Below are 55827 nucleotides of genomic sequence, written 5' to 3' on the forward strand. Positions count from 1 at the left end.
AAGCACCAGGCCAAGAAGCTCGCCAAGCAGCTCACCGCCGCCGGGGTCCCCGCCGTCGACCTGCACGGCAACCTCAGCCAGAACGCCCGCGAGCGCAACCTCGAGGCCTTCAGCACCGGGGGCACCCGGGTGCTGTGCGCCACCGACATCGCCGCCCGCGGCATCCACGTCGACGACGTGGCGCTGGTGGTGCACGTCGACCCGCCGACCGAGCACAAGGCCTACCTGCACCGCTCCGGCCGCACCGCGCGGGCCGGCGCCGGCGGCACGGTCGTGACCGTCTCCACGCCCGACCAACACGGCGAGGTCCGCACGCTGACCCGCCAGGCCGGCATCACGCCGATCGTCAGCCAGGTCCGCCCCGGCGCGGAGCGGATCGGCGAGCTCACCGGCCCGGTCGCCCCCCACGTCGAGCCGGCCCCCGCGCCCGCTCCCCAGCCGCAGGGGCAGGGCGGCGGCGGCGGGCGGCGGCGCCGCGGCGGCGGCGCGGGCGGCGGCTCGGCCGCCACCCCCGCGGCCGGCGGTGGCCGTGCCCAGACCCGCACCACCCAGTCCCGCAGCCCGCAGGGCCCGGCACGCACCCGCGCCGAGCTGGCCGCGCGGGCCGGGACGCACTCGGCGGCGTCGTTCAGCGGCCGGTCGCGGCGCGGCGGTCGCTGAGCCCGGCGCGGTTTCCGTCGGGGACGGTCGGGAAGAGGACCCCCGACCGTCCCCGACGACCCGAGGAGTGCCCGTGGCACTGCCCATCACCCTGTCCGAGATCGGCCCCCGCATCTCGGCCGGCGCGTACATCCTCAACAGCGGCCTGGGCAAGCGCGCCGCCGACGAGCAGACCGCGGCCGGGCTGCACGGCTTCGCCACCGGCACCTACCCGTTCCTCCAGGGCGTCGAGCCGCGCCAGTTCGTGCGGGCGCTGTCCACCGCCGAGATCGCCGTCGGCGCCGCGCTGCTGACGCCGTTCGTACCCACCGCGCTCGCCGGGGCCGCGCTGACCGGGTTCGCCGGCGGCCTGCTGGGCCTCTACCTGCGGACGCCGGGCATGCGCAAGGAGGGCAGCCTCGCGCCGACCGAGCAGGGGCTGTCGATCGCCAAGGACGTGTGGCTGCTGGGCATCGGCGTCGGCCTGCTCACCCGCGGCACCGTCGACCGCGGCGACCGCAGGGTCGCGCGCGCCGGCAGGACGCTGGCGAAGGCCAACCGGCGGGTGTCCCGGGCCGAGCGCAAGGCCGAGCGCAAGGCCGAGCGCCGGCTCGCCCGCGCCGCCTGACGCCCGTCCCGGTTCAGCCGGGCAGGAGGACCGTCCCGACCAGCCGGCGGCGGCGCGCGCCGCCGGGCCCGTTGCCCAGCCGCCCGGCCAGCACCGCGCGCAGGTCGCCGAGCAGGGCGGCGAACTCCTCGTCGTCCAGCCACAGGCCGGTCATCCGGTAGCCCACCCCGTCCCGGGCGGCGTCCAGCCCGCCCGGGACGGCAGCGGCGCCGTCGACCCACCGGTCGAAGTCGGCCAGCAGCGCGGCGACGAACGTGCCGAAGGCCCGCCGGTGCTCCTCGGGCCCCAGGGCGGCGGCCTCCTCCGGCCCGACCGAGGCCGCCGCGGTGACCAGCCGCCAGGTGCGCTCGGTGCTGCCGCGCACCCGCCGCTCCCCCACGACCTCGAGGACGCCGGCGTCGGCGAGCACGCCGACGTGCCGGTAGAGCGTGGCGACCGGGACGTCGGGCAGCTCGGCGTGCAGGTCGCCGGTGGTCAGCGTCCGGTCGCCGAGCAGTGCCTGGACGACACGCAGGCGCACCGGGTGCAGGAGCAGGTCCGCAGACGCCACGCGCCTCACCTCTATCACGATTGACAACGGTCTCAGGATCGATAACGATCGTGCCATGGCGACCATCCGAGCGACAGCCGAGACCCTCACCGTCACCCTCACCCGCGCCGAGAAGGTCCTCGGCCTGCTGCGCGACCTGGAGGTACCGCTGTCCGCGGTGCGCTCGGTCGAGGTGGTCCCCGACGGCATCGCCGCCACCCGCGGCCTGCGCGCCCCCGGCCTGGGCCTGCCCGGCCTGCGCCTCGTCGGCACCTGGCGGCGGCGCGGTGACCGGACGCTGGTCAGCGTGCGCCGCGGCGAGCCGGCCGTGCGCATCGGCCTCGCCGGCCAGCGCTACGACGCCGTGCTGGTGTCCGCCGCCGACGCGGCCGCCGTCGCGTCGGCCGTCCCCGTCGGGCGCTGACCGTGCGCGAGGTCGCCGTGACCGTGCCCGGCGAGCCCCCGCTCGCCGGCACCCTCACCCTGCCCGACGCCACCGGCCCCGTCCCCGCGGTGCTGCTCGCGTCCGGCTCCGGCCCGGTCGACCGCGACTCCGACCACCCGCGGGCGCGCCTGGGCGTCACCCGCGCCCTGGCGCACGCCCTCGCCGCGGGCGGCCTGGCCTCGCTCCGCTACGACAAGCGCGGCGTCGGCGGCACCCCCGGCGACTGGCGGCGGGCCGGCCTGCACGACAACGTCGACGACCTCGCCCGGGCCCACGACCTGCTCGCCGCGCGGCCCGAGGTCGACGGCGACCGGGTGCTGCTGGCCGGCCACAGCGAGGGCGCGCTGCTCGCCGCCGCGGTGGCCGCGCGCGGCGTCCCGGTGGCCGGCGTCGTGCTGCTGTCCGCGTCGGCCACCCCCGGGGACGAGCTGCTGCGCTGGCAGGCCCGGCAGATCGGCCCGACGCTGCCCGCGCCGGTGCGCGGGCTGCTGCGCCTGCTGCGCACCGACCTGGAGGCGAGGGTCGCGGCCAACCACGAGCGGATCCGCGCCACCACGACCGACGTCGCCCGTGTCGGCGGCGTGCGGGTCAACGCGCGGTGGACCCGCGAGTTCCTCGACCACGACCCGCGGACCGACCTGGCGCGCCTGGCCGTGCCGGTGCTGGCGGTGACCGGCAGCAAGGACCTGCAGGTCCGCCCCGGCGACCTCGCGGTGGTCGCCGCGGCGGTCCCGGGGCCGGTCGAGACGCACCTGGTCCCCGACCTCACCCACACCCTGCGCCGCCAGCCGGGCCCGGCGTCGCTGCGGGCCTACCGCGGCGAGCTGCGCCGGCCCGTCGACCCGGAGGTGCTGGCGGTCGTGGTGGCCTGGTGCCGGCGGACCAGCACCGTTCCGTTCCCGTCGTGAACGGGGCCGGAAGGGGTTCCGGGAAGTGCTGCAAGGTTGCAGTATCGCGACCCACGGGGGCCGCGGACGGAGCAGGACCCCCGTCGGCTCCGAGGAGGCCCGCATGCTCCACCCCACCCGCCGCGGCGCGGCACTCGTCCTGGCCCTGGCCGTCGGCCTGCTGAGCGCCTGCTCCGGCGACGACGGCACCGCCGACGCGGCCGCGACCACCGCGCACGCGGACGGCGAGCACTCGGAGAGCCCGTCGGCGGACGCGTCGAGCGCGGGCCCGCCGTCGGGGAGCGCCGCCGGGGGCAGCGCCGCGCCGGAGAGCGCCGCGCCCACCGGCGAGGCCGCCCCGGCCGAGGCGCAGACCCTCACCGCCACCGAGGGCGAGATGTTCATCGAGCTCTCGGCGAGCTCGCTGTCCCCCGGCGAGTACACGATCGAGGTGGTCAACGAGGGCAACGCCACCCACGACCTGGTCGTCGAGCGGGACGGCGCGGACGTCGCCGCCACCGAGACCATCGCCCCGGGCGCCTCGGCCACGCTCACGGTCACCCTCGAGGCGGGCGAGTACGTCTTCTACTGCTCCGTCGCCAACCACCGGGCGATGGGCATGGAGACCCCGGTGACGGTGAGCTCGTGACCGGGGGCACCGCGACCCGGCCGCCACGGGCCGGCGCCGCGACCGGGGTGCTGCGGGTGGCCGGCGCGGTCCTGCTGGTCGCGATCGCCGGCATCCACGTCTACCTGTGGCAGCAGGGCTACAGCGGCATCGAGGTCATCGGCCCGGCGTTCCTGCTGCAGGCGGTGCTCGGCGCCGGGGGCGCGCTGCTGCTGCTCGTCGCGCCACCCCGCCTGCTGTCCTGGGTGGCGCTGCTGGGGGCCCTGTTCGCCGCCGGGTCGCTGGCCGCGCTGCTGCTGTCGACGACGGTCGGGCTCTTCGGGTTCGTCGAGACCACCACGGCGACGCTGTGGTGGGAGACGTTCTGGGTGGAGGTCGCCGCCGTCGTCGTGCTGGTGGCCCTGGCGGTCCTCGGCCGGGGGCGCGCCGCCCGCTGAGTGCGGGCGGCGCGCCGCTGACGGCCTCCCTGCAGGATCCCGCCGCGAGCGCGCGAGTGGCGGGGGGGCAGGGAGGTCCTCTCTCAGTTGCCCGAGGAGAAGGCCGCGTCGAAGGCGGCGGCCGGCGGGTCGAAGGCCAGCCGGCGGACGAAGGCCAGCGCTTCCGGGGCGCCGACCAGGCGGTCCATGCCGGCGTCCTCCCACTCCACCGAGATGGGCCCGTCGTAGCCGATGGTGTTCAGCATCCGGAAGCATGCCTCCCACGGGACGTCGCCGTGGCCGGTGGAGACGAAGTCCCAGCCGCGCCGCGGGTCGGCCCAGGGCAGGTGCGAGCCCATCCGGCCGTTGCGGCCGTTGCCCACCTGGCGCTTCGCGTCCTTGCAGTCGACGTGGTAGATCCGGTCCCGGAAGTCCCAGATGAACGAGACCGGGTCGAGGTCCTGCCACACGAAGTGCGACGGGTCCCAGTTCAGCCCGAAGGCCTCCCGGTGCCCGATGGCCTCCATCGTCCGCACCGTCGTCCAGTAGTCGTAGGCGATCTCCGACGGGTGCACCTCGTGGGCGAACCGGACGCCGACCTCGTCGAAGACGTCGAGGATCGGGTTCCACCGGTCGGCGAAGTCGCGGTAGCCGTCGGCGACCATCGACTCGGGCACCGGCGGGAACATCGCGACGGTCTTCCAGATCTTCGACCCGGTGAACCCGACGACGGTCTTCACGCCCAGCTTCGCCGCGGCGCGGGCGGTCAGCTTCATCTCCTCGGCCGCGCGCTGCCGCACGCCCTCGGGGTCGCCGTCGCCCCAGACCCGCTTGTGCACGATGTCGCGGTGCCGCTCGTCGATCGGGTCGTCGCAGACGGCCTGGCCGTTGAGGTGGTTGGAGATCGCGAAGACCGACAGGCCGTACTTCTCCAGCAGCGCCTTGCGCTCAGCGACGTAGGAGTCGTCCTCCGCGGCGCGCAGCACGTCGAGGTGGTCGCCCCAGCAGGCGATCTCCAGGCCGTCGTAGCCCCACTCCGAGGCCAGCCGGCACACCTCCTCGAAGGGCAGGTCGGCCCACTGGCCGGTGAAGAGAGTGACGGGACGGGGCATCAGAAGACGTCCTTTCGGCTCATGACGGGATCTCGGTCCAGGTCGATCGGTCGGCGGCGCTGCGCTCGACGGCGTCGAGCACCCGCTGCACCTGCAGGCCGTCGGCGAAGGACGGCGCGGGGTCCTCGTCCCCGGCGATCGCCCTGACGAGGTCGACGACCTGGTGGGTGAAGCCGTGCTCGTAGCCCAGGCCGTGCCCGGCCGGCCACCAGGCGGCGACGTAGGGGTGCTCGGGCTCGGTGACGAGGATCCGGCGGAACCCGGCGGTCTCCGCGGGCTCCGTGCCGTCGAAGAACTCCAGGACGTTCATGTCCTCGAAGTCGAAGGCCAGGCTCCCCGCCGAGCCGTTGATCTCGATGCGGATGCCGTTCTTGCGGCCGAGCGCGAAGCGGGTGGCCTCGAAGACGCCCAGCGCCCCGCCGGTGAAGCGGCCGAGGAAGACGGCGGCGTCGTCCACGGTGACGGTGCCGGTGCCCTCGCCGCCGACGCCGGTGAGCGAGCCTGCCGAGGCCGGCAGGGGGCGCTCCCTGACGAACGTCTCCAGCACCGCGCTGACGCCGGTCAGCTGCTGGCCGGTGACGTACTGCGTCAGGTCGACGATGTGCGCCCCGATGTCGCCGAGCGCACCCGAGCCGGCCCTGTCCTTCTCCAGCCGCCACGACATCGGCGCGGCGGGGTCGGCGATCCAGTCCTGCAGGTACTGCGCCCGCACGTGCCGGATCTCGCCCAGCCGGCCGTCGGCGACGAGCTTGCGGGCCAGCCCGATCGCGGGCACCCGGCGGTAGGTGAAGCCGACCATCGACCGCACGCCGCGGGCCGCGGCCTTGGCGGCGGCCTCGGCCATCGCCTCGGCCTCGGCGACGGAGTTGGCCAGCGGCTTCTCGCAGAGCACGTGCTTGCCGGCCTCGAGAGCGGCGACGGCGATCTCGGCGTGGGTGTCGCCGGGGGTGCAGACGTCGACCAGGTCGACGTCGTCGCGCTCGACGACGCGGCGCCAGTCGGTCTCGGTGGACGACCAGCCCAGCGTGCCGGCGGCCGCGGCCACGCGGGCGGCGTCACGACCGGCCAGCACGGTGAGCTCCGGCCGCAGCGGCAGGTCGAAGAAGTGGGGGGCGGTGCGCCAGGCCTGCGAGTGCGCCGCGCCCATGAAGGCGTGTCCGATGAGGCCCACCCCGAGGGTCGGCCGGTCAGGTGAGGTCATGAGGGCTCCCGGAGTGGGACGGGGCCGCCGGCGTGCACCGGCGGCCCCGTCCGGGCGGATCAGGACTCGAAGGCGCTGTCGATGTACTGGTCGACGTTGTCCGCGGTGACGACCGGCGCGTTGAGCACGATCTGCCGCGGGACCTCGACCTCGACCAGGTCGGACAGGGCCTTGTCCTGCGCGAGCAGGCGGGCCAGCCGCACGCCGTCGGCGGCCTGGGTCGACGGGTAGATGACCGTCGCCTGCAGCACCGAGTTCCCCTCCTGGATGGCGCGCATCGCGTTGGCCGAGCCGGCGCCGCCGACCATGAAGAACTCGTCGCGGCCGGCGCTCTCGATCGCGGCCAGCACGCCGACGCCCTGGTCGTCGTCGTGGTTCCAGATGGCGTCGATCTGCGGCGCGGCCTGCAGCAGGTTGGAGGCCGCCTCCTCGCCGCCCTCGACGGTGAAGTCGGCGGCGACGCGGTTGCTCACCTCGAGCCCGCAGTCGGCCAGCGCGTCGGCGAAGCCCTGGCTGCGGTCCTGGGTCAGCGGCAGCGAGTCGATGCCGGCGATCTCGGCGACGACGGCGTCGGGCTGGTCGCCGAGCTGCTCGCAGACGTAGGTGCCGGCCGAGACGCCCATGCCGTAGTTGTCCCCGAGGATCGTGGCGCGGGCGGCGAACGGGCTGTCGAACTCGCGGTCGACGTTGATGACCGGGATGCCGGCCTCCATCGCCTGCAGCGCGACCGGGGTCAGCGCGGCGCCGTCGAAGGGCAGCAGCACGATGGCGTCGACGCCGTCGTTGATGAAGGTCTCGACCTGGCTGATCTGGGTGCTGACGTCGTTGGTGCCCTCCGCGACCACCAGCTCGACGTCCTCGTAGCCGTCGGCCTCGGCGCGCGCGGCCTCGGTGATGCCGGCCATCCAGCCGTGGTCGGCCGCCGGCGCGGAGAAGCCGATGGTGACGGTGTCGCCGGCCTCGTCGTTGTCGCTGGCGGCCTGGTTGCCCCCGCCGCCGCCGCTGGACTCCTCCGGGGTGTTGCTGGTGCAGCCGGCCACGAGCACGCCCGCGCTGAGCAGGGCGACCGTGGCGTACGGCAGGCGGCGGAACGGACGCTGCCTCGTTGCAAACATGCTCTTCTCCTCGGGTGTCGCCTCCCTGTCCGGGAGTCGGGTGGGACGCCACCGGACGGACGGCCCGGTGGGTGGTGCGGTCCGGCGCGCCGGTGGCGCGCCGGGGGTCAGAGCGCCGTGCCGCTGGCGGCGGGGCTGGTGCCGCCGGGTCCGCCCTGGGCGGCCGAGCCACCGGAGACCGCGCCGGACGGCGAGCCGGGGCCGAGGGCGCCTGCGGACGGCGGTCCCGCGGTGGGCCGGCGGAAGCTGAAGCCGCCGGTGGCCAGCCGCTGCTGGAGCAGGACGGCGAGGATGATGATCACGCCGCGGGCGACGGCCTGCGCCGAGCTCGACAGGTTGTTGAGCGTGAAGACGTTGCCGAGCGTGGTGAAGATCAGCACGCCCAGCACGGTGCCGACGACGGTGCCGCGGCCGCCGATGAGCAGCGTGCCGCCGATGACGACCGCGGCGATGGCGTCGAGCTCGTAGAGGGTGCCGTGCGTGGAGCTGCCGGTGGTCGTGCGGGCCATGAGCATCACGGCCGCGATGCCGCAGCAGACGCCGGACAGCACGTAGAGCTTCACCGTGTGCCGCTGCACCCGGATGCCGGCCAGCCGGGCGGCCTCGGCGTTGCCGCCGACGGCGAAGGTGCGCCGGCCGAACGTGGTGCGGTTGAGCAGCACCCAGCCGGCCACGGCGACCAGCACGAAGATGATCACCAGCGTCGGGATGCCGAGCACGTCGCCGGAGAAGAAGCCGAGGAAGTCGCGGTCGCGCACGATCTGGGTGCGGCGGTTGGCGATGATCTCGGCCAGGCCGCGGGCGGCGGCCAGCATCGCCAGCGTCGCGATGAACGCCGCCAGCCTCCCGTAGGCGATGACCAGGCCGTTGACCAGCCCGGCGACCGAGCCGACGACGACCGCCGTGAACACCATGACGATCCAGTGGGTGTCCTCGGCCATCTGCTGGGTGGCCAGCGTGGTGGCCCAGACCGACGACAGCGCCACCAGCGCGCCGACCGACAGGTCGATGCCCCCGCCGATGATCACGAAGGTCATGCCGATGCTGACCACGCCGATGACCGAGGCCAGCCGCAGGATGGTCAGCACGTTGTCGACGCTGGCGAAGCGGTCGCCCGCGGTGGCCACGCCGACGACGCACAGGAGGACCAGCGCGACTACCAGGCCCAGGTTGCGGCCCACCGGCCCGGCCAGCAGGCCCCCACCGGACCGGCCGCGGCCCTCGGCCGCCCCCGTCGCCGCCGTCGTCGTCACCGTGCTGCCCTGGCTCATGCCACGGTCCCTTCGTGCTGCGTCTTCTCCAGGCGCGTCGTCCCGGCGCCTGACGTGTGGTGGAGTTCCGGCGCGACGCCGTGCGTGGTGGTCCCCTGCATGACGAGGTCGAGCACCCGGTGCTCGTCGAGCGCGTCGGCCGGCTCCTCGGCGAGCACCCGGCCCTCGGCGACCACGAGCACGCGGTCGGCCAGGCCCAGCACCTCCGGGATCTCGCTGGAGACCACGACGACGGCCACGCCGCGGTCGGCGAGGTCGCGCACCAGCGCGTAGATCTCCGAGCGGGCGCCGACGTCGACGCCGCGGGTGGGCTCGTCGAGCAGCAGCACCCGGCAGTCGCGCAGCAGCCAGCGGGCCAGCACGACCTTCTGCTGGTTGCCGCCGGAGAGGGTGCGCACCTCGCGGGTCTCGTCGGCGGGGCGCACGTCCAGCGAGCGGACCTGCTCCCGCGCGGCCGCCCGCTCGCCGGCCCCCGACAGGAAGCCGCCGCGGGCGAACCGGGCCAGGCTGGAGATCGAGATGTTGCGGGCCACCGACTCGCCGAGCAGCAGCGCCTGGCTCTTGCGCTCCTCGGGGGCCAGGCCCACGCCGGCGGCGACCGCGGACCCGACGTCGCCGGGGCGCAGCGCCCGGCCGCCGACGCGCACCCGGCCCGAGGTGGCGCGCCGGGCGCCGTAGACGGTCTCGAGGACCTCCGAGCGGCCCGACCCGACCAGCCCGGCCAGCCCGACGATCTCGCCGGGCCGGACGGTGAAGGAGACACCGGAGAAGGCGCCGCGCAGGCCGAGGTCCTCGACCTCCAGCAGCGGCGGGGTGCCCGCCGCCACCGGCGTGCGCCGCTCCGGGAAGACGTACTCGATGGTGCGGCCGGTCATCAGCGTGATGACCTCGCGGGTGGGCGTCTCGCGCGCCGGGAGCCCGGTGGCCACGGTGCGGCCGTCCTTGAGCACGGTGATCCGGTCGCCGATCTCGCGGATCTCCTCGAGCCGGTGGGAGATGTAGACGACGGCCACGCCGGAGGCGGTGAGGTCGCGGATGACGGCGAAGAGCCGCTCGACCTCCTCGTTGTCGAGCACCGCCGAGGGCTCGTCCATGATGATCAGCCGCGCGTCCTGCGACAGCGCCCGCGCGATGCTGACCATCTGCTGCGAGGCCGCCGACAGCGAGCCGACCTCCGCGCCGGGCCGGATCTCGGGGTGGCCGAGCCGGGTGAGCAGCTCGGCGGCCCGCCGGTTGATCTCGCGGGGCCGCACGAACCCCAGCTGCGCCTGCTCGCGGCCGAGGAAGACGTTGTCGGCGACGGTGAGCCCGGCGACCAGGTCGAGCTCCTGGTAGATCGTCGCGATGCCCAGCCGCAGCGCCGCCTGCGGGTTGCCCAGCGCGACCCGCTCGCCCTGCCAGGAGATGGTGCCCTCGTCGGGCTGGTGCGCCCCGGCGAGCACCTTGATCAGCGTCGACTTGCCGGCGCCGTTCTGGCCGAGCAGGCAGTGCACCTCGCCGGCCCGCACGTCGAGGTCGACGCCGCCGAGCGCCCGGACGCCCGGGAACGTCTTGACGATGCCCTGCATCTCCAGCAGCGGCGCGTCGGACCGCGCCTCCCGTGCCGGCGCGGTCACCGGGCGCCCGCCCCGGTACCGCCGGCGGTCGGCCGTCCTGTCCCGCTGTCCACGGCACTCCTCCCGACTTCTGCTCATCGTTGACCATTAGTCCGCTGAGCGGAGAACGTATGAGCGGAGTCACGAGAGGTCAAGACCCGGCGCGCACGGGTGACCCGATCGAGACGTGCGGGGACGCCGGGACGCGGCGCCGGTGGGCCGGGCGCCCGGGGGTCAGCGGGCGACGGTGGCGCGCGCCAGCGCCTCGTGCACCGAGTCCTCGTCGAGCCAGCCCTCGATGGCCATGAGCGCGGCGCCGACCCGGCCGGAGAGGTCCGGGGCGTCGCTGACGGTGATCTCCAGCGCGCGGGCGGCCAGCGGCATCGAGCGCGCGTAGACCGCCTCGCGGATGCCGGCGAGCAGCGGCACGCCGGCGCGGGCGACGCCCCCGGACATGACGATCCGGTGCGGGTTGAAGAAGTTGACCAGCGCGGCCAGCACGGTGCCGATCGTGCGGCCGGCGCTGCGGACCAGCTCCAGCGCCTGGCCGTCGCCCAGGGCGGCGCGCTCGACGACCTCGCGGGTCGTCGTCACCGGCATCCCGGCGGCCTGGGCGTCGCGCAGCAGCGCCCCGCCGCCGGCGATGGCCTCCAGGCAGTTGACCTGGCCGCAGCGGCAGACGACCTCGCGGCCGTCGGCGGCCGGCACGTGGATGTGCCCGATGTCCCCGGCGCTGCCCTGGGCGCCGCGGTAGACGCCGCCGTCGACGACGATCCCGCAGCCGATGCCGGTGCCGACCTTGACGACGAGCACGTCCTGCACCGACCCGGCGACGCCCATCTCGCCCAGCGCCATCACGTTGACGTCGTTGTCCACGAACACCGGGCAGCCGTAGCGGCCGAACGCCGACGGGATCGGGTAGTCGTGCCAGCCGGGCATGATCGGCGGGTGCGAGGGCCGCCCGGTCGAGAACTCCACCGGGCCGGGGACGCCGATGCCGACGGCGCACACGTCGGCCGCGGTGAGCCCCGCCTCGGCGAGCACCTGCTGGGCCAGCCGCTCGACCTCGGCGAGCACCCGGTCGGGGCCCTCGGCGATGTCGATCGGGTGCCCGACGGTGGCCAGGACCTGCGCCGAGAGGTCGGTGACCGCGACGTCGACGCTGGTCACCCCGAGGTCGACGGCGAGCACGCACCCGGCCGCGCTGTTGAAGCGCAGCAGCGTCGGGGGGCGCCCGCCGGTGCTCCAGCCGCGGCCGCCCTCCTCCAGCAGGCCCGCGGCGATGAGCTGGTCGACGCGGGCGCTGACGGTGTTGCGCGCCGCGCCGGTCAGCGCGACCAGCTCGGCGCGGCTCCGCGCGCGGCCGGTGCGCACGTGGTGGAGCAGCGCGCCGGCGGAGGCGGAGGAGGTGGCCATGCGGTCATGGTGACACGCCGCGAACCCTGTCCCCGCCCGTCGGCGTCGCCCGGTCGAGTGCCGCGCGCAGCACCGCGGCGACCGCGTCGGGGTGCGTCTGCGGCGTCATGTGCGCCGCGCCCGGCAGCTCCACGAGGGCACCCCGCGGCGCGGCCGCCGCGAGCCGCCGCGCCCAGTCGGCCGGACAGAGCCGGTCGCGGGTGCCGCGGACGACGGTCACCGGCACGCCGACGGCGCGCAACCGGGCGTCGGTGCGGTCGGGGGCGGCGACCCGCCACAGCGCCCGCATCGCGCGGGGCCCGGTCGACAGCCACTGGACGAGCACCAGCGGCAGCTGCCACCAGGGCTCGCGCAGCGCCGTCCGCAGCCACCGGCCGGCCAGCCGCGGCGCCGAGCGCAGCCGCGGGTCGGTGGTCGGGCCGAGCAGCACGACACCGGCCACCCGCGGGTCGACGGCGGCCGCGGCGACCACCTGGCAGCTCTGCGAGTGCCCGACGAGCACCACCGGGCCGGTGTCCAGTCGGTCGCGGAGCCGCCCGGCCAGCACGTCGAGGCCGGGAACGGGTGCAGAGCGCCCCATCCCGGGTAGGAGCACGAGGTCGGCGGGCACCCGCCGGCGCAGCCGCCACGACGACCGGCCGTCGAGCCCCAGGCCCGGCACCAGCACGAGTCGGGGGATGACCGGAGGCACCGGCCCGGTTGTACCGAACGGTGGTACCGGCCGCGAGCGCACCGAGAGGTCGCCGTGACCGGGATCACCCGCCCGAGCGGCCAGCCACCGGACGCCGGACCTGCCGACAGGAGAGGATCAGTCATCATGACGACATCACCTGCGCCCACCGCCCACGGCACCTCCCCGACCGGCCGGCCGCGGGTCGTCGTCGTCGGCTCCGGCTTCGGCGGGCTGTTCGCCGCCAAGGCCCTGCGGAAGGCGCCGGTCGACGTCACCGTGATCGGCAAGACCAGCCACCACCTGTTCCAGCCGCTGCTCTACCAGGTGGCCACGGGCATCCTGTCCGAGGGCGAGATCGCCCCGGCCACCCGCGAGGTGCTGCGCCACCAGGCCAACGCGCGCGTGGTGCTCGGCGAGGTCGTCGACATCGACGTGGACGCCCGCACCGTGACCTCCACCATCCTGGGTCGGACCACGGTGCACCCCTACGACGAGCTGATCGTCGCCGCGGGCGCCGGGCAGTCCTACTTCGGCAACGACCGGTTCGCCGAGTTCGCCCCGGGCATGAAGTCCATCGACGACGCCCTGGAGCTGCGCGGGCGCATCTTCGGCGCCTTCGAGCTGGCGGAGCTGGCCACCGACCCCGCCGAGATCGACCGGCTGATGACCTTCGTGGTCGTCGGCGCCGGGCCGACCGGGGTGGAGATGGCCGGGCAGATCGCCGAGCTCGCGCACCGCACGCTGCGCCGCGACTTCCGGAACATCGACCCGGAGCGGGCCCGCATCATCCTGCTCGACGGCGCCCCGCAGGTGCTGCCGCCGTTCGGCCCGAAGCTGGGCGAGAAGGCCCGCCGCCACCTCAACGAGATCGGCGTCGAGGTGCAGCTCGGCGCGCTGGTCACCGACCTCGACGCCAACGGCCTGACCGTCAAGGACTCCGACGGCCAGGAGCGCCGCATCCCCGCGGCGACCAAGGTGTGGGCCGCCGGCGTGCAGGCCAGCCCGCTGGGCCGGCTGCTGGGTGACGCGACGGGGGCGGAGGTGGACCGCGCCGGTCGCATCGCGGTGCAGCCGGACCTGACGCTGCCCGGCCACCCGGAGATCCACGTCATCGGCGACATGGCCAACCACCCCGACCGGTACCCCGGCGTCGCGCAGGTGGCCATCCAGGGCGGGCGCTACGCCGCCGAGCAGATCCAGCGGCGGCTGGCCGGGCGGGACCCCAAGGGCCCGTTCCGGTACCGCGACAAGGGCAACATGGCGACGATCTCGCGGTTCTCCGCGGTCGCCGACATCAAGAAGCTGAAGTTCGAGGGCTTCCTCGCCTGGGTGCTGTGGCTGGTGGTGCACCTCTTCTACATCATCGGCTTCAAGAGCCGGATCACCACGGTGCTGCACTGGATGGTCAGCTTCCTGGGCCGCGGGCGCTCGCAGCGCGTGGCCACCCAGCAGCAGGTCTACGGCCGGCTGGCGCTCGAGCAGCTCGGCACGGGCTTCGCCGCCTCGAAGACCGGCGGACCCAAGGACCACCCCCGCGACCCCGACGAGGTCAACCCCGACCAGCAGCACGACCTGGTCGGCCGCCGCACGGCCTAGCGACGACGGCCCGCCCGGCCCCGGCCGGGCGGGCCGAGCCAGCTGTCCAGGGCGGCGGTGACGAGGCCGGGGGTGACCGCGTGGCCGCCGTCGAACTCCTCGTAGGCGACCTCGTAGCCGGACGCGGCCAGGGTGTGCGCCACCCGTCGGCCGCAGCGCTCCACCGGCAGCACCCGGTCGTGCGTGCCGTGCGCGATCCACACCCGCGGCCGGCCCGCGCGCCCGGGCGGCGCGGCGAAGCCGGGCGAGAAGGCGAGCAGCGCCTCGAACAGGCCGCCGTTGGCCAGCCCGAGCGACAGTGCGTACGAGCCGCCGTCGGAGAAGCCGCCCAGCGCCGTCCGCGACACCGCGAGGCCGCCGGCGACCTCCGCCAGGGCCGCGTCCAGGACGGCGACGTCGCGGCCCAGCCCGCCGGCCAGCAGGTCCCAGGTGGCGGCCGCGGACGTGGTCGCCAGCACCGCGACCCCGCGGGTGGCGGCGACGTCGCCCACCGCGGCCAGCGACTGCCCCGCCGTGCCACCGGCCCCGTGGCAGAAGACCAGCAGCGGCCGGGGCACGGCCGGCCCGGGCGGGATCGCGACCAGCGCCTCGGCCGGCCCACCGAGGTCGAGCGCGGTGGTGCCGGCCGGCAGCGGCGGGCCGGAGTGGGCGGTGCCGGGGCGGGCGGCGAGGACACCCCCGCGGGCAGGCGGCGTCACCGGATCGGACCGGGTGCGCCGCGGGCGGCCCCACGCCGATCGCCCGGTGGGCCAGCCACGCCGGAGTCGTCCACTCAGGTCCTCCCGGCCGCCCCCTCGCGGACGACCTGCTCGGCGACCGCCCGGCGGTCGCCCGTGCGCAGCCAGGTGCTCCGCTGCCGCGCGGCCGAGGTACCCCGGTCGAGCAGGTCCTGCACCAGCGCGCGGACCTCGTCCTCCTCGCCGGCGTCGGCGAGGTCGTCGGCGAGCTCGGCCAGCAGCGCCCCGACCGCCTCGCGCGGGTCGACGAGCTCCCCGCGCAGCGGGTCGAACAGCGGCGCGGACAGGCCCGAGCGGGCGGCCCGCCACCGCGCGGCGCGCAGCAGTTCGGGGCGGACCTCGGGCGCCGGTTCGCCGCGGGCCGCGCGCGCGGCGAGCACCCGCACCAGCGAGCGGACCAGCGCGGCGTGCAGGACGGCGTCGTCGAGGGTGGTGCAGACGTCGGCCAGGCGGAACTCGATCGTGGGGAGTCGCGCCGAGGGCCGCACGTCCCAGTACAGGTGCGAGCCGTCCGCGACCACCCCGCTGGCCACCAGCCCGGCCAGCACCCGGCGGTAGCCGTCGGCGTCGCCGAGCGGCTCCGGCGCGCCGGCGTGCGGGAAGCGGGTCCACCACAGCGTGCGCCAGGACTCGTAGCCGGTGTCGACGCCGTCGTGGAACGGCGAGCTGCCGGTCATCGCCAGCAGCACCGGCAGGTACGGGCGGGCGCGGTCGAGCACGGCGACGGCGGTGTCGAGATCGGGGACGCCGACGTGCACGTGGCAGCCGCAGATGTCCTGCTGCCGGGCCAGGCCCGCCCAGCGGCCGACCATCGCCTCGTACCGCTCCCCCGGCGTCACCGGCATGGTGTGCCACGAGCTCCACGGGTGGGTGGAGGCCGCCAGCAGCAGCAGGCCGTCGCGCGCGGCCGCGGCGGCGGCCTCGGCACGGGCGGCCACCAGCTCCGCGCGGACCTGCGCGAGCGTCGTGCACACGCCGGTGGCGATCTCCAGCTGCGTGGTGGAGATCTCCGGGTGGACGCGCGCCCCCGCCTCGCCGGCGAGCGCCGCCGCCGACGCCCGCGGTCCCGGGGTCAGCGCCAGGGTGCCGGGGTCGACGAGGTGGAACTCCTCCTCGACGCCGAGGGTGCGCCCCACCGCGGCGCCCTCGGTCTGCAGGCCGTCGGTGCCCACGCCCCTCCTCGCTGCCGGTCCCGGGTCGCCGGGCAGGCCGACGCTACGGCCGCCGCTCCCCCACCGCACCTGCTGACCAGCGCGGTCGTGCTCTGCCCCCGCCCCGTGGGCAGAGCACGAGAGGCGCCTCGCGCTCTGCCCACACCGGCGGGGCAGAGCACGACCGGGCGCGGGCGGACCTGATCGCTCTCGGCGTAGCGGCAGGGGTGGCCGGCGCCGGCGGAGCGGGCGTCCACTGGTCGGTGCAACGCTGTAATCAAGGAGGTGCGTCGTGACCCGACCGGACACCGACGCGGCGCTGGACGCCTACTCGCAGGTGGTCACCGCGGTGGCCGCCGACCTCACCCCGCACGTGGCCGCGCTGCAGGTCACCGCCCCTGACGGGCGGACCGGCGCCGGCTCGGCCGTGGTCGTCCCCGGCGACGGGCTGCTGCTCACCAACGCGCACGTCGTGGGCCGGGCCCGCAGCGGGCGGGCGGTGTTCGGCGACGGCACCGAGACGCCCGTCGAGGTGGTGGGCACCGACCCGCTGTCCGACCTCGCCGTCGTCCGTGCGAGTGCGGGCGCCCCGGAGCCGGCGGTGCTCGGCGACGCGGCGCAGCTGCGGGTCGGCCAGCTCGTCGTCGCCGTCGGCAACCCGCTCGGGCTGGCGGGGTCGGTCACCGCCGGCGTCGTCAGCGGGCTGGGCCGGTCGCTGCCCACCCGCGACGGGCGGACCGCCCGCGTGGTCGAGGACGTCATCCAGACCGACGCCGCGCTCAACCCCGGCAACTCCGGCGGCGCGCTGGCCGACTCGGCCAGCCGGGTGGTCGGCATCAACACCGCCGTCGCCGGGTGGGGCCTGGGCCTGGCCGTGCCGGTCAACGACACCACCCGCCGGATCATCGCCACCCTCGTCCGCGACGGCCGGGTGCGGCGGGCCTACCTCGGCCTGGTCAGCAGCCCGGCACCGCTGCCGGCGGAGCTGGCCGAGCGCACCGGGCGGCGGCGCGGGCTGCGGGTGGTCGACGTCGTCGCCGGGTCGCCGGCCGACCGCGCGGGGCTGCGCGCCGGCGACCTGGTGCTCGACGCCGGACGCGCGCCCGTGGCCGAGGCCCAGAGCCTGCAGCGGCTGCTGTTCGCCGACGCGGTGGGCCGGCCGCTGCCGGTGACGGTGTACCGGCGCGGGGCGATGGTCGACGTCATCGCCGTCCCCACGGAGCTCACCGGCTGACCACCGAGCCGGGTGTCAGGGCCGGCGCCAGTCGTCGCCGGTCAGGTGCGAGCCGGCCATCGGCCCCATCTGCAGCATCCCGCCGTCCACGGCGTAGGAGGCGCCGGTGACGTAGGAGGCGGCCGGCGAGGCGAGGAAGGCGACGACGGCGGCCACCTCGTGCGCGTCCCCCGGCCGGCCCACCGGGACGCCGGGGCGCTCGTGGCCCGGCGCGGTCGGGTCCTCGTCCTCCTGGCCGGTCATCGGCGTGGCGATCTCCCCGGGCGCGACGGCGTTGACGGTGATGCCGTGCTCGGCCAGCTCGATCGCCGCGACGCGGGTGAGCAGGCCGAGGCCGCCCTTGGCCGCGCAGTAGGCGGCCGCGCCGACCCGCGGCTGGTGCTCGTGGACGCTGGTGACGTTGACGATCCGCCCGCCGCGGCCCGCCGCCACCATGCGCCGCGCGGCGCGCTGCAGGCAGAGGAACGCCGCGTCGAGGTCGGTGGCCAGCACCTCGCGCCAGGTCTCGTAGTCGGTGTCCAGCAGGAGAGTCGAGTGACCCGTGCCGGCGTCGTTGACCAGGACGTCGACGCCGCCGAGCGCGTCGGCCAGCTCGTCGACGACGGCGGCCGCGCCGGGCAGCTGGGTCAGGTCGACCGGGCGGACCTCGGCGCGGCGGCCGCGGGAGCGCACCTCCTCGGCGGTGCCCTGGGCGTGCGCCTCGTCGCGGTACCAGGTGATCCCGACGTCACAGCCCTGCTCGGCGAGCGCGACCGCCACGGCCCGCCCGATGCCCGACTCCGACCCGGTGACGACCGCGACGCGGCCGGCTGACTCCGTCATGGCCCCATGCTGCGGGTCCGAGCCGCGGGGCGCCGGACGACTGCTCACCGTGCGCAGTCCTCCCGCGACCGCCTGCTGCGCGGCGCCGCGCGTTGCGCGGGGGCACGGCCGGCCGGCCGGTCGGCAACAGACACCCGGCCGGTCCGCAACAGACACTCTGCGGACGACGGAGCCACCCGTCGCTCCGGCTCACCCCGGGAGGTCCCCCTGACCGGCCCGACCTTCGGCCCCTACGAGCTCGACGAGCTGCTCGGACCCGGACGCGCCGGCGAGGTGTACCGCGCCTGGGACACCCGCCGCTCGCGCACGGTCGCACTCGAGGTCGTCGCACCCGCGCTGAGCGGGGACCCGCGGTTCCGCGCCCGCTTCCCGCAGGTCTGCGCCGCGGTGGCGCAGCTCGACGAGCCGCACGTCCTCGCCGTCCACGAGGTCGGCGAGGTCGACGGCCGGCTCTACGTGGACGCGCAGCTGGTCGACGGCCGGCCGCTGTCCGCGGTGCTCGCCGCCGAGGGACCCCTGCCGGCCGAGCTGGCCGTCGACGTCGTCGGCCAGGTGGCGGCCGCCCTCGACGCGGCGCACGCCGCCGGGCTCGTGCACGGCGACCTGCGGACGGCCGACGTCCTGCTGTCCGGGCACGGCGACCGGCCCGACGTCCACCTCACCGGCTTCGGCGCCGCCGGCACCGTCGACGGGACCACCGACCGCCGGGCGGACGTCGCCGCCCTGGCCGCCCTCCTGCACGAGTCGCTCACCGGCCGGCCGCCGGGCGCCGCCGCACAGGCCGGCCCCCTGCCGGGGACGCTGGGCGCGGTGGTGGCACGCGGCACGGCCGCGGATCCCGACCGGCGCTTCGCCGGCGCCGGGGAGCTGGCCACCGCGGCGCGGGCCGCGCTGCGCCCGGCACCGGACACCCTGCCGACGCCGGTGGCCGCGGCCGCGCCCGTCGCGGGGGCCGTCGCCGTCGCGGCGGACGTGCCGGCGCACCACGTCGCGAGGCACCGGCGCCCGTCGTGGTGGGCCCGGCACCGCGGTGGCCTGGTCGCGGCGCTGCTCGCCGGCGTGGCGGCCCTGACGGCGGCGGGCGGGGTGGCCGCGGTGGGGCTGATCGCGGACGTCTCCGACGCAGCGACGCCGACCCCGGTCGTCGTCGAGCCGGCCGACGAGCCGGGCGAGGCCCCCTTCGTCCCCGCTCCGCCGGACGCCGCGGAGCCGACCGCGGGCGCCGTCGGCGAGGCGGTGCCACCCGGGGCGGACGCCGGGACGGCCGCACCGGCCGCGGCGGCCGAGGGCACGGTGCCGGGGGACCAGCCGGGCCTCTACGGCGGCGCCGGCGCAGAGGCCTGCGACCCCGCCGGCCTGGCCGCCTTCCTCACCGCCCACCCCGACCGCGGCGCCGCCTTCGCCGCCGTCGAGGGGATCGCGCTCGACGAGGTCGACACCTACCTCGCGTCCCTCACCCCGGTGGTGCTGCGCTTCGACACCGCGGTCACCAACCACGGGTTCACCGCGGGTGCGGCCGTCCCGTTCCCGTCGGTGCTGCAGGCCGGCACCGCGGTGCTGGTCGACGACTCCGGCGTCCCGCAGGTGCGGTGCATCTGCGGCAACCCCCTGGCGCCGCCGGTCAGCCGCCCCTCGGCCGACCACGAGGGCGAGACCTGGCCGGGCTACGCGGCGGCGGCGGTCGTCGTCGTGGAGCGCAGCGTGGCTCCGCTGCCCGCGCTGGTGCTCGTCGACGCGGTCACCGGCACGGTCGTGGCCCGGCCGGTGCGCACCACCGGCGGTGAGGACCAGCCGGTCGGTGCCGTGCTGGCCGAGCTCGCCCGCGTGTTCACCGGTGACCCCACGCCGTCCCCGTCGAGCGGGGCGACGACGTCCGCCGTCCCGCCACCCGCGGCGGCGTCCGGCGGCGCGGGCACCGCGACGACGGTCCCGCCGGCACCGGACACCGGCACGGCGAGCCCGTCCGCCGACGCCCCACCCACCACGGGCGGCTCGACGTCGCGCGGCACGACCGCGCCCGGCACGACCGCGCCTGGCACGACGTCGCCCGGCACGACCGCGCCCGGCACGACCGCGCCCGGCACCGGGACCACCAGCGCACCGGCGGAGCCGCCGGCCGACGAGCCACCGGCCGCGGAGGTCCCCGACGAGGAGCCCGCCCCCGAACCGGTCGAGGAGCAACCGGCCGCCGAGGTGCCCGACACCGAGGAACCGGCCCCCGCGGCGGTGTTCACCGACGCCGCACCCACCGCAGCGACCACGAGCGCGGGAACGCCCACCGAGACGACGGCCACGGAGGTCACACCCAGCGAGGCCGCACCGACCGAGACGGCGGCCACCGAGACGACGGCCACCGGGACGACACCGAGCGACCTGACACCGAGCGGAGCGTCCGCCACTCCGTGAGCCGGGTGCGGCGTCCTCGGCGGACGAGCCCCGGGCACCGCCGTGTGACGGACCGCTCCCGCTCACCCTGCGCAGCGCACCGACGACCGCCTGCGGGCCCACGCCCGGCGCGGACCGAGAGAGCCACCACCGGGCGGGCGGCCGGGTGGACACGGCGGACGCCCCCTCCCGACACTCCGGCCTCCGACGGAGCACCCGTCACCAGCGAGGACCGCCGGGAGACCGCCCATGAGCCTGGAGACCTTCGGTCCGTACGAGCTCCTCGAGCGTCTGGGCCGCGGTGGGATGGGCGAGGTCCACCGGGCCCGGGACACCCGCCGCGGCCGGGTGGTCGCCCTGAAGAGGCTGCTCCCCGAGCTCGCCGACGACGAGCTCTTCCGCAGTCGCTTCTACCGGGAGTGCCACGGCGCGGCCCGGCTCAGCGAGGCGCACGTCGTGCCCATCCACGACTTCGGGGAGATCGACGGGCGGCTGTACCTGGACATGCGGCTGGTCGACGGCCGGGACCTCGAGGAGGTGCTGCGGGACGGCCGGTTGCTCCCGGGCCGCGCCGTCGAGGTGGTCGGGCAGGTGGCCGCCGCCCTGGACGCCGCGCACGCCACGGGCCTGGTGCACCGCGACGTCAAGCCGTCGAACGTGCTGCTGGCCGAGGGCACCCTCGCGCCGCACTGCTACCTGGTCGACTTCGGCATCGCCGGCTCCACCGACGGCTCGACCGGCGCCGCGCTGACCCGGACGGGCATGTTCGTCGGCACGCTCGAGTACGTCGCCCCCGAGCGGCTCGACGACCGGCCCACGGACCACCGCGTCGACGTCTACTCGCTGGCCTGCCTGCTGTACGAGACGCTGACCGGCCTGCCACCGTTCCCCGCATCCGGGGTGGCGGCCCTCTGCGCGGCCCACCTCTACCGCGAGCCACCGCGGCCCTCGGACGCCGTGCCCTCGCTGCCGGCCGCGCTGGACGCGGTCGTGGCGCGGGGCATGGCGAAGGACCCCGACGAGCGGTACCCGACCGCGGGCGCGCTCGCCCTCGCCGCCCGGGCGGCCCTGTCCGGCGGGACCGGGCCGGTGCAGCGCGCCGCCCCGGTCACCGCGGCACCACCACCGCCGGGACCACCACCGCCGGGACCACCACCGCCGGGACCACCACCGCCGGGACCACCACCGCCGGGACCACCACCGCCGGCACCGCCACCGCCGGCACCGCCACCGGCCGGCGTCCCGGCGGCGCGGCGTCCGGCGCCGCCACCCCGGTCGGGTCACCGACGGCGCGTCGCGGTCCTGCTCGCCGCCGCCGTCGCCCTGGCGCTCGCCGTCGTCGGCGGGGTGGCCGCGACCCGGCTCACCGGCGAGGCCGCGGCCTCCACGGTCGTCGCCGAGCCGGCGGACTCCCGCGGCGAGCGGCCGTTCACGGACAAGGCCGAGAAGGGGGCGGGCGCGGAGCGCGGGGAGCCGACCACCGCGCCGGCGACCTCGACCCGGGCCCCGCGGGTGCAGCAGGTGTCCGGCGACCAGCCGGGCCTCTACGGCGGGACCGGCGTGAACACCTGCGACGCGGCCGGGCTGATCGCCTTCCTCGCGTCGCACCCCGCCCACGCCCGGGCCTGGGCCGCGGCCGAGGGCATCGACCCCGACGACCTCCCGGCGTACCTCGCCCGGCTCACGCCGGTGGTGCTGCGCTTCGACACGGCGGTCACCAACCACGGCTACGTGGACGGCCGGGCCACGCCCTTCCAGTCGGTGCTGCAGGCCGGCACCGCGGTGCTGGTCGACGAGCGCGGCGTGCCCCGGGTGCGCTGCGCCTGCGGCAACCCGCTCGCCGCCCCCGAGGCACGACCCGACCCGGAGTACACCGGCGAGGTCTGGCCGTCGTTCACCGCGTCGGCCGTCGTGCTGGTGGTGCAGGCGACCGTCGTGCTCGAGGCCATCGTCGTCGTCGAGGGGGACGGCGCCGTCGAGGACCGCCCGGTGGGGACCGCCGGTGACGACGACGTCCCGTCCTCCCCCGCCGACGCCCAGGAGGCACAGGCCTTCGCCAAGGGCGAGGCCGCCACGAGCAGCACACCGCCATCCAGCACACCGCCGACCAGCACACCGCCGGTCGCGGGTCAGTCGGCCGAGGAGCAACCCGCCTCGGAGGCGCCCGTCGAGCCGGCGGAGGAGCAGGAACCGGGAGAGGCGCCCGTGGAGGAGCCGGCCGGGGACGTCCCCGGCGAGGAGCCCGCCGAGGCACCAGCGGCGGAGGAGCCCCTCGACGAGCCCGCCGAGGAGGTCCCCGGCGACGAGGACCCGGCCGGAGAGGTCCCCGGCGGGGAGCCCCCCGCGGTGGACCCGCCCGCCCAGGAGCCGGTGCCCGAGGACCCGGCCGTCGAGGATCCGCCCGCCGAGGACCCGGCCGTCGAGGACCCGGCCGTCGAGGACCCGGCGGGCCAAGCACCGTTGGGCGACGAGCCGCCCGCCGAGGACCCGCCTGCCGAGGACCCGCCCGTCGAGGAACCGGCGACCGAGGAACCGCCCGTCGAAGAACCGGCGACCGAGGAACCGGCGCCCGGCGAGGGGACCGGGGAGGGAGAGCCCGGCCCGGTCACCTGACGGCGGCGTCGGCCGCGGCGGCGAACCGCTCGGCCAGCACCCGCAGGTGCGCGACCACCTCCGGCGGGGACAGCACGGTGAACGGCGCCCCGGTGACGCCGAGCGCCAGCGCGGCCCAGTCGAGGTCGTCGCCCTCGATGCGCACCCGGCAGCCGTCCCCGTCCTCGGTCACCGTGGCCCAGCGGCCGATCCGCCGGCGCACCCGGTCGGCGGGCGCGGCCACCGTGGCCTCGACGACGTGGCGGGTCCACGCGCTGCCGATCCGCTCGCGCACGTAGGCCGCGGCGTCCTCGGCCGGGAAGCGGCGGGGGCCGAAGACGGCGCCGGTGCCGCGCGGGGCGTCCAGCCGGTCGACCCGGAACACCCGCCAGTCGCCGCGGTCGAGGTCGTAGCCCACCAGGTACCAGCGCCGGCCGAGCGCGACCAGCCGGTGCGGCTCCACCGTGCGCTCGGTGCGCTCCCGGCCGGGCGGGGTGTAGCCGAAGACGGTCCGCTCGGTGTCGCGGCAGGCCAGCGCGACGGCGGTGAGCACGGCCGGGTCGACGACGTCGCGCGACGGCCCGGCCCACCCGCCCGGCACGGTCATCGCCCGCAGCGCCTCGACCCGCCGCCGCAGCCGGGCCGGCAGCACCTGCACCACCGTGGCCAGCGCCCGCACCGACGTCTCGGCCATCCCCGCGACCGGCGCGTCGGCGACCGCCTGCAGCCCCAGCACGAGGGCCACCGCCTCGTCGTCGTCGAGCAGCAGCGGCGGCAGCGCCGTCCCCGGTGCCAGCGCGTAGCCCCCGTCCACCCCGCGCGAGGCGGCCACCGGGTAGCCGAGCCCCCGGAGCCGGTCGACGTCGCGCCGCAGCGTGCGGACCGAGACGCCCAGCCGGCCGGCGAGATCGGGACCCGGCCAGTACCGGCGTGACTGCAGCAGGGACAGCAGCCGCAGCGTGCGGGCACCCGGGTCGCTCACCGGTCCATCGTGGCCGACACAGCGGACAGGATCTGACCGCTTTCGGCGGGATGCTCGTGCGGTGACGACGACCACTCCCCCGGAGGACACCGTGACCGCTCCGACCACCCTCTCCACCGAGCGCGCCGACCTGCTGGAGACCCTGCGGGCGCACCGCGGCTTCCTGCGCTTCACCGTGCGCGGGCTGACCGACGAGCAGGCCACCCGCCGCACCACCGCCAGCCAGCTGACCCTCGCCGGGCTCGTCAAGCACGTCGCCGGCACCGAGGCGACGTGGGCCGACTTCGCCGTCCGCGGCCCGGAGGCCTTCGCCACGGCCACCCCGGAGGCGTGGGCGCGGGAGTGGGTGCTCGAGCCCGGCGAGACGCTGGCCGACGTGCTGGCCCGCTACGAGCAGGTCGCCGCCCGCACCGACGAGCTGGTGCGCACCATCGACCTGGACCTGAGCCACCCGCTGCCCGCGGCGCCGTGGTTCGAGCCGGGCGCCGTCCGCTCGGCCCGGCGCACCTTCCTGCACGTGGTGGCCGAGACCGCCCAGCACGCCGGGCACGCCGACATCCTGCGGGAGTCCCTCGACGGCCAGCGGACGATGGGCTGACGACGGGGCCGCTACCCCGTCGGCGGGGCACCCTCGAGCTCGGCGAGCCGGGCCGCGGCGCGGTCGCGCTCCCCCGCCGCCCGCCGCGCGACCCGGTCGGCCGCCGTGGCCCGCCGGGTCGCCCGCTCGGCGTCGGTCCCGGCCGCGGCCGCCTCCTCCCGGACCCGCTCCAGCTCGGCGGCCAGTTCGCCGGCCCGCGCCTCCAGCCCGGCCTGCCGAAGGGCGGCCCGCTCGGCCCGGTCGTGGGCGTCCCGGGCGGCCTCCTCCGCCTGCCCGGCCGCCGCGGCTGCTGCCGCGGCCTCCTCCCGGGCGGCGGCCAGCTCTCGCAGCCGGCGTTCCTCCGTGGCCCGCCGGCGCTCCTCGGCCGCCCGCCGCGCCGCCTCCTCCTCGGCCCGCCGCCCGGCGGGGACCGGCGCCGCCGGTCGCGGCCCCGCCGGCGGCACCACCCGGAGGTCGGGCCGCCCGCCCAGCCCCGTGCCCCGGTAGGACAGCGGTCCGGTCAGCCGGCCGGCCAGCAGCGCCTCTCCCGCCTCGGGGTCGGCCAGCGCGGCGCGCAGCGTCTCCTCGACCTGGTCGGCGACGGGGCCCGACAGCGGGTGGCCCAGCCGCGCGGCCACCCCTCGCGCCTGGCGGGTCAGCGCGGCCAGCAGCCGGGAGCGCTGGGTGCCCAGCGCCCGCAGCTCGTCGCCGGCGAGGGTCTGCTGGGCCTCGCGCAGCAGGTCGCCGAGCTCGACGAGGCCGGCGATCTCGTCGGGCTGCTCGCGCACCAGCGCGTTGCACGCCCACGCCGCCGTCGACGGCCTGCCGAGCGCGCCGATCCGCCCGGCCAGCGCCCGGTCGCCGGCGGCCCGCGCCCGCCGGGCGGCCTCGGTGCGCGCGGCCACGAACTCCCCCGGCGGCAGCCCGTAGAGCTCGTCGGCGACCTCGTCGAGGTCCAACGGCACCTCCCCGACCGGTCCGGACGTCGCCCGCCGACCCTGCCACGGCGGCGCGGGGAAGACACCGGGCACGGGAGGGCGTTGCCGCCGTCGTCGCGCGGGTGGTCGACTCCCCGCGACGGACGAGAGGGGTGGCGGGATGACCACGTGCGGGCACCTGGACCAGATCCGGGACGTGACGCCGGACTCGACGGAGGGCTGCAGCGACTGCCTGGCGATCGGGGCGACGTGGGTGCACCTGCGGGAGTGCCTGTCGTGCGGGCACGTGGCCTGCTGCGACTCCTCGCCGAACCGGCACGCCACCGCACACGCCGAGGGCAGCGGGCACCCGATCGTCCGGTCCTTCGAGCCGGGTGAGGACTGGCGCTGGTGCTACCCGGACCAGGCGATCGTCTGAGGTGGAGCTGTCGCTCGTCGGCCTGCTGGCCGGCTCCTTCGCGGTCACCGCGCTGGCCCGGCGCCTCGGCGTCTCGGCGCCGCTGGTGCTCGTCGTGGTCGGGCTCGCGCTGTCGTTCGTGCCGGGCGTCCCCGACTACGCGCTCGACCCGGAGCTGATCCTCACCCTGGTGCTGCCGCCACTGCTGTACTCGGCGGCGCTGGACAGCTCCTACCTGCGGCTGCGGGCCAACCTGCGGGCGATCGGGATGCTGGCCGTCGGCGCGGTGCTGTGCACCACGCTCGCCGTCGGGCTGGCCGCCTGGTGGCTGGTGCCGGGGCTGCCGCTGGCGTCGGCACTGGTGCTCGGCGCGGTGGTCGCCCCGCCGGACGCGGTCGCGGCCACCGCCGTCGGCCGGCGGCTGGGCCTGCCGCGCAAGGTGATGACCATCCTCGGCGGGGAGAGCCTGGTCAACGACGCCACCGCGCTGACCGCGTTCCGGGTGGCGGTCGCGCTGGCCGCCGGCGCGGGGTACGGCATCGCCGAGGGGCTGGGCGTCTTCGTCCTGGCCGCGGCCGGCGGCGCGGCGATCGGCTGGGCGCTGGGCTGGCTGGTGCACCGGGCGCGGATGGCGCTGGGCGACGGCGTGCTGGAGAGCGCGCTCGGTCTGCTGGTGCCCTTCGTCGGCTTCGTCGTCGCCGAGGAGGTGCACGCCTCCGGGGTGCTCGCCGTGGTGCTGGCCGGCCTCTACCTGGGGCACCGCTCGCCGCAGGCCGACCCGGTCGCACGGCTGCAGGACCGGGCGGTGTGGCAGGCGGCCGACACGGTGCTCGAGGCGACGGTGTTCGCGCTCATCGGCCTGCAGCTGCCCGCCGTCGTCGCCGGCGTCGGCCCCGACCTCGGCACGCTCACCGGCGTCGGGCTGGCCCTGGTCCTGGTCGCGCTGCTGGCCCGCGTCGCGTTCGTCTTCCCCACCACCTACCTGCGGCCGCTGGCCCGGCGCCGGCCCGGCTGGCGCCCGGTGCCGTGGACGCACCCGGCCGTGGTCTCGTGGGCCGGCATGCGCGGCGTGGTCTCGCTCGCCGCCGCGGCCGGCATCCCGCTGACCACGATGTCGGGCGCGCCGTTCCCCGGCCGCGCGGAGGTGCTCTACCTGACCTTCGTGGTCACCGTCGGCACGCTGCTGCTGCACGGGCTGACGCTGCCGGCGCTCATCCGCCGCCTCGGCGTGCAGGCCTCCGAGGACTCCGCCGACGCGCTGGCCGAGGCGCAGGCGCAGTCCGACGCCGGCCGGGCCGCGACCGCCCGGCTCGACGCGCTCGACGACGGCGACCCGCTGCACGCCCAGGCGGTGACCGAGCTGCGGCAGCGCATCGAGGCGCGCACCAACGCCGCGTGGGAGCGGCTGGGCGGCCCGGTGCGCGGCGGCGGGGAGACGCCGAGCGCGCGCTACCGGCGGCTGCGCCGGGCGATGCTGGAGGCCGAGCGGGAGGTGTTCGTGCGCCACCGCGACCAGCGGCGCATCGACGACGAGGTGTTCCGGCGGGTGCAGCACGAGCTCGACCTCGAGGAGGTCACGCTGCTGCGGGAGTGACCCCTTCCCGCCCGCCGGGTGCCGGTGGCACCGTGGGGCCGGGAGGACGGCGCGGTCCCCCAGGGGGAACGTCCTGTCCCGACCACCCGGAGGTCCGCCGTGGTCCCCTCCCCGCACACCCAGCGCAGCGCCGCCGCCGCGCGCGTCGGTCCGCCGACGGTGCTCTTCGTCGGCGCCCGCGACGCCGCCACCTCGCAGATGGCCGCCGCGCTGCTCGCCACCCACGCGGGCGGCCGGGTGCACGCGCTGTCGGCCGGCTCGGCGCCCGCCGTCCGGGTCGACCCGGCCGCGGTGGCGGCGATGGCCGAGGTCGGCATCGACCTCAGCACCCGCTTCCCCAAGCCGCTGACCGCCGACGCGGTGCTCGTCTCCGACGTGGTGGTCACCCTGGGCGGGGCCCAGCCGTGCCCGGTGCTGCCGGGCACCCGCTACCTCGACTGGCCGGTGGAGGACCCGGCCGGCCGGGACGTCGCCGGCGTCCGCCCGGTGCGCGACGAGCTCGACCGCCGGGTGTGCGACCTGCTCGCCGAACTGACCTCCTGAGCCTGCGGCGGCCCTAGGCTGGCCTCCCCGTCCCCGGAGGTGACCCTGTGTGGCTCAAGCTGCTCGGCCTGCTGCTGCTCGTCTGGCTGGTGGTGACCGTCGTCGGGTGGGTCGTGGAGGGCCTGTTCTGGCTCGCCGTCGCGGGCCTGGTCGCCTTCCTGGTCACCGCGGCGCTCGGCGCCCGGGAGCGCACCCCCCGCTGAGCCGGCTCAGCGGGGGGCCCGGCCGCTGAGCACGAACCCGTTGCCGTCGGGGTCGCGGAACACCGCCTGCCGGCCCCACGCCTCGGTGGTCAGCGGGCCCTCGAAGCGCAGGCCGGCCGCCGACAGCCGGGCGTACGCGGCGTCGACGTCGTCGACCTCGAACACCACGCCCTGCAGCGAGCCCGGCGGCATCCGCTCGAACCAGGTGACCAGCGACAGGGACGTCGCCGCGCCCAGCACGCCGACCTGCACCCAGCGCACCCCGGGCGCGAACTCGGCGTCGGCGAGCACCTGCAGGCCCGCCGTCCCGGTCCAGAACCGGACGGCGGCCTCCTGGTCGCTGACGGGGACGGAGACGACGGCGACGTCCACGGGGACCTCCTCGCTCGGGGACCAGCCCGATCAGTGTCGCCGCGGGGTCCGACAGGACCCGCCGGTCAGTGCGCCGCGGCCACCGCCACCGGCCGGGTCAACCCGACGCCGACCGCCACGACGACGACCGCGCCGAGCAGCGCCAGGGCAGCGCCCAGGCCGCCGAGGGCACCGGTCGGCGCGAGGACGACGAGCGGGCAGACGAACTGGCCGACGAACAGCGCCGAGGTCCACACGCCGGCCGACGATGCGCCCGGCGACGGCAGATCCCGCTGGAGATGGCCCACCGCTCCTACGGCCAGGCGGTCAACTCCCCGAGCTCGCGGCGCGCCGCGGCTGACCGCCGGGTGTCGACCTGCTGCGGTCTCCCGCCCCAGGAGGCAGCAGCAGGTCGACACCGCGCGGTCACCAGAGCTCGATCGAGCGGGTGAACACCCCCGCCAGGTCGTCCTCGGTGACGTCGCGCGGGCAGGTGGCCAGCAGCCGCTGCTGCTTCATCGCGCCCTCGACCAGCGCCGGCACGTCGCCCTCGCCGAACCCGACCGCGCCGATGCCGTTGGGGATGTCGATGTCGCGCATGAGGTCGGTCAGCACCGTGGGCAGGAACTCCGCGGCGTCGTCCGGGCTGCCGGCGTTGGGCGCGAGCAGCGCGGCGGCGCGCAGGTGCCGCTCGGGCGCGGCCTCGAAGGTGAACCGGAAGGCCTCCGGCGCGGTCAGCGCCACCGACATCCCGTGCGGCACCATCGCGTGGTCGGCCGGGTAGTCCTTGGGGTGGAAGTCGCGCACCTGCCCGGCGATCGGGTAGGCGTTGGCGTGCGGCACGTGCACGCCGGCGTTGCCGAAGCCCATGCCGGCGAAGGTGGCCGCCATCGCCATGTCCGCGCGGGCCTGCCGGTCGTCGCCGTGGCGCACCGCGCGCCGGAACGACCCGGCGAGCAGCGTGAGCGCCTTCTCCGACCACATGTCCGAGATCGGGTTGGACCCGCAGTAGGGCACCCGCTGCTCCGGGGCCTTGCGGTCGTAGGTGGTGTACCAGCGGGCGGTGTAGCTCTCCAGCGCGTGGCAGAGGATGTCCATGCCCGAGGCCGCGGTGACGCCGGCCGGCTGGGTGAGCGTCAGCTCGGGGTCGATGACGGCGAGGGTCGGCCGCAGCCACGGGTGGCTGATGCCGGACTTCACCTTCTGCGCGAGCACGTCGAGCACGCAGATGGTGGTGCTCTCCGAGCCGGTGCCGGTCGTCGTCGGCACGGCGACCAGCGGCTTGAGCTGGTGCTCCGGCGCCCGCCCCTTGCCCACCGGCACGTTGACGTAGTCCATGAGCTCGCCGGGGTTGGTGGTGAGCAGGTCGACGGCCTTGGCGGTGTCGATGCTCGACCCGCCGCCGACGGCGACGAAGGCGTCCCACGGCCCCGACGCGCGGGCCTCCTCGACCGCCGCGGCCAGGCTGGCGTCGGTGGGCTCGACCTGCGCACCGTCGTAGACGTGCGCCTCGATGTCGAAGCGGGACATCTGGTCGGCCACCCGCTGCGGCAGCCCGGTGGCCGCCACCCCCGGGTCGGTCACCACGAGGACCCGCCGGACGCCGAACCGGCTCAGGTCGTAGCCGATCTCGTCGGAGGCGCCGCTGCCGAACTTCAGCTGCGGTGCTCCGTAGGTGAAGACGGACTCGGACGTCGGGCTGCTCATGGCGGGTCCTCCCCCGGTGCGGCTGCCGGTCGCGGGCAGCGTCGCACGACCTTGTGGTCGGGACCACAGCGCGGCAGGGTCGGGGGAGCCGATCGTCGTCGTCCGGAGGTGCCCGGTGACCACTCCCCTCCTGCCGGTACTCGTCCCGGGAGCGCGGCCGTGAGCGTCTACGACGAACGACCCTGGCTGGCCCGCTACGGCGACCAGCCGGCCGACTACGCGATCGAGTTCGACGACGCGCTGGCGATGTTCCGCGCCGGGGTGCGGCGCGACCCCGACGGCGACGCGCTGCGCTACTTCGACGGCACCGTCGTCCGCCGCGACCTCGACGCGGCGACCGACGCGCTGGCCGCCGGCCTGCTGGAGTCGGGCTTCCGGCCCGGGGACCGGCTGGCGGTCTACCTGCAGAACGTGCCGCAGTTCGTCATGGCCATGGTCGCCACCTGGAAGGCCGGCGGCGTCATGGTGTCGATCAACCCGATGAGCCGGGCGCGGGAGCTGTCCTACCTGCTCGCCGACTCCGGCGCGACGGTGCTGCTGTGCCTGGACACCCTCTACGACGAGGTCGCCCGGGACGTCGTGCCCGGCACCGACGTCCGGCTGGTGCTCACCACCAGCGGGCTGGACCTGCAGACCCGCGACGACCCGCGGCTGTTCGCCGGCGTCACCCGGACGCGGCACGAGGGCACCACCGACCTGCTCGAGTTCGTCGAGGCCCACCGCGGGCGGACCCCGCCTCCGGTGACCTTCGGGCCGGACGACGTCGCCTTCCTGACCTACACGTCGGGGACCACCGGCGTGCCCAAGGGGGCGATGAACACCCACCGCAACGTCTGCTTCACCGCGCAGGTCTACCGGGACTGGGTGCACGCCGGCCGGGACGGCGCGATCTTCGGCATCGCCCCGCTGTTCCACATCACCGGCCTGATCGGGCACGTCGCGGTGAGCATGCTGGTGCCCGCGCCGCTGGTGCTCGCCTACCGGTTCGAGCCGCAGGTGGTGCTCGACGCCTTCCTGGAGCACCGGCCGGCGTTCACCATCGGCGCGATCACCGCGTTCAGCGGGCTGCTCAACGCCCCCGGCTTCCGCAGGGAGCACTTCGACTCCTTCACCTCGGTCTACTCCGGCGGCGCGGCCATCTCCCCGACCGCCGAGAAGGCGTTCCTCGCGGCCACCGGCAAGCAGGTGCACAACGCCTACGGGCTCACCGAGACGACCTCGCCGATGACGGTGACGCCGTTCGGCTCGCCATCGCCGGTGGACCCCACCTCCGGCGCCCTGTCGGTGGGCGTGCCCGCGCCGAACACGATCGTCCGCATCCAGGGCGACGACGGGCAGGATCTCCCGCTGGGCGAGGTCGGCGAGATCGTCGCCGAGGGCCCGCAGGTGGTGGCCGGGTACTGGGGCAAGCCCGAGGAGACGGCGGCCAACCTCCCGGGCGGGGCGCTGAGGAGCGGCGACGTGGGGTTCATGGACCCGCAGGGCTGGGTGTTCATCGTCGACCGCAAGAAGGACATGATCAACGCGTCGGGTTACAAGGTGTGGCCGCGCGAGGTCGAGGACGTGCTCGCCGAGCACCCCGCCGTCCGGGAGTCCGCGGTCGTCGGCGTCCCGGACGAGAAGCGCGGCGAGACGGTCAAGGCGTTCGTCAGCCTCAAGCCCGGGGCCAGCGCCACGCCCGAGGAGCTCATCGCGCACTGCCGGGAGCGGATGGCCGCCTACAAGTACCCGCGCAGCGTCGAGCTGCGCGACGAGCTGCCCAAGACGGTGACCGGGAAGATCCTCCGGCGCGAGCTGCGCGGCACCTGACCCGGGTCAGCCCAGCAGCGGCCGGACGTTCTCCGTCCACACGTCCCAGCCCAGCCGGGCGATCAGCGCGGTGACCACGACGAGGAAGACCCCGCGGACGAAGCCGGTGCCGCGGCTGGTGGCGGTGCGCGAGCCCAGGTAGCCGCCGAGGGTGTTGGCCACGGCCAGCAGCAGGCCCAGGCCCCAGACGACCGAGCCGTGCGGCACGAAGAACAGCAGCGCGCCGAGGTTGGTGGCGACGTTGACGATCTTCGCCTTGGCGCTGGCGGAGAGGAAGTCGTAGCCGAGCAGGGCGACGAGGGAGAAGACCAGGAAGGAGCCGGTGCCGGGCCCGAGGACGCCGTCGTAGAACCCGATGACCCCGCCGACGGCGAGCGCGGTGCCGTGGTGGCGGCGGCCGGTGTGCCGCAGTGCCGTGACCTCGCCGAGGGCGGGGCGGAACGCGGTGAACAGCGCGATGCCGACCAGGGCGACCACGATCACCGGCTTGAACACCGCCGCCGGCAGCAGCGCGGCCACCGAGGCGCCGCCGAAGGACGCGGCCAGGGCGACGGCGGCCATCGGCAGGGCGGTGCGCAGGTCGGGGTGCACCCGCCGCTGGTAGGTGACCGCGCTGGTCGTGGTGCCGAACACCGAGGCGAGCTTGTTCGTGGCCAGCGCCTGCACCGGGGCCAGGCCCGGGACCAGCAGCAGCGCGGGCAGCTGCAGCAGTCCGCCACCCCCGACCACGGCGTCCACCCAGCCGGCGGCCAGCGCCGCGACGAGCACGAACGCGAGCACCCACGGCGTCAGCCCGTCGGGGAGGAGGACGTCACTGGCGAGGGGGCTCACGAGGGGCCAGCCTCCCCCAGCCGCGGCCGGGCGGGACGACGGGGTCCGGCGTTGCGGCCGGTGACCGGCGGCGGTGGGATGACCCATGGCGCGCGCACGGGCCCACGGCCACGCGGCCAGCGAGGCCGCCTCCCCGCACCTGCTGCCGCTGCGGGACTGGGGCCGCGTCCTGCGCCGCGTCGTGCCCCACGTGCTCAGCGACCGGCTCATGGTGCAGGCGGCGGGCGTGGCGTTCTTCGCCGTCCTGTCCGTCGCGCCGGTGCTGGTCACCGCGGTGTCGGTCTACGGCGCGGTGAACACCCCGGAGGACGCGCTCCGGCAGCTGTCGGACGTGGCCGGGATGCTGCCCGAGGACCTGCGGTCGGTGGTCGCCGACCAGCTCGTCACGGTGACCACCGCCTCCGGGCAGGTGCTCACCTTCCGCGGCCTCACCGGCCTGGCCGCCGCGCTCTACACCGCCACGACCGCGATGACCTACCTGGTCGACGGGCTGACGCTGGCCTACCACGAGGAGGAGACCCGCGGGTTCCTCCGGCGCAGCGCGCTCGCGCTCGCCCTCGTGCTCGGCGGCGCGGTCCTGCTCGCCGCCGTGCTCACCGTGGCCGGGCTCGTCCCGCGTGCCGTCGGCGGCGCTCCCGGCGCGGTGCGGGCCGCCGTCCCCGCGCTGGCCTGGGTCGCGGCCGCGGCGCTCATGTCGGGGGTGCTCGCCGTCCTCTACCGCCTCGGGCCCGACCGCAAGCGGGCCCGCTGGCGGTGGATCACCCCCGGCTCGGTGGCCGCCACGGCCCTCTGGCTGCTGACCACCCTCGGCTTCTTCGCCTACGTCTCGAGCCTGGGCAGCTACGAGTCCACCTACGGGTCGCTGGCCGGCGTGGCGATCAGCATGTTCTGGCTGTGGGTGACCGTCTTCCTGGTGTTCCTCGGCGCGGCGGTCAACGCCGAGGCCGAGCGCCAGACGGCGCGGGACTCGACCGTCGGACCGGAGCGCCCGCTGGGCGAGCGGGGCGCCGTCGTCGCCGACAGCGTGCCGCCCTACCCCCGCGAGCGGTGACCGGCCTCAGGCCACCTGGAAGGAGCGCCTGGCCAGGCCGATGAAGAAGCCGTCGACCGTGGTGGTGACGCCGGCGGTCGGGTCGGTCGCCGCGCCCAGGGTGACGAACAGCGGGGTGAAGTGCTCCACCGTGGGGTGCGCGTAGCGCAGTCCCGGGGCCCGCACCCGGAAGCGGGACAGCTCCTCGACGTCGCCGCGGCCGAGCGCGTCGGCCGCCCAGGCGTCGAAGTCCGCCGACCAGTCGGGGACGGCGCCGCCGACCATCTCCCGCGTCAGGTAGGGCAGCCCGTGGGTCATGAAGCCCGACCCGACGACCAGCACGCCCTGCTCCCGCAGCGGCCGCAGCCGCTCGCCGAGGGCGAGGAGGGTGGCGGTGTCGTGGGTGGGCAGGCTCAGCTGCAGCACCGGGACGTCGGCCTCCGGGTACATGACCTTCAGCGGCACCCAGGCGCCGTGGTCGAGGCCGCGGTTGCGGTGCTCGTGCACGTGCGCGGTCTCCGGCAGCACGGCCAGCAGCTGCCGGGCCAGGCCGGAGGCCTCCGGGGTGTCGTAGCGCATCCCGTGGTACATCGGGTCGAAGCCGCCGAAGTCGTAGACCAGCTCGGTGGGCGCGGTGCTGGTGATGCCGAGCGAGTCCGACTCCCAGTGCGCGCTGACGATGAGCACCGCCCGCGGCCGGGACAGGGCGCGGGCCCAGCCGGCCAGCTGCCGCATCCACGGCGTGTCCTCGAACAGCGGCGGGGCGCCGTGGGAGAGGTAGAGGGCGGGCAGCGGGCCGTCGTCCGGCGTCCAGGACCGGTGCGGCCCGAGGTCGGCGACGTGCCGCAGGTGCGCGGCGAACGGGTGGCGGGGGTCGATGCGGGCGTCGGCGGCGGCGGTGGTGTGCACGGGGTCTCCCGGGGTCAGCCGGCCAGCGGCAGGGCGAGGGTGTGGGCGGTGTGGTCGCGCTTGACGGTCAGGTAGCGGGCGTTGGCGGCCGACAGGTGGACGCCGGTGGGCACGCGCTCGGCCACCGCGACGCCGAGCAGCTCGAGCTGGACGGCCTTGTGGGGGTTGTTGGACAGCAGCCGCACCCGGTCGGCGCCGAGCGCGGTCAGCATCTGGGCGGCGGCGGTGTAGTCGCGCTCGTCCTCGCCGCGGCCGAGCGCCAGGTTGGCCTGGTAGGTGTCCAGGCCCGCGTCCTGCAGGGCGTAGGCGTCGAGCTTGGCGTACAGGCCGATCCCCCGGCCCTCCTGGCGCAGGTAGAGCAGCACGCCGCCGGCCGCGGTGATCCGCTCGGCCGCCTCGCGCAGCTGCGGCCCGCAGTCGCAGCGCTCGCTGCCGAGCACGTCGCCGGTCAGGCACTCGCTGTGCGGGCGCACCAGCGGCGCCTCGCCGCCGGCCGCGGCGCGGTCCACCGCGCCGCGCCAGTCCCCCAGCCCGAGGGCCAGGTGCTCCCGGCCGTCGGCCAGGCCGGCGAAGGTGAACACCTCGGCGGTCGTGGCGTACCCGTCGGCGAACCGCAGCGGGACGGTCACCCGGGTGCGCACCGTCGCGGGCGCCGGGGAGGACAGCGGGTCCACGCCGAGGGTGAGGGTCATGCCGGCCTCCAGATCACTTGTACCTACAAGTGACACCGTAGCCCACAGAGGTTGAAGCTACAAGTACCCGGGTGGGACGATGGGCTCGTGGAACCCCGGTGGCTCAGCGAGGACGAGATGGCGGCGTGGCGGCGGCTGGTCGCCGTCGTCGAGCTGCTGCCCGGCGTCCTCGACGGCCAGCTGCGCCGCGACGCGCAGCTGACCCACTTCGACTACCACGTGCTCGCCATGCTCTCCGAGGCGCCGCACCGGGTGCTGCGGATGACCGACCTGGCCACCCGCACCAACGCCACGCTCCCCCGGCTGTCCCACGTGGTCCGCCGGCTCGAGGAGCGCGGGCTGGTCGAGCGGGCGCCGTGCCCCTCCGACGGCCGCGCCACCAACGCCCGGCTGACCGAGGCCGGCTGGGCGACGGTGCGCGCGACCGCGCCCGGCCACGTCGCCACGGTCCGCGAGCACGTCGTCGACGCGCTCAGCCCCGAGCAGGTCACCCAGCTCGCCGGCATCGCCGACGCCCTCCTGCGCCGGCTGGACCCCGACGGCCGGCTGACCGGGGCCCTCGACCAGTCCCGCCGGCCCTAAGCGGTCGTCGAGCGCACCAGGCGGCGGACGCCGGCCAGCCACCGCTCCGGGTCGGCGGCCTTCTGCGCCCAGTAGGTGGCCACCTCCGGGTGCGGGAGGATGAGGAAGCGGTCCTCGGCGAGCCCCTCGACCACCGCCTGCGCGACGTCCTCGGGCGTGATCACCCGCCCGGAGGCCGCGACGACGGCGGCCGCCGACCGGCCCTGCTCCAGCGGGTCCATCAGCAGCGGGGTGGCCACCCCGAGCGGGCACACGACGCTGACGCCGATGCCGCGGTCGCCGTAGGTGACCGCCAGCCACTCGGCCAGCGCCACCGCGCCGTGCTTGGTCACGCTGTAGGGCGCGTCGCCGGGCGTGGTGAGCAGCCCCGCGGCCGAGGCGACGGTGAGCAGGTGGCCCGAGCCCCGCTCGAGCATCGACGGCAGCACCGCGCGCGCGGCGTACACGTGCGCGAGCACGTTGACCGCGAACACCTGCTCCCACACGGCCGTCGGCGCCTCCAGCCCCTCGCCGGAGAAGACGCCCGCGTTGCAGCAGAACAGGTCGACCCGGCCGTGGGCGGCCAGCGTCCGCTCCACCAGCGCGGCGACCGCGGCCTCGTCGGTGACGTCGGTGGTGTCGGCGGTGCCGCCCACCTCGGCGGCCACCCGCTCGGCCGCCGTGCCGTCGCGGTCGCTCACCACGACGGCGGCGGCCCCCTCGGCGGCGGCGCGGCGGGCGAGCGCGGCACCGATCCCGCTGCCGGCCCCGGTGACGACGACGACGGCGTCCTGCAGTTGCATGCCCGTGTCCTACCCCGGTCCCCGGGCTCCCGCGCGACGAGTCCGCGGCCGCCGGGCGGTCTGCCCTGCGGACGACCCCGAGGAGGAGGAGCAGACCATGACCGTCACCCGCGTGCTGGCCCAGGCCACCGTCGCCGACCTCGACCGCGCCGAGCGCTGGTACACCGCGCTGTTCGGCCGCGGCCCCGACAACCGGCCGATGGAGGGCCTGCTCGAGTGGCGCCTCACCGACTCCGCCGGCGTGCAGGTGTGGCGGGAGCCGGAGCGCGGCGGCCACTCCACGGTGGTGCTCGCCGTCGACGACCTGGACGCCGTCGCCGCCGGCCTGAGCGCCGCCGGCACCGCGCACGACGGGCCGGAGCCCGGCGGAGGGGCCCGTCTCCTGCGGCTGGCCGACCCCGACGGCAACCGCGTCGTCGTCACCGGGCCCTGACCGCCCTGGTCGCAGCCGGTGCACGACCGGCTGCGACCTGCCGTGTGCGGCACCGGGACCGGGGGTAGTGCGCCGCCGAGTCGCACACCACCGAGATCGAGGAGACCCCGTGACCGTTCCCGACACGACCACCCGCGACGCCGCCACCGGGCAGCGCGACATCAAGTCGCACGAGACGACCAGCTTCGCCGACCTCGGTAAGGAGATGTGGTCCTACCTGACGGGGAAGGGCGCGGCGATCAACTACGAGTTCGTCGACATGACCGTCGAGGTGCCGCGCGAGACCGGCCCGCAGGCGCCGCGGGCCACCTGGAAGCTCAACGGCACGCTGCGCATCACCACCGCCGAGAACGCCAGCCGGGGATGACGCCGGAGGGCGAGCGCGCCCTCGAGGTCACCGCCGACCTGTCCGTCGAGGTCGACGGCGTCCCCGTGCGGGTGCAGGCCTCGGGGTCGCAGATCGAGGTGACCTCCCCGGACGTCCGGCGGCTGTTCGCCGCGGTGCGGGTGGCCGGCGGCGCGGCGACCCAGGGGTCACCGGGCCGGGCCGAGCTGGCCCGGGTGGCCGACACCCTGGCCGACCACGGCCTCACGGCGCGCCTCGACGGGCCGGCCGGGCGGGTGCTCTCGCTCGGTGCCGACGTCGACTCGGCCGCGGGCTCCGCGCTGGTCGGCACCCGGCACGCACGGCTGCACCCGGCCGGGACCCTGCGCAGCAGCGGTCCGGCCGGCGTGCTGGCCGCGGCGGCGCTGCTCGTGGGCCTCGCCGTCCTGGCCCGCCGTCGGGGCCGCTGACCCGCCCGCAACCGGCCGCCGTCCCTCGCGGGGACGGCGGCCGCTGCGCGCTCAGGCGGTGCGCGCCCCCTGCCAGAGGTCGATGCCGGCGTCGACGGCGTGCCGGTCGATGCGGGCCAGCTCGTCGTCGGAGAAGTCCAGCCGGTCGAGCGCGGCCACGTTCTGCTCGAGCTGGGTCACGCTGCTGGCGCCGATGAGCACGCTGGTCACCCGCCGGTCGCGCAGCGCCCAGGCCAGCGCCATCTGGGCGAGCGACTGCCCGCGCTCCTGCGCGATGTCGTTCAGGGCCCGCACCCGCTCGAGCGCCTCGTCGGTGAGCAGGTCGGTCGACAGCGACTTGCCCTGGCTGGCGCGCGAGCCCTCGGGCACGCCGCCGAGGTACTTGTCGGTGAGCATCCCCTGCGCCAGCGGGGAGAACGCGATGCAGCCGGCACCGACCTCGGCGAGGGTGTCGAGCAGGCCCTCCGTCTCGATCCAGCGGTTGAGCATCGAGTAGCTGGGCTGGTGGATGAGCAGCGGCGTGCCGAGGTCGGCCAGGATCGCGGCGGCCCGGGCGGTGTCCTGCGGCGAGTACGACGAGATGCCGGCGTACAGGGCCCTGCCCGACCGGACGGCGGTGTCGAGCGCGCCCATCGTCTCCTCGAGCGGCGTCGTCGGGTCGGGCCGGTGGGAGTAGAAGACGTCGACGTAGTCCAGGCCCATCCGGCGCAGCGACTGGTCGAGGCTGGCCAGCACGTACTTGCGCGAGCCGCCGCCCTGGCCGTAGGGACCGGGCCACATGTCCCACCCGGCCTTGGTCGAGAGCACCAGCTCGTCGCGGTAGGGGCGGAAGTCGTCGCGCAGGTGGCGGCCGAAGTTGGTCTCGGCCGAGCCGTAGGGCGGGCCGTAGTTGTTGGCCAGGTCGAAGTGGGTGATCCCCAGGTCGAAGGCCCGCCGCAGGACGGCGCGCTGGCGCTCCATCGGCACGTCGTCACCGAAGTTGTGCCACAGCCCGAGGCTGATCACCGGCAGGTCCAGGCCGCTGCGCCCGGTGCGGCGGTAGGTCATGGTCTCGTAGCGGTTCTCCGCAGCGGTGTGGGTCATGGCGCTGTCCTGCCCCCGCCCCGGCCCGGGGAACCACGGCGGCCGTGGCGTGGCCGCGGCACGCGTCCTACCGGCGCAGGTCCAGCAGCGTTGGAGAAGCGGCTGGCCAAGCTGACCCGGACCGACACCCTCACCGGCCTGGGTACCGGTGAGGTGTTGCGCGAGCAGTGGGCCGGGCTCAACCTCTCCCGGCAGGCCGCCATCCTGCGTACGTTGATCGCTCACGTCACCATCGGTCCCGGTGTCCGTGGAGCCCGGGCCCTCGACCCCGATCGCGTGCAGGTGACCTGGCTCCTCTGAACCCCGCCGGCCGGCCACGCGCTTCGCCCTCCGGGCGAGCGCGCGCGACCGATCCGCCGGCGCCCCCAGCAGCGCGACGACCCGAGACACGGCGGCCACGTCCTCGACATGCAGCGGCACGCCCGAGGCCTCGCAGGAAGCCGCCACGCGCGCGGCCAGCTCCTCGGGGCTCATGACCACATCGCCCACACCGCGGGCGGGCCTTCCCAGCCGATCGCCTCGTCCGAGGTCCACACTTCGACCGGTTCGGCGCCCATAGCCTCGGCGGCCTGGGCCATGACGTCCTCGACGCTGCGGCCAGACAGCCGCACCCGCTCCGGTTGGAAGCCCTGGGCCACCTCGTAGCGGTGCAGCCCCGGCACCCGCCGGGCATCGAACGCCTTGTGCACGTACTTCGACAGGTAGCGCGCGGCCACCCGAGCCTCGTCCCGCGGCGTCGAGCCGGACGGCAGGTGACCGAGCAGCTTGATGTGCACAAACCCGTGGCCCCAGGCTCGCTCGATCGACCGGCGGGCGATGAAGCGCCCAACGGCGAAGTGCACGTGCTGCCCGTGGTCGGTCGTGTGCCATTCCGGCACCCACACGTAGGCGAACGCCTGCCCGCCGAGCAGGTCTCGCAGCGTCCGAAAGAACTGCGCCACGTCGCGTCGAAGCTGGAACGGGTCGTGACAGCCCGCGCCGCGGTAGGTCAGGGTGCCCAGCCGGTTGAGCCGGTTGTGCGCGCAGTACCGGCGCACCATCCGCGCCGCCCGCCTCGCTGCTTCCTTGCGCGACCGGTCCGGGTCACCGCCACCGGCATACCGCTGCACCGGCACCGAGTAGCGGAACGAGCCCCCGGCTTCGCCAGCACCGGGATAGAGCGTGACGAACCAGCCCGCAGGACTGGACGCAGACAGGGATGGGGCAACCACGAAGGCCTCCGGAGCAACCGATCAGCGACTGATCGGCCCCGGCGGCTACGCCCTCGCGTCATCTACTGCTTCGGCATCAGCAGCCTGCCGCCCACACACTCAGCACGAGGCTCACGGGGATTGGGGCCCTACCCCGGTCGCGCAGCGTGGGTTACGCGCACCGTTGATCCGCAAGCCCGCGCAGCATCAACAAGCCCCACCAGCGTTGTCAAGCCAGGCGGCGAACGGCGACCCCTCCGGCACGAGCATGAGCCACACCCGCCCACGACCAAGGGCACCGCTCACCCACTCCGCCAGTCCCGGAGCTCTTGGCCGTGGTCGCGCGCGGCAGGGGCACGGTCCTGCGGAGCCGCCGCCGGAACGGGCCAGAAGACGAGCCGAGTTATGTTGCTACTTCAAGTGAAGTGCCGCGCCGCCTACGGCAGCGCGGCACGCAATTCATCGAATCTTTCGAGCATGCGAGCGAGGCTCGCTGAGCGAGCCCGGGCGACGTCAACATCCATGCGAGCCGCTAGCCGTGGCTGCCAGACCGGTTTGGTGTAGGCGCGAGGACGGAGGGCGCGCTTGATCTCCGACACGCCCCGCTTGCCCGACTGATACTCCAGACCTCCCAGTTCAAGGCTCTCAGCCGACGAATACAGCCAATCTTCAAAATCGCAGTCTGCCAGGGCTACCCGGACAGGTACCGCGACATTCTTCACGGCGCGCTCAAGCAACTCAGGTCCACGCTCAGCGACACAGTCGCCTTCCCCATCGAGAACCACGAGAACCCCTACGCATCCAGGGCGGACCCCAGCGACGGCCGTATAACCCTCGATGCCGTTCGGCACGATGGCTTTGTCTCGACCGTGACACGGAACCGGTTTGCCGAGCACGTCCCGATACTCGCCTTGGCTGTAGAGGTAGGCGCGAAGGAGTACTGGCAGCGCGTTGCGGTCACCTGCCCCTTCGACGACAAGACCGACGTGAGGGGATTGAGGATCCGCCACCATTAGATTGCGGGATCCAATGAGTCGGACCGAAGGAGTTGACCTGGAGTGATAAGCCCTAGGCGGACAGGCTCCTTCGAATGTTCCGAAATTGGAGCAACGTGGGAGGCGTCGCTCTGGCTCCACACGATGCGGATAGAATCGATTGGGAGCGCGTCGACGATATCTGCGCTGTGGGTTGTGATCAGTATTTGTGACTGCTCAGACTGCACCTGAAGAAGTTCAACCAAGGTGCGAAGCGCACCCAGGTGAATAGCAACCTCCGGCTCCTCGATGACCAGCAAGCCCGGACGACTCCGCTGCAGAGCAGCGAGGAGGATTGCGAGCGCACGGAGAGTCCCGTCGGACATTTGCTTCGCATAGAACTCCCGGATGCCACTCTCCGTACGCTGGCGGAAGCGAAGCGTCTGACGATCGGCCAGGCGCGCCACCTCGATGCTCTCAATGCCCGGCACGATCGCGGCGAGCTCGTCAACCAGTTCTCGCTTTGTGGCGGCGTCGAGGTTCTCGTAGATGCTGGTGACATTTGATCCGTCCGAATCAAACTCGCGCGTCGACGAGGGCTCCTGAAGATCTGCCACCTTTGCGGGGTTGACCTCCACCGTTTGCATCATCTGGAGCGCGTCATAAACGACGTACCCGCCCAGACCCCCCGTCGAGATGGCGCTTTGCCCGGGCGCAACAACGAACTCAGCACGGCGACGGTTGGCGCCGTTCTGACGGGCATCAGTCCAGACGACCTTTGAGCCGTCACTGTCTAGGGTGAACCGACGTCCGCGCCAGTACACATCTGCGGACTCCTTCTTGACTTTGTACCGCTGACCTTTGACCGCGCCAAGGCGAAGCTCATAGGTAGACGCCGGATTTTCGCCCATGGCGAAGGTGAGCCGGATAGCCGGGTCGTAAGGTCGACCGGCGCTCCGATGTCGGAGCTGATCGAACCCACCTCGGCGCGCAATCGCAGTCTGTAGTCCGTAGGTTGGGATTTCCCTGAGCAGCTTGATCGCTGCTACCAAGTTCGATTTGCCGCTAGCGTTCGGCCCGACTAGCGCGATGAACTCGCCGAACTCCAACTTCGCCTGCTTGTAGGACAAGAAGTTGGTGAGCTCAAGACTTATAAAGCGGGGATGCTCCCGGTCCACGAATTCGGTATCCAAATTCGTTTCGTCGGAGTCAATCTCCACCAGGCCGTCGTCCAAGCTGGTCACCCGCCAAATCTAGCGGGCAGGTCCAACCAGTAGGCAACGTTGCGCGCCTGACCAATGTCGGCCTGTGGCCCGATGTGGTGACGCTCAGACCCGACGACGGTGGCACTTCGCCTGTGAGTCCCTCGATGCCCTCGCGACGAGCCGAGGGCGGCTCGGCGGGTGCCTTTGCCACTAGCGAGGTTGCCGCAGTCCGTGGCGCCGCCGTGCGCGTGCGGGACGACGTGGTCGGCGTCCGCCCACCCCACCCGTTGGCCGCAGCCGGGGAAGCGGCAGGTGCGGTCGCGGGTGTGCACGAAGGTCTGCTGCGCCGCACTCGGGTCGTGCCGATCGACCGGGGCCGGCCGGTCCAGCACCCCGCACCCGCAGTCGCTCTCCAACGGCGGGTGCTCCGCGCAGCCGCGGCTGGCGATCCGGCGGAGCTGGTCGAGCGTCGTCGTCGCCCGCAGGGTGCCGTCGTCCTCGGTGAGCGCCAGCGTCACCGACCCGCCCTCGGGCGTGCGCAGCCCCAAGCCGTCGAGCTGGGCGAGCAGCTCGCGCAGCTGCCCGAGGGTGATCGGCAGGCCGTTCACCTCGCCCGCCTCGGCCGACTCCCCGCGCAGCGCACCCAGCGTGGCGATCAACTGCAGGTGCGCCGTCACCGGCGGACGGGAGACGTCCCACGGCCGCTGGATCAGATCCGCCAGCACCGCCGCACGCAGCTGCCCGATGCGACGGTCGTCGCCCTCCTTCTTCAGGAGCACGGCCAGTTGGTCGACCAGGTCGAAACAGGCCGCCGCCACGGGGGCCGGCAGGTCGGCGGCCAGCGTGCTCATCCCCTCCCGCGGGGAGGGGTAGACACGGACGTCGGCCTGCCGCTCGGCGTCCTTGCGCCGGGCATCGACGGCGTCGGCGTCCACGGCCAGCAGGGCGGCGACGGCGCGCTTGCGCAGGGTGTGCGTGGTCCAGCCGGCCGCCTGCCCGATCAGCCGGGCCTCCACCTCGCGGGCCACGATCGGGTCGGTGTGCTGCAGCACGTCGACGAGCACCTTGGCCCGCGCCTCGTCCAGCACGCCCTCGGCGAGCGCGGCCCACGTGGCGGGCAGGCTCTCGCGGTACACCCACGCCCGCTGCGCCAGGATCGAGGCCGAGCGGCGGCCGCAGTTGAGCACCACCGCCAGCTCGGCGGTGAAGAACTCCGAGACACCCGGCAGCTCGGGGTCCGGCGCCCACGCTCCCCGCCTCGCCCCTGGGGTGCCGGGCGGCGGGTCGAGGTCGTCGGGGCTGTCGTCGGCCAGCCCGAGAACCAGCTCGGCCTCGTAGGCGGCCAGCCGGGCCTTGAGCCCGGCGACGTGCTCCAGCTCGGCGGCCTTCTGCTCCCGGGTGAGCAGCCCGACCGGCAGCCGGCGCAGCTCGGGCCGCTCGGCGACGAGCAGGCCGAGGAGACCGCCGTCGCACGGCGGCGCGTCCTCCCCGATCTGCTCCACGAGCCGAACCTACGACCGGGGTACGACAGAAACCGCAGGTCAGCGGACCGACCGGCGAGGAGTGAGCCACGGTGCCGGGATCGGGCACGCCGCAGACCGGCGGGCGGGTGCTTGCATGACCGACATGACGACGCGGGTGGCGGTGCTCGGACCGGGTGGTGTCGGCGGGCTGCTGGCGGTCCTGCTGGCGCGGGTGGGTGCGGAGGTCACCTGCCTGGCGGGTGCGGACTCGGTGGCGGTCCTGCGCCGCGACGGCATCCGCCTGGAGAGCGCCCAGCTCGGCGACTCCACGGCGCGGGTGGACGCCGCCGAGCGGCTGGCCGGGCCGGTCGACGTCTGTCTCGTGTGCGTCAAGGCCACCCAGCTCGACGCGGCGCTGGAGCGCGTGCCGGCCGACGTCCTCGGCGGGGCGCTGCTGGTGCCGTTCCTCAACGGCGTCGAGCACGTCGGGGAGCTGCGGCGGCGCTACCCGGCGGCCGGCGTCGTCCCGGCCGCGATCCGCGTGGAGAGCACGCGCACGGCGCCCGGTGTCGTCCGGCACGGGAGCCCGTTCGTCACCGTCGACCTGGTCGCCGAGGGGGTGCTCGGGGACCGGGTGCGGGACCTGGCCGACCTGCTCGGGCGCGCGGGGGTCGCCGTCCGGGTGGGCGACGACGCGGCGGCCGTGCTGTGGGGCAAGCTCGCCTTCCTCGCACCGTTCGCGCTGCTCACCACGTCGGCGCGGGCCACGGCCGGCGAGGTGCGGGAGCAGCGCCGCGACGACCTCCTCGCCCTGGTCGCCGAGGTGGCGGCGGTGGCCGGCGCCGAGGGTGCGCCGACCGACGCCGAGCAGGTGGTGACCTTCTTCGACGGCGTCCCGGCCGCGATGCGCTCGTCGATGCAGCGCGACGCCGAGGCCGGCCGGCCGACGGAGCTCGACGCGATCGGCGGCGCGGTCGTCCGGGCGGCGCGGCGGCACGGCATCGCCGTCCCGGTGACCGACCGCTACGTCGCGGAGCTCTCCGCCGGCTGAGCCTCCAGCGGCCGGGTGGCGCCGGCCGCCAGCAGTCCGGCGGCCAGGACGACGACCACGACGAGCAGGGCGTCGACCACGCCGGTGGCCTCCGCGACCAGGCCGATCAGCGGCGGGCCGGCGAGGAACGCGGTGTAGGCGATCGAGCTGACCACCGACACTCGCACCGCCGCCCGCACCGGGTCGTCGGCGGCGGCGCTCATGCCGACGGGGAAGCCGAGCGCGGCGCCGGCGCCCCAGAGCACCGCCCCCGCGACGGCCAGCGGCAGCGTCGGCGCGGCGACGAACAGCAGGAGGCCGACGACGGCGGTCGCGCCGCCCGCCCGCAGGGTGGTCACTCGGCCCCACCGGGCCAGCAGCGAGCCGCCCAGCACCCGGACGGCGGTCATCGCGGTGACGAAGCAGGCGAACCCGACCGCGGCGGTGGCCTCCGAGACGCCCTGCCCGTCGACCAGCGCGACGGCCAGCCAGTCGTTGGCGCTGCCCTCGGTGAAGGCGAAGGCGAGGGTGAGCGCGCCGACCAGCAGCGTCCGGGGCTCCCGCCAGGCCCGCCCGATGCCGGACCCCTCCGACCGCGCGGCCTCCTCCTCGGGGTCGGCGGCCAGGAACGAGCGGACGGCGACGGCGATCGCGGCGAAGGACGCGCCCGCCACGACCAGGAGGTGCACCGGCAGCGGGAGCGCCAGCGCCGCCGCCGCGGCACCGAGCAGCGCGCCGGCGACCGTGCCGAGGCTGAACCCGGCGTGCAGCCGCGGCATGAGCGCCCGGCCGAGCCGCTGCTCGACCGCGGCGCCCTCGATGTTCATCGCGACGTCCCAGCCGCCCACGCCGGCGCCGGTGAGCGCCAGCCCTGCCGCCGCCAGCGGCACCGAGGCGGTCCCGAGACCGGCGGCGAGCAGGAGCTGGCCGGTCGTGGTGACGGTCGCGCCGACCAGCACGGTGCGCGCGGGGCCGAGGCGGTGCACGACCGGCCCGGTGGCCGGCAGCGCGACCGCGGAGCCGACCGCGAGGCACAGCAGCAGCAGGCCGAGCTGGGCGGCGGACAGGTCGAGGGTGTCGCGGGCGGCCGGCACCCGCGAGATCCACGACGCGAAGGCGAACCCGTTGACGACGAAGGCGGTGGCCACGGCGGTGCGTGCCCGGCGGAGCGACGGGGTGGTGGTGCTGGCGGTCACGGTCCTCCTGACGACGGGCGCCGGCCCCCGCCGGCACCGACCACCGTAGAGACGGCGCTCGGCCGTGCCGCAGCGCCACCGCCGGCCCCGCGCTGGGCCGGTCCGCCCTCAGCGCGCCGACGCGGGCGGCTCCCCGGCCCAGGCGGCGCGCAGCAGGGCGGTGACGCCGGCGCGGGTGACCGGTCGGGGGTTGGGGTACGGCGCGGCCACCGCGAGGCCGGCGACGCGGTCGACGTCGTCCTCGGTCACACCCAGCTCGCGCAGGGAGCGGGGCGCGCCGAGCCGGCCGGCCAGCTCCCAGAGCTCCCGCGCTGGGTCGGGCGTGCCGCCGAGGGCACGGGACAGCGCGGCGACCGCGCCCGGGACGGCGGGCGCGTTGTACGCGAGGGCGTGCGGCAGGACGACGGTGTGGGTCGGCGCGTGCGGCAGGTCGAGGGTGCCGCCGAGGGTGTGGCACAGCTTGTGGTGCAGCCCCGTCGTGGTCGCGCCGAGCACCGCGCCGCACAGCCACGCCCCGTACTGGGCCTCCCCGCGGGCGTCGAGGTCGCCGCCGTCGGCGACGACGGCGGGCAGCGCGGCGGCCAGTGCCCGCACCCCCTCCTCCGCCATGAGGGAGACCACCGGGTTCGTGTCGGGGGCGTAGAGACCCTCGACGGCGTGCGCCACCGCGTTGATCCCGCTGGTCGCCGACAGCTGCGCGGGCAGGGTGAGGGTGAGCTCGGGGTCGTACACGACGCTCCGCGGCAGCACCCGCGGGTCGCGGCCGGTGCGCTTGGCCCCCGCCTCGGTCAGCCCCCAGATCGGCGTCATCTCCGAGCCCGCGTACGTGGTGGGGACGGCGACCACCGGCAGGCCGTGCTCCAGGGCGATCGCCTTGCCCAGCCCCACGGCCGACCCGCCGCCGACCGCCACGCACCCGTCGGCGCCGAGCTCGACGGCCCGGGCGCGGGCGCGGTGCGCGACCTCGACCGGCACGTGCACGCGCGCCTCGGCCAGCACGCCGGCCGCGCGGTCGCCGAGCGCGGCGGCGACGCGGGTCCCGGCCTCCTCCTGCTCCGGGGAGCAGAGCACCAGCACCCGGGTCAGGCCGAGGGCGGCGACCTCCGCGGGCAGCGCTGCCAGCGAGCCGGCGCCGAACACCACCCGCACCGGCAGCGCGGTGTAGGTGAACGGCCCGATCACGGGTGGTCCTCGCGCAGCAGCGACAGGTCGAAGGTGAGCGCGCGGAACGGGTTGGCCAGCCCCACCTCCGCCGCCCGCGCCGGGTCGTCGACCTCCGGCACCTCGCGCACCAGGGACTCCTTGACCCCGAAGACGGCGTCGGAGTCCAGGTACGGGGAGTCGGCGACGAACACGTGGGTGGTCACCGGCCGGTGACCGGGCGCCGCCGCGATGAAGTGCAGGTGCGCCGGCCGGTTGGGGTGCCGGCCGGTGGCGGCCAGCAGCTGCCCGACCGGGCCGTCGTCGGGGATCGGGTAGAACCGCGGCACCACCGAGCGGAACCAGAACCGGCCCGCGTCGTCGGTGGTGAACAGCCCGCGCAGGTTGCCCGGCGGCTGGATGCCGGGCTGCTGCACGTCGTAGAAGCCGTCCTCGTTGGTCTGCCAGACGTCGACGGTCGCACCCGCCAGCGGTTCGCCGTCGGGGCCGGTGACCCGCCCCGAGACCAGGCAGGGGGTGCCCTTGCCGTCGAGGGCGATGTCGTCACCGAGCTGCCGGGGCGGGCTGTCCACGACGTGGAACGGCCCGAGCACGGTGGACTCCGTCGAGGTGCCGCCGGTGCGGTGGTTGATCGTCTCCACCAGCATCGACACCCCGAGGACGTCGGAGAGGAGGATGAACTCCTGCCGGGTGTCGGAGCTCGTCTGGCCGGTGCGGGTGAGGAAGTCGATCCCGACCGCCCACTCCTCCTCGGTGAGCTCCACGTCCTTGACGAAGGCGTGCAGGTGGCGCACCAGCGACGTCACCACCTGCCGCAGTCGCGGGTCCGGCGTGTGCGCGAAGCTGGCCGCCACCACCTCCGCCGACCGCTCCTCGCTGAACAGCTCCCCGCTCGCCCCGCCGGTCACGAGGCCCGGTCCAGGACGGTGCGCAGGGCGGCCTCCAGCGCGGCCTCGGCGTCGGGCACGGGGCCGGCCGACCGGAAGGCGACGTGGTTGTCGGGGCGGGCGAGCAGCACCCCGCCGTCGTCGGTGCCGCGCACCCGCGCCCAGTCGCCGTAGAGGTCGTCGTACTCCTGCCCCGGCCCGACGACGACGGCGGCCACCTCGACGCCGAGCCGCTCCCCCACGGCGGCCGCGGCCCGCACCCAGGCCTCCCCGCCGATCCCGGTGAAGACGGTGAACCGGCCCTGCCCGCCGAGGTCGAGGGTGGAGACCTGCCGCCGCCGCGGCCCGGTCAGCCACGCGTGCGGCAGCTTGGCGCCCGGCCGCGAGGACGCGTGCGAGTACAGCTCCGGGTCGCGCAGCGGCTCCTCGGGCGGGGTGCCGTCGGGGACCACCGCCGTCGACGCGTAGCGCTGGTCCATCTCCACCCCGTGGCAGTTGAACTCGTAGTCCTTGAACGCGATCGCCTCGCGCAGCGCCGCGCGCTGCTTCTCCGCCTCCGGCGTCGCCTGCTTGCGGGCGGCCATGTGCTCGACCATCAGCCCGGGGTCGGAGGTGTCGAGCAGGCCGAGCGCGTCGAAGATCCGCGCGGTGTCGGCGATCGACTGGTTGGCCCGGTCGACCACCTGCCGGCCCACCGGCGCCCGCTCGGCCGTGTAGGTCTCCAGCAGCCCCGGCCCGGCCTGCCTCCGGAGCACCATCGCCAGCTTCCACGCCAGATTGTAGGCGTCCTGGATGGAGGTGTTGGAGCCCAGCCCGTTCGACGGCGGGTGCCGGTGCACGGCGTCGCCGGCGCAGAACACCCGGCCGGCGGAGTAGCGCTCCGCGGCGAGGTGGTTGACCGTCCACGCCGAGCTCGACGAGATCGTCACCGGCACCGAGTCGTCGCCGACGAGCCGGCGCACGATCCCCAGCGCGTACTCCTCGGTGAGGTCCGGCGGCGGGCCGTCGATGTCGTAGCCCCAGACGATGAGCCACCGGTGCCAGGGCCGGACCATCCGCACCAGGCCCGCGCCGATGCCGCCGACGTCGGCACCGGGCTGCAGCACCCAGTAGAGGACCGAGGGGCGGTCGGCGACCAGGTGCGACAGGTCGGCCTCGAAGACGATGTTGATGCTGCCGCCGACGCCCATCTGCCCGCGCAGGGGCAGCCCGACCGCCTCGGCCACCTGGCTGCGGCCGCCGTCGGCACCGACGACGTAGCGGGCGCGGACGTCGTACTCGTCGCCGCGCAGCCGGTCGCGGACGTGCACCGTCACGCCGTCGTCGTCCTGCTCGAGGGAGACGAACTCGGTGTCGAAGCGGATCCGGGCACCGCGGGACTGGGCGGTGTGCACCAGCAGCGGCTCCATGAGGTCCTGCGGCATGTCGCACATCCGCGTCGGGCTGGCCGCGGAGTAGTCGGCCATCCGGTCGGGCCGGGTGCCCCACGCGTGCAGCCGGCCGAGCTCCTCCCCGGCGATGGAGGTGCAGTACACGAGGTTGCCCATCAAGTGCTGCGGCGTGGCCTCGGCCGCCACCTCCTCCTCGACGCCGAGGTCGCGCAGCACCTCCATCGTGCGCTGGTTGGTGATGTGCGCCCGCGGGGTGTCGGCCAGCCGGCCGTGCTTGGTGATGACGGTGGTGTCGACGCCGTAGGTCGCCAGGGCCAGCGCGGCCGCCGAGCCGGCGGGTCCGCTGCCGACCACCAGGACGTCGGTCTCGAGCTGGGCCATCGGTGCGCCTCCTGTGTCGCCGGTCACGTCGCACCGAGTGTCGGCAGCGCCGGCGGCGGTGTCCTGCACGTCCGTGCCGTCCCGGCTGCACGGAACGCGCGGGCGCTCAGCCGGTGCGGCGCAGCGCGCCGGGCGTGGTGCCCAGCTGGGCCCGCATCACCCGGGTGAGGTGCTCCTGGTGGGAGAAGCCGCAGCGGGCGGCGACCTCGGCGATCGGCTCCCGGCCGGTGCGCAGCATCCGGGCGGCCTCGTCGACGCGCAGCGCCAGCAGGTAGCGGTGCGGGGCCACCCCGGTGCGCGCCTTGAACTGGCGGCTGAACCGGCTGGTGCTCAGCCCGGCCGCGGCGGCCAGGTCGGCGAGCGCGACCGGCTCGGCCAGCCGGGCCTCCATCAGCGCCCGCACGGTGGAGAACTGGCGGGCGCCCAGGCCGCGGGCGGGGCCGTCGTCCGCGCCGTCGCGGCCGGTGCGGTGCCGGCGGACCAGCTGCGCGGCCGCGGTGCCGCCGAGCTGGTCGACGTAGGTCCGCGCCGTGGGCTCCCAGTGCCGCAGGGCGTCGTCCATCGAGCGGAGCACCTGCTCGAGCAGGCCGTCGGTGGTGCCGAGCTCCTCGGCCAGCTCCACCGGGGAGTCCGCGCCCGCCGCGTCCTGGAGGGCGGTGTCGGCCAGGTAAAGGTGCACCGTGCTCAATTCGCCGCCGAGCTCCACGGTGAGGTCGCGGCCGGCCGGGTGGATGAACAGCCCGCCCGCCGGGACCTGCCGCGCGCGGCTGGCCGTCCCCCGGCCGCGGCGCACGGTCACCGGACCGTCCAGGTGCAGGATCACCAGGTGAGTGCCGGCGGCGTCGAAGGACTGCCGGTAGGGGCGCTCGCGCTGCACGGAGAGGTACTGCCGGTCCCAGCCGAGTCCGGTGCTGGTGCGCTCGGGCCGGACCCAGGGCTGCCCGAGGATGCCGTTGGTGTCCGCGAGTCCCAGTTCGTCCGACACCCGTCCCGCTCCCGCCGATCGGCCCTGACCGCTGTGAGCTGCGCGACTGCGAGGGTAGCCGCCGCGCCGGGCCCCGAGGCCGGTGCTCAGGTGCCGGGTTCGCGGCCGGCCGGCTGGCGTGGCTCGGCGAGCAGCGGGTCGGGGTCCCGCAGCGGCACGGTGACCGGCGCGTCGGCGGTGACCGACAGGCGCGCGCCGTCCACGACGACGGTCACCGGTCCCGGGCCGCGCAGCAGCGTGACGGTGGTGCCCTCGCGGGTCGTCTCCACGCGCAGCAGGCTGCCGCGCCAGGTGACCCGGTAGGCGGTGCGGGACAGCGCCGAGGGCAGCAGCGGCGCGAGCTCGAGGTCCGCGGCGTCCTCCCGCAGCCCGCCGAGGCCGGCGACGAGGGCCAGCCACGCCCCGCCCACCGCGGCCAGGTGCAGGCCGTTGGCGGTGTCTCCCCGGAGGTCGCGCAGGTCGACCAGGGCGGCCTCCCGCACGTAGCGCAGCGCGAGGTCGGGGTGCTGCGCCTGCGCGCACACGACCGCCTGCACGGCGGCCGACAGCGAGGAGTCCCGGACGGTCCGCGCCTCGTAGTAGTCGACGTCGCGCGCGACCTCCTCGGCGGTGAACTCGTCGCGGCACCACCACAGCGCCTGCACGAGGTCGGCCTGCTTGAGCACCTGCCGCCGGTAGAACTCGGCGTAGTGGTGGTGCTCCTGGACCGGGTAGGCGTCCCGCTCGACCTCGAAGGGCCACTCCCGGTAGGTGGTGAAACCGGCGTTCATCGGGTGCACCCGCAGCCGCTCGTCCCACGGGACGTGCACCGCGTCGGCGGCCGACCGCCACGCCGCCGTCTCGGCGCGGTCCACGCCGAGCTCCGCCGCGCGGTCGGGGAGCCGCTCGCAGGCGTCGGCGGCCCACCGGAGGTTGCGCCGGGCCATGAGGTTGGTGAAGACGTTGTCGTCGACGACGCCGGTGTACTCGTCGGGTCCGGTCACGCCGAGCCAGTGCCAGCCGCCGGCCGCGTCCTCGTGGCCCAGCGCCAGCCACAGCCGGGCCGTCTCGACGAGCACCGGCAGGCCGCCGACGGTGTCGAGGTCGCGGCCGGTGACGTTCTCGTGGAGGCGGAAGGCGCGGGCGACGTCGGCGTTGACGTGCACCGCCGCCGTGCTGGCGGGCCAGTACGCCGAGACCTCGGGCCCGCTGATGGTGCGCCAGGCGAAGGACGCCCCCGCCAGCCCCAGGGTCGCGGCCCGCTCCCGGGCGGTGTCGAGGGTGTCCGCGCGCCACCGCAGCAGGCGGGCGGCCGCGTCGGGGCGCAGCAGCGTCAGGGCCGGCAGGACGAAGCCCTCGACGTCCCAGAAGGTGTGGCCGCTGTAGCCGATGCCGGTCAGGCCCTTGGCCCCGACGGGGGCGCCGGAGATGCAGGCGGCGGCGCCGGAGAGCTGGAAGACGGTGTAGCGCAGCGCCTGCTGGAGCTCGGCGTCACCGTCGACCTCGACGTCGGCCGTCGCCCACAGCTCGTCGAGCACGGCCCGCTGGCGGGCGAGCAGGCCGGCCCACCCGAGGTCGAGGGCGGAGCTGACCGCGGCCGAGGCCTGGCCGACGACGGAGTCCGACCCGGCGTCGCGCGACCAGCTGTAGCCCACGACCTTGACGATCGTGACGGCCTCGCCGGCGGCGAGGTCCGCGGCGACCGTGGTGACGACGTGCTGCTCGTCGACGTGCGTGGTGACCCGGCCGCCGTCGACCTCGTGGCCGACCGCGGCCGCGACCGTGATGCCCGACCGGCGGGTGCGCTCCACGAGGGCGCCGCCGGTCGCGTTGCCGATCTGGGCGCGGGGCTCGAAGGCCTCGTCCAGGCACTCGGCGACGCGGGGGTCGTCGTTGTCCACACCGGCCGGCGTCACCGCGCCGGCGGCCAGCTCGGACCGGACGACGACGTGCGCGGGCCCGTCCAGGGCGCGGACCTCGTAGCGCACCGCGCAGACCGACCGCTCCGCCAGCGAGACCAGCCGTCGCGAGGAGACCTCCACCGACGGGCCCGACGGCGACGTCCAGTGCACGCGGCGGTCGAGGGTCCCGGCGCGGAGGTCGAGCGTCCGCTCGTGCACCTGCGGCGGGACCTCGCGCACGTCCAGCGGGACGCCGTCGACCACGAGCCGCAGCGGCGTGCCGTCGGCGACGGTCAGCAGCGCCTGTCCCACCCCGGGGTGGCCGTAGCCGCCCTCGGGGTAGGACAGCGGGTGGGTCTCGTAGACGCCGGACAGGTAGGTGCCCCGCATGCCGAAGGGCTCGACCTCGTCGAGCGTCCCCCGGATCCCCACGAAGCCGTTCGACAGGCTGAAGACCGACTCGGCGACGGCGAGGGTGCCGGGGTCCACGCGGGGCTCGCGGACCAGCCACGGGTCGGTGTCGAGGGTCGGGGCGGTCACGTCGGGTCCCTCGCTCACGTCGTCGGGAACGGGACGGACGCCGGGTCCTGCGTCCCCTCCCTGTCCTACCGGTCGGCACTCCCCCGCGCGATCCGGCCGTGCCGTGCGCGGGGCGCTCAGCCGGCCGGGACCGGCGCCGGCCCGGGCAGCGCGGACGCCGAGGTGACGACGTGGTCGACCAGCCCGTACGCGCGGGCCTCCTCGGCGGTGGACCAGCGGTCGCGGTCGGAGTCGCGCTCGATCTGCTCGACGCTCCGCCCGGTGTGCTGCGCCTGCAGCTCGTCCACCTGGCGCTCGAGCCGCCGCAGCACGTCCGCCTGGATGGTGACGTCGGACTCCGTGCCGCCGACCCCGCCGAGGGCTGGTGCACCAGGGATCCGGGTGTGCGGCAGCGTGAACCGCTTGCCGGGCGTGCCGGCGGTCAGCAGGAACTGCCCCATCGAGGCCGCCATCCCGACCGCGTACGTGGCCACGTCGCAGTCGATGAACTGCACGGTGTCGTGGACGGCCATCCCGGCGGTCACCGAGCCGCCCGGGGAGTTGACCTGGAGGTGGACGTCACGGTGCGGGTCGTCGGCCGCGAGCAGCAGCATCTGCGCGCAGAACTGGTCGGCGACGACGTCGTCGACCTCGCTGCCGAGCACGAGGATGCGCTCGTCGAGCAGGCGGTCGAAGACGGCGTCCTGCGGAGAACGGCACTGGAGTGCGCCGGGGAGTGGTGGGATCTCGCCGTTCGCGCAACTCTCGCGCCGTCGGCGGAAGGGTGTTGACGGCCGAGCTCAGCGCACGGTGTAGGGCCCGGTCGACTCGGCGTGGTAGCCCTTCGCGCCGACCGCGAGCGCCAGCTCGCTGCGCGGCGGCCGGCCCTCCGCGAGCAGGTCCAGTGCCCGGCGGAAGTCGTACTCCGGCGTCCAGCCGAGCTCGGCGCGGACGGCGTCGTTGACGTACACCCGGTCGATGCGCGGGAACAGCCGCCACCCCAGCCGCTCGTAGAGCGCGGGCGCGTCGGGGAACAGCCGGGCGACGACCGCCGGGGCGTCGGTGCGCAGCGCGGCGAGGTGCTCGGGCCGGAACGGCGTGGTCGCGCTGACGACGTAGCGCGCGAAGCCCAGGTCCGGTGCCCGCTCGAGCGCGGCGCGGTGCGCCGAGACCACGTCGGCGAGGTCCACCCGCCGCGACAGCAGCTCGTTGACCTTCACGTTGTCGTCGGCGTAGGCGGTGCGGACGTCGTCGGCGTCGTCCCCCTCGGGGAAGAAGCGGGCGGTGCGCAGGACGACCACCGGCAGGCCGGTGTCGCGGGCGACGAGCTCGGCGAGGTCCTCGGCGGCGACCTTGGTGGCGCCGTAGACGTTGCGCACCCGCGGCGCCACCGCCTCGGTGATCCACGCGGCCGGCGCGCCGGGAGCGGGGACCAGCGCGCGGCCGAAGGCGCTCGTGGTGCTGGTGACCACGACCCGGCCGACACCGGCGGCCACGGCCTCCTCCAGGACGGTCAGCGTGCCGGTGACGTTGGTGTCGACGAACGCCTGCCGGTCGTGGGTGCCGACGTGCGGCTTGTGCAGCGTGGCGGTGTGCACGACGGCGTCCACGCCGGCCAGCGCCTCACGGACGGCGGCGCGGTCGGTCACCGAGGCGACGACGTCGGTCCACCGCGACGGCAGGACGTCGAGCCCGACGACGTCCTCCCCCGCGGCGCGCAGCACCCGCACCAGCGCCTCGCCGAGGTGTCCCGAGCTCCCGGTCACCAGCACCGCCATGCCGGCACCCTGGCACGGGTCGCACCCGGGTGGACACCGGTGCCGGCACCTGCGCCGGGCGGGCGGCAGGTGCCGGCACCGCGGTCAGTGCTGCCGGTGGCGGCCGGGACCCTCGGCGTCGGCGGTCTGCCGGTCGTCGGTCCCGTGCCCGCCGCCGTGGTGGGCGTGGACGACGGCGTGGCCCCTGCCGCGGCTGATCAGCCAGCGGTTGACCGGCACGGTGACGACGAACGCGACCGCCAGGGCGAGCGCCAGCGTGCCCCAGAACAGCCAGCTGTCGAGGTGGGCCTCCATGGCGCCCGGCACCAGCAGCACGACCCCGTTGTCCACGATCTCCATGACGGTGATGGAGACGGTGTCGGCGGCCAGCGCGATCGGGACCGCCGCGCGCAGGGACAGGCCCGAGCGCACCACCGGGCCGATCGTGAACGAGTAGCCGAACACGAAGGCGAGGACGACGGCGAGCACGATCGTCTG

56 protein-coding genes (2 of these 56 cut by a window edge) are annotated in these 55827 nt (G+C 75.7%); 23 read left to right on the forward strand and 33 right to left on the reverse strand.

Annotated elements, in window-relative coordinates; all coding sequences use genetic code 11:
- Positions 1 to 660, forward strand: partial view of a DEAD/DEAH box helicase gene (locus BLQ97_RS12795; protein WP_245692131.1) — the 3' portion only. It extends 948 nt beyond the left edge of the window; 660 of the gene's 1608 nt are visible here — the last part of the coding sequence; the start codon falls outside the window, past its left edge; its stop codon occupies positions 658 to 660.
- A gap of 73 nt (positions 661 to 733) precedes the next feature.
- Positions 734 to 1267, forward strand: coding sequence for a hypothetical protein (locus tag BLQ97_RS12800; RefSeq protein WP_091366232.1), 534 nt, complete (start codon positions 734 to 736; stop codon positions 1265 to 1267).
- 13 nt (positions 1268 to 1280) lie between these two features.
- Here the strand turns inward: BLQ97_RS12800 and BLQ97_RS12805 are convergent, their stop codons facing one another.
- Positions 1281 to 1817: a helix-turn-helix domain-containing protein gene (locus BLQ97_RS12805; RefSeq protein ID WP_217637169.1), complete on the reverse strand. Its 537-nt coding sequence runs from the start codon at positions 1815 to 1817 to the stop codon at positions 1281 to 1283.
- Between the two features lie 55 nt (positions 1818 to 1872).
- Between BLQ97_RS12805 and BLQ97_RS12810 the strand changes: the two genes are divergently transcribed.
- The 4 genes from BLQ97_RS12810 (at position 1873) to BLQ97_RS12825 (ending at position 4193) form a co-directional block, all read left to right on the forward strand.
- Positions 1873 to 2220, forward strand: a complete 348-nt coding sequence (locus BLQ97_RS12810; protein WP_091366233.1) for a hypothetical protein — start codon at positions 1873 to 1875, stop codon at positions 2218 to 2220.
- Between the two features lie 2 nt (positions 2221 to 2222).
- On the forward strand, positions 2223 to 3149 hold the full coding sequence (locus BLQ97_RS12815; protein ID WP_217637170.1) for an alpha/beta hydrolase family protein: 927 nt from the start codon (positions 2223 to 2225) through the stop codon (positions 3147 to 3149).
- A gap of 103 nt (positions 3150 to 3252) precedes the next feature.
- The gene (locus tag BLQ97_RS12820) at positions 3253 to 3777 is read left to right on the forward strand and encodes a cupredoxin domain-containing protein (protein WP_091366235.1); all 525 of its coding nucleotides are present in this window, start codon (positions 3253 to 3255) and stop codon (positions 3775 to 3777) included.
- Positions 3774 to 4193 carry a hypothetical protein gene (locus tag BLQ97_RS12825; RefSeq protein ID WP_091366236.1) on the forward strand — a complete coding sequence of 140 codons (420 nt, stop codon included), beginning with the start codon at positions 3774 to 3776 and terminating at the stop codon, positions 4191 to 4193. Before BLQ97_RS12820 ends, BLQ97_RS12825 begins: the two co-directional genes overlap by 4 nt.
- Positions 4194 to 4276: 83 nt before the next feature.
- On the opposite strand, the gene BLQ97_RS12830 is transcribed toward BLQ97_RS12825, so the two are convergent.
- From BLQ97_RS12830 to BLQ97_RS12860, 7 genes are all read right to left on the reverse strand, one after another.
- On the reverse strand, positions 4277 to 5284 hold the full coding sequence (locus BLQ97_RS12830) for a sugar phosphate isomerase/epimerase family protein (RefSeq protein ID WP_091366237.1): 1008 nt from the start codon (positions 5282 to 5284) through the stop codon (positions 4277 to 4279).
- 19 nt (positions 5285 to 5303) lie between these two features.
- Entirely contained in the window at positions 5304 to 6485 is a 1182-nt protein-coding gene (locus tag BLQ97_RS12835; RefSeq protein ID WP_091366238.1) for a Gfo/Idh/MocA family protein, read from the reverse strand.
- A gap of 59 nt (positions 6486 to 6544) precedes the next feature.
- The gene (locus BLQ97_RS12840; RefSeq protein WP_091366239.1) at positions 6545 to 7600 is read right to left on the reverse strand and encodes a substrate-binding domain-containing protein; all 1056 of its coding nucleotides are present in this window, start codon (positions 7598 to 7600) and stop codon (positions 6545 to 6547) included.
- 107 nt (positions 7601 to 7707) lie between these two features.
- On the reverse strand, positions 7708 to 8871 hold the full coding sequence (locus BLQ97_RS12845; RefSeq protein WP_091366240.1) for an ABC transporter permease: 1164 nt from the start codon (positions 8869 to 8871) through the stop codon (positions 7708 to 7710).
- Positions 8868 to 10487 (reverse strand): sugar ABC transporter ATP-binding protein, encoded by a 1620-nt coding sequence (locus tag BLQ97_RS12850; protein WP_245692133.1) that lies wholly within the window; start codon positions 10485 to 10487, stop codon positions 8868 to 8870. Before BLQ97_RS12850 ends, BLQ97_RS12845 begins: the two co-directional genes overlap by 4 nt.
- Before the next feature lie 213 nt (positions 10488 to 10700).
- Entirely contained in the window at positions 10701 to 11882 is a 1182-nt protein-coding gene (locus BLQ97_RS12855; protein WP_091366241.1) for an ROK family protein, read from the reverse strand.
- A gap of 4 nt (positions 11883 to 11886) precedes the next feature.
- Positions 11887 to 12573, reverse strand: a complete 687-nt coding sequence (locus tag BLQ97_RS12860; RefSeq protein WP_175471716.1) for an alpha/beta fold hydrolase — start codon at positions 12571 to 12573, stop codon at positions 11887 to 11889.
- Between the two features lie 126 nt (positions 12574 to 12699).
- Between BLQ97_RS12860 and BLQ97_RS12865 the strand changes: the two genes are divergently transcribed.
- Positions 12700 to 14151 (forward strand): NAD(P)/FAD-dependent oxidoreductase, encoded by a 1452-nt coding sequence (locus BLQ97_RS12865; RefSeq protein ID WP_091366243.1) that lies wholly within the window; start codon positions 12700 to 12702, stop codon positions 14149 to 14151.
- Here BLQ97_RS12865 and BLQ97_RS12870 read toward each other — a convergent pair.
- Together BLQ97_RS12870 and BLQ97_RS12875 are read right to left on the reverse strand one after the other, a co-directional pair.
- The gene (locus tag BLQ97_RS12870; protein ID WP_091366244.1) at positions 14148 to 14849 is read right to left on the reverse strand and encodes an alpha/beta hydrolase; all 702 of its coding nucleotides are present in this window, start codon (positions 14847 to 14849) and stop codon (positions 14148 to 14150) included. The genes BLQ97_RS12865 and BLQ97_RS12870 overlap by 4 nt on opposite strands.
- 74 nt (positions 14850 to 14923) lie before the next feature.
- The gene (locus BLQ97_RS12875; protein ID WP_175471717.1) at positions 14924 to 16060 is read right to left on the reverse strand and encodes a carboxylate-amine ligase; all 1137 of its coding nucleotides are present in this window, start codon (positions 16058 to 16060) and stop codon (positions 14924 to 14926) included.
- Between the two features lie 271 nt (positions 16061 to 16331).
- Here BLQ97_RS12875 and BLQ97_RS12880 point away from each other — a divergent pair, with 271 nt between their 5' ends.
- Positions 16332 to 17273 (forward strand): S1C family serine protease, encoded by a 942-nt coding sequence (locus BLQ97_RS12880; RefSeq protein WP_091366245.1) that lies wholly within the window; start codon positions 16332 to 16334, stop codon positions 17271 to 17273.
- A gap of 15 nt (positions 17274 to 17288) precedes the next feature.
- Here BLQ97_RS12880 and BLQ97_RS12885 read toward each other — a convergent pair whose 3' ends face one another.
- The gene (locus BLQ97_RS12885) at positions 17289 to 18095 is read right to left on the reverse strand and encodes an SDR family oxidoreductase (RefSeq protein WP_091366476.1); all 807 of its coding nucleotides are present in this window, start codon (positions 18093 to 18095) and stop codon (positions 17289 to 17291) included.
- Positions 18096 to 18101: 6 nt separating this feature from the next.
- Between BLQ97_RS12885 and BLQ97_RS12890 the strand changes: the two genes are divergently transcribed.
- Together BLQ97_RS12890 and BLQ97_RS23615 are read left to right on the forward strand one after the other, a co-directional pair.
- Positions 18102 to 20501: a DUF6777 domain-containing protein gene (locus BLQ97_RS12890; protein WP_091366246.1), complete on the forward strand. Its 2400-nt coding sequence runs from the start codon at positions 18102 to 18104 to the stop codon at positions 20499 to 20501.
- Positions 20502 to 20729: 228 nt separating this feature from the next.
- Positions 20730 to 23093: a serine/threonine-protein kinase gene (locus BLQ97_RS23615; RefSeq protein WP_217637171.1), complete on the forward strand. Its 2364-nt coding sequence runs from the start codon at positions 20730 to 20732 to the stop codon at positions 23091 to 23093.
- Here BLQ97_RS23615 and BLQ97_RS12900 read toward each other — a convergent pair.
- Positions 23086 to 24054, reverse strand: coding sequence for a helix-turn-helix transcriptional regulator (locus BLQ97_RS12900; RefSeq protein WP_091366247.1), 969 nt, complete (start codon positions 24052 to 24054; stop codon positions 23086 to 23088). The genes BLQ97_RS23615 and BLQ97_RS12900 overlap by 8 nt on opposite strands.
- A 91-nt stretch (positions 24055 to 24145) precedes the next feature.
- On the opposite strand from BLQ97_RS12900, the gene BLQ97_RS12905 reads away from it, so the two are divergent.
- Positions 24146 to 24652: a DinB family protein gene (locus tag BLQ97_RS12905; RefSeq protein WP_091366248.1), complete on the forward strand. Its 507-nt coding sequence runs from the start codon at positions 24146 to 24148 to the stop codon at positions 24650 to 24652.
- A gap of 11 nt (positions 24653 to 24663) precedes the next feature.
- On the opposite strand, the gene BLQ97_RS12910 is transcribed toward BLQ97_RS12905, so the two are convergent.
- The gene (locus tag BLQ97_RS12910; RefSeq protein ID WP_091366249.1) at positions 24664 to 25590 is read right to left on the reverse strand and encodes a hypothetical protein; all 927 of its coding nucleotides are present in this window, start codon (positions 25588 to 25590) and stop codon (positions 24664 to 24666) included.
- Positions 25591 to 25729: 139 nt separating this feature from the next.
- Here BLQ97_RS12910 and BLQ97_RS12915 point away from each other — a divergent pair, with 139 nt between their 5' ends.
- The 4 genes from BLQ97_RS12915 to BLQ97_RS23360 all read left to right on the forward strand — a co-directional run bounded on the left by BLQ97_RS12915 (position 25730) and on the right by BLQ97_RS23360 (position 28306).
- Positions 25730 to 25987 (forward strand): ubiquitin carboxyl-terminal hydrolase 14, encoded by a 258-nt coding sequence (locus tag BLQ97_RS12915; protein ID WP_091366250.1) that lies wholly within the window; start codon positions 25730 to 25732, stop codon positions 25985 to 25987.
- A 1-nt stretch (position 25988) separates the two neighbouring features.
- Positions 25989 to 27560 (forward strand): Na+/H+ antiporter, encoded by a 1572-nt coding sequence (locus tag BLQ97_RS12920; RefSeq protein ID WP_091366251.1) that lies wholly within the window; start codon positions 25989 to 25991, stop codon positions 27558 to 27560.
- 99 nt (positions 27561 to 27659) lie between these two features.
- On the forward strand, positions 27660 to 28103 hold the full coding sequence (locus BLQ97_RS12925; protein ID WP_245692136.1) for an arsenate reductase/protein-tyrosine-phosphatase family protein: 444 nt from the start codon (positions 27660 to 27662) through the stop codon (positions 28101 to 28103).
- 47 nt (positions 28104 to 28150) lie between these two features.
- Entirely contained in the window at positions 28151 to 28306 is a 156-nt protein-coding gene (locus tag BLQ97_RS23360) for a hypothetical protein (RefSeq protein WP_175471718.1), read from the forward strand.
- 6 nt (positions 28307 to 28312) lie between these two features.
- Here BLQ97_RS23360 and BLQ97_RS12930 read toward each other — a convergent pair whose 3' ends face one another.
- The 3 genes from BLQ97_RS12930 to BLQ97_RS12940 form a co-directional block, all read right to left on the reverse strand.
- The gene (locus BLQ97_RS12930; protein WP_091366252.1) at positions 28313 to 28678 is read right to left on the reverse strand and encodes a VOC family protein; all 366 of its coding nucleotides are present in this window, start codon (positions 28676 to 28678) and stop codon (positions 28313 to 28315) included.
- 65 nt (positions 28679 to 28743) lie between these two features.
- Complete coding sequence (locus tag BLQ97_RS12935; protein ID WP_175471719.1) at positions 28744 to 28914, reverse strand: hypothetical protein; 171 nt, start codon at positions 28912 to 28914, stop codon at positions 28744 to 28746.
- Between the two features lie 169 nt (positions 28915 to 29083).
- Entirely contained in the window at positions 29084 to 30364 is a 1281-nt protein-coding gene (locus BLQ97_RS12940) for a hydroxyacid-oxoacid transhydrogenase (protein ID WP_091366254.1), read from the reverse strand.
- Between the two features lie 159 nt (positions 30365 to 30523).
- Between BLQ97_RS12940 and BLQ97_RS12945 the strand changes: the two genes are divergently transcribed.
- A complete protein-coding gene (locus BLQ97_RS12945; RefSeq protein WP_091366255.1) occupies positions 30524 to 32173 on the forward strand; it encodes an AMP-binding protein in 1650 nt (549 codons plus the stop codon).
- 6 nt (positions 32174 to 32179) lie between these two features.
- On the opposite strand, the gene BLQ97_RS12950 is transcribed toward BLQ97_RS12945, so the two are convergent.
- Entirely contained in the window at positions 32180 to 33004 is an 825-nt protein-coding gene (locus BLQ97_RS12950) for a sulfite exporter TauE/SafE family protein (RefSeq protein WP_245692138.1), read from the reverse strand.
- An 85-nt stretch (positions 33005 to 33089) separates the two neighbouring features.
- On the opposite strand from BLQ97_RS12950, the gene BLQ97_RS12955 reads away from it, so the two are divergent.
- Positions 33090 to 34055, forward strand: a complete 966-nt coding sequence (locus BLQ97_RS12955) for a YihY/virulence factor BrkB family protein (RefSeq protein WP_091366257.1) — start codon at positions 33090 to 33092, stop codon at positions 34053 to 34055.
- A gap of 6 nt (positions 34056 to 34061) precedes the next feature.
- Here the strand turns inward: BLQ97_RS12955 and BLQ97_RS12960 are convergent, their stop codons facing one another.
- Positions 34062 to 34943, reverse strand: a complete 882-nt coding sequence (locus tag BLQ97_RS12960) for a dioxygenase family protein (RefSeq protein ID WP_091366258.1) — start codon at positions 34941 to 34943, stop codon at positions 34062 to 34064.
- Positions 34944 to 34957: 14 nt separating this feature from the next.
- Complete coding sequence (locus tag BLQ97_RS12965) at positions 34958 to 35635, reverse strand: GTP cyclohydrolase II (protein ID WP_091366259.1); 678 nt, start codon at positions 35633 to 35635, stop codon at positions 34958 to 34960.
- Positions 35636 to 35722: 87 nt separating this feature from the next.
- Here BLQ97_RS12965 and BLQ97_RS12970 point away from each other — a divergent pair, with 87 nt between their 5' ends.
- Complete coding sequence (locus BLQ97_RS12970) at positions 35723 to 36217, forward strand: MarR family winged helix-turn-helix transcriptional regulator (RefSeq protein WP_217637172.1); 495 nt, start codon at positions 35723 to 35725, stop codon at positions 36215 to 36217.
- On the opposite strand, the gene BLQ97_RS12975 is transcribed toward BLQ97_RS12970, so the two are convergent.
- Entirely contained in the window at positions 36214 to 36999 is a 786-nt protein-coding gene (locus BLQ97_RS12975) for an SDR family oxidoreductase (protein WP_091366260.1), read from the reverse strand. The two genes, BLQ97_RS12970 and BLQ97_RS12975, sit on opposite strands and share 4 nt — an antisense overlap.
- A gap of 97 nt (positions 37000 to 37096) precedes the next feature.
- Between BLQ97_RS12975 and BLQ97_RS12980 the strand changes: the two genes are divergently transcribed.
- The 3 genes from BLQ97_RS12980 to BLQ97_RS12990 all read left to right on the forward strand — a co-directional run bounded on the left by BLQ97_RS12980 (position 37097) and on the right by BLQ97_RS12990 (position 38227).
- Complete coding sequence (locus tag BLQ97_RS12980) at positions 37097 to 37432, forward strand: VOC family protein (RefSeq protein ID WP_091366262.1); 336 nt, start codon at positions 37097 to 37099, stop codon at positions 37430 to 37432.
- Positions 37433 to 37541: 109 nt separating this feature from the next.
- Positions 37542 to 37799, forward strand: coding sequence for a hypothetical protein (locus BLQ97_RS12985; RefSeq protein WP_169064642.1), 258 nt, complete (start codon positions 37542 to 37544; stop codon positions 37797 to 37799).
- A complete protein-coding gene (locus tag BLQ97_RS12990) occupies positions 37796 to 38227 on the forward strand; it encodes a hypothetical protein (protein ID WP_091366265.1) in 432 nt (143 codons plus the stop codon). Before BLQ97_RS12985 ends, BLQ97_RS12990 begins: the two co-directional genes overlap by 4 nt.
- 51 nt (positions 38228 to 38278) lie before the next feature.
- Here the strand turns inward: BLQ97_RS12990 and mgrA are convergent, their stop codons facing one another.
- Positions 38279 to 39310 (reverse strand): L-glyceraldehyde 3-phosphate reductase, encoded by a 1032-nt coding sequence (gene mgrA / locus BLQ97_RS12995; protein WP_091366266.1) that lies wholly within the window; start codon positions 39308 to 39310, stop codon positions 38279 to 38281.
- A 90-nt stretch (positions 39311 to 39400) separates the two neighbouring features.
- Here mgrA and BLQ97_RS13000 point away from each other — a divergent pair, with 90 nt between their 5' ends.
- Positions 39401 to 39610: a hypothetical protein gene (locus BLQ97_RS13000; protein WP_091366268.1), complete on the forward strand. Its 210-nt coding sequence runs from the start codon at positions 39401 to 39403 to the stop codon at positions 39608 to 39610.
- A 170-nt stretch (positions 39611 to 39780) separates the two neighbouring features.
- Here the strand turns inward: BLQ97_RS13000 and BLQ97_RS13005 are convergent, their stop codons facing one another.
- From BLQ97_RS13005 to BLQ97_RS13015, 3 genes are all read right to left on the reverse strand, one after another.
- Positions 39781 to 40521, reverse strand: coding sequence for a rolling circle replication-associated protein (locus tag BLQ97_RS13005; RefSeq protein ID WP_217637173.1), 741 nt, complete (start codon positions 40519 to 40521; stop codon positions 39781 to 39783).
- Positions 40522 to 41512: 991 nt separating this feature from the next.
- A complete protein-coding gene (locus tag BLQ97_RS13010; RefSeq protein ID WP_175471720.1) occupies positions 41513 to 42718 on the reverse strand; it encodes an AAA family ATPase in 1206 nt (401 codons plus the stop codon).
- Positions 42715 to 44181, reverse strand: a complete 1467-nt coding sequence (locus tag BLQ97_RS13015) for an HNH endonuclease signature motif containing protein (RefSeq protein ID WP_091366271.1) — start codon at positions 44179 to 44181, stop codon at positions 42715 to 42717. Before BLQ97_RS13015 ends, BLQ97_RS13010 begins: the two co-directional genes overlap by 4 nt.
- A 124-nt stretch (positions 44182 to 44305) precedes the next feature.
- On the opposite strand from BLQ97_RS13015, the gene BLQ97_RS13020 reads away from it, so the two are divergent.
- Positions 44306 to 45193, forward strand: a complete 888-nt coding sequence (locus tag BLQ97_RS13020; protein ID WP_245692140.1) for a ketopantoate reductase family protein — start codon at positions 44306 to 44308, stop codon at positions 45191 to 45193.
- Here the strand turns inward: BLQ97_RS13020 and BLQ97_RS13025 are convergent.
- From BLQ97_RS13025 to BLQ97_RS13065, 9 genes are all read right to left on the reverse strand, one after another.
- Positions 45166 to 46368 carry an MFS transporter gene (locus BLQ97_RS13025; protein ID WP_091366274.1) on the reverse strand — a complete coding sequence of 401 codons (1203 nt, stop codon included), beginning with the start codon at positions 46366 to 46368 and terminating at the stop codon, positions 45166 to 45168. The genes BLQ97_RS13020 and BLQ97_RS13025 overlap by 28 nt on opposite strands.
- A gap of 108 nt (positions 46369 to 46476) precedes the next feature.
- On the reverse strand, positions 46477 to 47550 hold the full coding sequence (locus tag BLQ97_RS13030) for a maleylacetate reductase (RefSeq protein ID WP_091366276.1): 1074 nt from the start codon (positions 47548 to 47550) through the stop codon (positions 46477 to 46479).
- Entirely contained in the window at positions 47547 to 48437 is an 891-nt protein-coding gene (locus BLQ97_RS13035) for an intradiol ring-cleavage dioxygenase (protein WP_217637174.1), read from the reverse strand. The genes BLQ97_RS13030 and BLQ97_RS13035 overlap by 4 nt, the downstream gene beginning before the upstream one ends.
- Positions 48434 to 50188 (reverse strand): FAD-dependent oxidoreductase, encoded by a 1755-nt coding sequence (locus tag BLQ97_RS13040; protein ID WP_091366278.1) that lies wholly within the window; start codon positions 50186 to 50188, stop codon positions 48434 to 48436. Before BLQ97_RS13040 ends, BLQ97_RS13035 begins: the two co-directional genes overlap by 4 nt.
- Before the next feature lie 106 nt (positions 50189 to 50294).
- The gene (locus tag BLQ97_RS13045) at positions 50295 to 51173 is read right to left on the reverse strand and encodes a helix-turn-helix domain-containing protein (RefSeq protein ID WP_091366280.1); all 879 of its coding nucleotides are present in this window, start codon (positions 51171 to 51173) and stop codon (positions 50295 to 50297) included.
- An 86-nt stretch (positions 51174 to 51259) separates the two neighbouring features.
- On the reverse strand, positions 51260 to 53593 hold the full coding sequence (locus BLQ97_RS13050) for a glycoside hydrolase family 65 protein (RefSeq protein WP_091366486.1): 2334 nt from the start codon (positions 53591 to 53593) through the stop codon (positions 51260 to 51262).
- A 116-nt stretch (positions 53594 to 53709) separates the two neighbouring features.
- Positions 53710 to 54318 (reverse strand): ATP-dependent Clp protease proteolytic subunit, encoded by a 609-nt coding sequence (locus tag BLQ97_RS13055; protein WP_091366282.1) that lies wholly within the window; start codon positions 54316 to 54318, stop codon positions 53710 to 53712.
- Positions 54319 to 54372: 54 nt separating this feature from the next.
- Positions 54373 to 55350: an NAD-dependent epimerase/dehydratase family protein gene (locus BLQ97_RS13060; protein WP_091366285.1), complete on the reverse strand. Its 978-nt coding sequence runs from the start codon at positions 55348 to 55350 to the stop codon at positions 54373 to 54375.
- 84 nt (positions 55351 to 55434) lie between these two features.
- Positions 55435 to 55827, reverse strand: the 3' portion of a protein-coding gene (locus BLQ97_RS13065; protein ID WP_091366287.1) for a DUF4396 domain-containing protein. 147 nt of this gene lie beyond the right edge of the window; only the last 393 of its 540 coding nucleotides appear in the window; its start codon lies off the right edge, out of view; the stop codon is at positions 55435 to 55437.

It is taken from the genome of Geodermatophilus telluris, from assembly GCF_900102745.1.
Classification (GTDB): domain Bacteria; phylum Actinomycetota; class Actinomycetes; order Mycobacteriales; family Geodermatophilaceae; genus Geodermatophilus; species Geodermatophilus telluris.

Coding starts and splice junctions, on each gene's coding strand:
- BLQ97_RS12810 (WP_091366233.1), top strand. CDS start 1,873: ATGGCGACCATCCGAGCGACAGCCGAGACCCTCACCGTCACCCTCACC.
- BLQ97_RS12820 (WP_091366235.1), top strand. CDS start 3,253: ATGCTCCACCCCACCCGCCGCGGCGCGGCACTCGTCCTGGCCCTGGCC.
- BLQ97_RS12830 (WP_091366237.1), bottom strand. CDS start 5,284: ATGCCCCGTCCCGTCACTCTCTTCACCGGCCAGTGGGCCGACCTGCCC.
- BLQ97_RS12835 (WP_091366238.1), bottom strand. CDS start 6,485: ATGACCTCACCTGACCGGCCGACCCTCGGGGTGGGCCTCATCGGACAC.
- BLQ97_RS12840 (WP_091366239.1), bottom strand. CDS start 7,600: ATGTTTGCAACGAGGCAGCGTCCGTTCCGCCGCCTGCCGTACGCCACG.
- BLQ97_RS12845 (WP_091366240.1), bottom strand. CDS start 8,871: ATGAGCCAGGGCAGCACGGTGACGACGACGGCGGCGACGGGGGCGGCC.
- BLQ97_RS12855 (WP_091366241.1), bottom strand. CDS start 11,882: ATGGCCACCTCCTCCGCCTCCGCCGGCGCGCTGCTCCACCACGTGCGC.
- BLQ97_RS12865 (WP_091366243.1), top strand. CDS start 12,700: ATGACGACATCACCTGCGCCCACCGCCCACGGCACCTCCCCGACCGGC.
- BLQ97_RS12885 (WP_091366476.1), bottom strand. CDS start 18,095: ATGACGGAGTCAGCCGGCCGCGTCGCGGTCGTCACCGGGTCGGAGTCG.
- BLQ97_RS12890 (WP_091366246.1), top strand. CDS start 18,102: ATGCTGCGGGTCCGAGCCGCGGGGCGCCGGACGACTGCTCACCGTGCG.
- BLQ97_RS23615 (WP_217637171.1), top strand. CDS start 20,730: ATGAGCCTGGAGACCTTCGGTCCGTACGAGCTCCTCGAGCGTCTGGGC.
- BLQ97_RS12915 (WP_091366250.1), top strand. CDS start 25,730: ATGACCACGTGCGGGCACCTGGACCAGATCCGGGACGTGACGCCGGAC.
- BLQ97_RS12940 (WP_091366254.1), bottom strand. CDS start 30,364: ATGAGCAGCCCGACGTCCGAGTCCGTCTTCACCTACGGAGCACCGCAG.
- BLQ97_RS12955 (WP_091366257.1), top strand. CDS start 33,090: ATGGCGCGCGCACGGGCCCACGGCCACGCGGCCAGCGAGGCCGCCTCC.
- BLQ97_RS12965 (WP_091366259.1), bottom strand. CDS start 35,635: ATGACCCTCACCCTCGGCGTGGACCCGCTGTCCTCCCCGGCGCCCGCG.
- BLQ97_RS12975 (WP_091366260.1), bottom strand. CDS start 36,999: ATGCAACTGCAGGACGCCGTCGTCGTCGTCACCGGGGCCGGCAGCGGG.
- BLQ97_RS12980 (WP_091366262.1), top strand. CDS start 37,097: ATGACCGTCACCCGCGTGCTGGCCCAGGCCACCGTCGCCGACCTCGAC.
- BLQ97_RS12990 (WP_091366265.1), top strand. CDS start 37,796: ATGACGCCGGAGGGCGAGCGCGCCCTCGAGGTCACCGCCGACCTGTCC.
- mgrA (WP_091366266.1), bottom strand. CDS start 39,310: ATGACCCACACCGCTGCGGAGAACCGCTACGAGACCATGACCTACCGC.
- BLQ97_RS13020 (WP_245692140.1), top strand. CDS start 44,306: ATGACGACGCGGGTGGCGGTGCTCGGACCGGGTGGTGTCGGCGGGCTG.
- BLQ97_RS13040 (WP_091366278.1), bottom strand. CDS start 50,188: ATGGCCCAGCTCGAGACCGACGTCCTGGTGGTCGGCAGCGGACCCGCC.
- BLQ97_RS13060 (WP_091366285.1), bottom strand. CDS start 55,350: ATGGCGGTGCTGGTGACCGGGAGCTCGGGACACCTCGGCGAGGCGCTG.